54 protein-coding genes, 1 tRNA gene and 1 pseudogene (2 of these 56 running past the window's edge) are annotated in these 57,671 nt (G+C 33.2%); 19 read left to right on the forward strand and 37 right to left on the reverse strand.

What is annotated here, in order from left to right; all coding sequences use genetic code 11:
* Positions 1-776 carry the 3' portion of a M48 family metalloprotease gene (locus ACZ0AH_RS04325; RefSeq protein WP_463474622.1) on the forward strand. It extends 103 nt beyond the left edge of the window, so 776 of the gene's 879 nt are visible here — the last part of the coding sequence; the start codon falls outside the window, past its left edge; its stop codon occupies positions 774-776.
* A gap of 67 nt (positions 777-843) precedes the next feature.
* Here ACZ0AH_RS04325 and ACZ0AH_RS04330 read toward each other — a convergent pair whose 3' ends face one another.
* The 12 genes from ACZ0AH_RS04330 to recF all read right to left on the reverse strand — a co-directional run bounded on the left by ACZ0AH_RS04330 (position 844) and on the right by recF (position 11,161).
* Positions 844-1,224, reverse strand: a complete 381-nt coding sequence (locus ACZ0AH_RS04330; protein ID WP_463474623.1) for a PH domain-containing protein — start codon at positions 1,222-1,224, stop codon at positions 844-846.
* A 65-nt stretch (positions 1,225-1,289) separates the two neighbouring features.
* Entirely contained in the window at positions 1,290-2,021 is a 732-nt protein-coding gene (locus ACZ0AH_RS04335) for a DUF4184 family protein (protein ID WP_463474624.1), read from the reverse strand.
* 177 nt (positions 2,022-2,198) lie between these two features.
* Positions 2,199-3,026, reverse strand: coding sequence for an energy transducer TonB (locus ACZ0AH_RS04340; protein ID WP_463474625.1), 828 nt, complete (start codon positions 3,024-3,026; stop codon positions 2,199-2,201).
* A gap of 157 nt (positions 3,027-3,183) precedes the next feature.
* Complete coding sequence (locus ACZ0AH_RS04345; protein ID WP_463474626.1) at positions 3,184-3,735, reverse strand: RNA polymerase sigma factor; 552 nt, start codon at positions 3,733-3,735, stop codon at positions 3,184-3,186.
* Positions 3,726-4,832: a glycosyltransferase gene (locus tag ACZ0AH_RS04350; RefSeq protein WP_463474627.1), complete on the reverse strand. Its 1,107-nt coding sequence runs from the start codon at positions 4,830-4,832 to the stop codon at positions 3,726-3,728. The genes ACZ0AH_RS04345 and ACZ0AH_RS04350 overlap by 10 nt, the downstream gene beginning before the upstream one ends.
* 83 nt (positions 4,833-4,915) lie before the next feature.
* Positions 4,916-5,530 carry an FMN-binding negative transcriptional regulator gene (locus ACZ0AH_RS04355; protein WP_463474628.1) on the reverse strand — a complete coding sequence of 205 codons (615 nt, stop codon included), beginning with the start codon at positions 5,528-5,530 and terminating at the stop codon, positions 4,916-4,918.
* Positions 5,531-5,533: 3 nt separating this feature from the next.
* Positions 5,534-6,001, reverse strand: coding sequence for a GNAT family N-acetyltransferase (locus ACZ0AH_RS04360; protein ID WP_463474629.1), 468 nt, complete (start codon positions 5,999-6,001; stop codon positions 5,534-5,536).
* A gap of 155 nt (positions 6,002-6,156) precedes the next feature.
* Positions 6,157-7,170 (reverse strand): UDP-N-acetylmuramate dehydrogenase, encoded by a 1,014-nt coding sequence (murB, locus tag ACZ0AH_RS04365; RefSeq protein ID WP_463474630.1) that lies wholly within the window; start codon positions 7,168-7,170, stop codon positions 6,157-6,159.
* A gap of 192 nt (positions 7,171-7,362) precedes the next feature.
* The gene (locus tag ACZ0AH_RS04370; RefSeq protein ID WP_463474631.1) at positions 7,363-8,412 is read right to left on the reverse strand and encodes a glycosyltransferase; all 1,050 of its coding nucleotides are present in this window, start codon (positions 8,410-8,412) and stop codon (positions 7,363-7,365) included.
* Between the two features lie 134 nt (positions 8,413-8,546).
* A complete protein-coding gene (locus ACZ0AH_RS04375) occupies positions 8,547-9,224 on the reverse strand; it encodes a DUF2461 domain-containing protein (RefSeq protein ID WP_463474632.1) in 678 nt (225 codons plus the stop codon).
* Positions 9,225-9,232: 8 nt separating this feature from the next.
* Positions 9,233-9,931, reverse strand: a complete 699-nt coding sequence (locus ACZ0AH_RS04380; protein ID WP_463474633.1) for a thioredoxin domain-containing protein — start codon at positions 9,929-9,931, stop codon at positions 9,233-9,235.
* 150 nt (positions 9,932-10,081) lie between these two features.
* On the reverse strand, positions 10,082-11,161 hold the full coding sequence (recF, locus tag ACZ0AH_RS04385) for a DNA replication/repair protein RecF (RefSeq protein ID WP_463474634.1): 1,080 nt from the start codon (positions 11,159-11,161) through the stop codon (positions 10,082-10,084).
* Positions 11,162-11,558: 397 nt separating this feature from the next.
* Here recF and ACZ0AH_RS04390 point away from each other — a divergent pair, with 397 nt between their 5' ends.
* From ACZ0AH_RS04390 to ACZ0AH_RS04415, 6 genes are all read left to right on the forward strand, one after another.
* Positions 11,559-12,338, forward strand: a complete 780-nt coding sequence (locus ACZ0AH_RS04390) for a tetratricopeptide repeat protein (RefSeq protein ID WP_463474635.1) — start codon at positions 11,559-11,561, stop codon at positions 12,336-12,338.
* Positions 12,339-12,425: 87 nt separating this feature from the next.
* On the forward strand, positions 12,426-12,998 hold the full coding sequence (ribH, locus tag ACZ0AH_RS04395; RefSeq protein WP_463474636.1) for a 6,7-dimethyl-8-ribityllumazine synthase: 573 nt from the start codon (positions 12,426-12,428) through the stop codon (positions 12,996-12,998).
* A 164-nt stretch (positions 12,999-13,162) separates the two neighbouring features.
* Positions 13,163-15,070 (forward strand): DNA mismatch repair endonuclease MutL, encoded by a 1,908-nt coding sequence (mutL, locus tag ACZ0AH_RS04400; RefSeq protein ID WP_463474637.1) that lies wholly within the window; start codon positions 13,163-13,165, stop codon positions 15,068-15,070.
* Positions 15,067-15,816 (forward strand): rhomboid family intramembrane serine protease, encoded by a 750-nt coding sequence (locus tag ACZ0AH_RS04405; protein WP_463474638.1) that lies wholly within the window; start codon positions 15,067-15,069, stop codon positions 15,814-15,816. Before mutL ends, ACZ0AH_RS04405 begins: the two co-directional genes overlap by 4 nt.
* 43 nt (positions 15,817-15,859) lie before the next feature.
* Positions 15,860-16,723: a rhomboid family intramembrane serine protease gene (locus ACZ0AH_RS04410; RefSeq protein ID WP_463474639.1), complete on the forward strand. Its 864-nt coding sequence runs from the start codon at positions 15,860-15,862 to the stop codon at positions 16,721-16,723.
* 17 nt (positions 16,724-16,740) lie between these two features.
* Positions 16,741-17,787, forward strand: a complete 1,047-nt coding sequence (locus ACZ0AH_RS04415) for an endonuclease/exonuclease/phosphatase family protein (RefSeq protein ID WP_463474640.1) — start codon at positions 16,741-16,743, stop codon at positions 17,785-17,787.
* 62 nt (positions 17,788-17,849) lie between these two features.
* On the opposite strand, the gene ACZ0AH_RS04420 is transcribed toward ACZ0AH_RS04415, so the two are convergent.
* From ACZ0AH_RS04420 to ACZ0AH_RS04450, 7 genes are all read right to left on the reverse strand, one after another.
* Positions 17,850-18,470, reverse strand: coding sequence for a WbqC family protein (locus ACZ0AH_RS04420; RefSeq protein WP_463474641.1), 621 nt, complete (start codon positions 18,468-18,470; stop codon positions 17,850-17,852).
* A gap of 92 nt (positions 18,471-18,562) precedes the next feature.
* Positions 18,563-20,113, reverse strand: coding sequence for a signal peptidase I (gene lepB / locus ACZ0AH_RS04425; protein WP_463474642.1), 1,551 nt, complete (start codon positions 20,111-20,113; stop codon positions 18,563-18,565).
* 57 nt (positions 20,114-20,170) lie between these two features.
* Positions 20,171-20,872 (reverse strand): 4-hydroxy-tetrahydrodipicolinate reductase, encoded by a 702-nt coding sequence (dapB, locus tag ACZ0AH_RS04430; protein WP_463474643.1) that lies wholly within the window; start codon positions 20,870-20,872, stop codon positions 20,171-20,173.
* Positions 20,873-20,912: 40 nt separating this feature from the next.
* Positions 20,913-21,473, reverse strand: a complete 561-nt coding sequence (locus ACZ0AH_RS04435) for a DUF5683 domain-containing protein (RefSeq protein WP_463474644.1) — start codon at positions 21,471-21,473, stop codon at positions 20,913-20,915.
* Positions 21,473-22,375: a ParB/RepB/Spo0J family partition protein gene (locus ACZ0AH_RS04440; RefSeq protein WP_463474645.1), complete on the reverse strand. Its 903-nt coding sequence runs from the start codon at positions 22,373-22,375 to the stop codon at positions 21,473-21,475. Before ACZ0AH_RS04440 ends, ACZ0AH_RS04435 begins: the two co-directional genes overlap by 1 nt.
* Positions 22,376-22,380: 5 nt before the next feature.
* Entirely contained in the window at positions 22,381-23,148 is a 768-nt protein-coding gene (locus ACZ0AH_RS04445; RefSeq protein WP_089478522.1) for a ParA family protein, read from the reverse strand.
* Between the two features lie 278 nt (positions 23,149-23,426).
* A complete protein-coding gene (locus tag ACZ0AH_RS04450) occupies positions 23,427-24,314 on the reverse strand; it encodes a helix-turn-helix domain-containing protein (protein ID WP_463474646.1) in 888 nt (295 codons plus the stop codon).
* 167 nt (positions 24,315-24,481) lie between these two features.
* On the opposite strand from ACZ0AH_RS04450, the gene ACZ0AH_RS04455 reads away from it, so the two are divergent.
* Entirely contained in the window at positions 24,482-24,877 is a 396-nt protein-coding gene (locus ACZ0AH_RS04455; RefSeq protein ID WP_463474647.1) for a RidA family protein, read from the forward strand.
* 127 nt (positions 24,878-25,004) lie between these two features.
* Here ACZ0AH_RS04455 and ACZ0AH_RS04460 read toward each other — a convergent pair whose 3' ends face one another.
* Complete coding sequence (locus ACZ0AH_RS04460; protein ID WP_463474648.1) at positions 25,005-25,406, reverse strand: septal ring lytic transglycosylase RlpA family protein; 402 nt, start codon at positions 25,404-25,406, stop codon at positions 25,005-25,007.
* Between the two features lie 313 nt (positions 25,407-25,719).
* Between ACZ0AH_RS04460 and ACZ0AH_RS04465 the strand changes: the two genes are divergently transcribed.
* The 3 genes from ACZ0AH_RS04465 to trxB all read left to right on the forward strand — a co-directional run bounded on the left by ACZ0AH_RS04465 (position 25,720) and on the right by trxB (position 29,221).
* The gene (locus ACZ0AH_RS04465) at positions 25,720-27,888 is read left to right on the forward strand and encodes a hypothetical protein (protein WP_463474649.1); all 2,169 of its coding nucleotides are present in this window, start codon (positions 25,720-25,722) and stop codon (positions 27,886-27,888) included.
* A 157-nt stretch (positions 27,889-28,045) separates the two neighbouring features.
* A tRNA-Pro gene (locus tag ACZ0AH_RS04470) sits at positions 28,046-28,120 on the forward strand.
* Between the two features lie 153 nt (positions 28,121-28,273).
* Positions 28,274-29,221, forward strand: a complete 948-nt coding sequence (trxB, locus tag ACZ0AH_RS04475) for a thioredoxin-disulfide reductase (RefSeq protein WP_463474650.1) — start codon at positions 28,274-28,276, stop codon at positions 29,219-29,221.
* A gap of 143 nt (positions 29,222-29,364) precedes the next feature.
* On the opposite strand, the gene ACZ0AH_RS04480 is transcribed toward trxB, so the two are convergent.
* The 5 genes from ACZ0AH_RS04480 to ACZ0AH_RS04500 all read right to left on the reverse strand — a co-directional run bounded on the left by ACZ0AH_RS04480 (position 29,365) and on the right by ACZ0AH_RS04500 (position 33,697).
* Positions 29,365-30,198: a GIN domain-containing protein gene (locus ACZ0AH_RS04480; protein ID WP_463474651.1), complete on the reverse strand. Its 834-nt coding sequence runs from the start codon at positions 30,196-30,198 to the stop codon at positions 29,365-29,367.
* Positions 30,199-30,283: 85 nt separating this feature from the next.
* Positions 30,284-31,018 carry a head GIN domain-containing protein gene (locus ACZ0AH_RS04485; RefSeq protein ID WP_463474652.1) on the reverse strand — a complete coding sequence of 245 codons (735 nt, stop codon included), beginning with the start codon at positions 31,016-31,018 and terminating at the stop codon, positions 30,284-30,286.
* A gap of 3 nt (positions 31,019-31,021) precedes the next feature.
* On the reverse strand, positions 31,022-32,758 hold the full coding sequence (locus ACZ0AH_RS04490) for a PspC domain-containing protein (RefSeq protein WP_463474653.1): 1,737 nt from the start codon (positions 32,756-32,758) through the stop codon (positions 31,022-31,024).
* A gap of 3 nt (positions 32,759-32,761) precedes the next feature.
* Positions 32,762-33,094, reverse strand: a complete 333-nt coding sequence (locus ACZ0AH_RS04495) for a PadR family transcriptional regulator (RefSeq protein WP_008464689.1) — start codon at positions 33,092-33,094, stop codon at positions 32,762-32,764.
* A gap of 123 nt (positions 33,095-33,217) precedes the next feature.
* Entirely contained in the window at positions 33,218-33,697 is a 480-nt protein-coding gene (locus tag ACZ0AH_RS04500; protein WP_463474654.1) for a DUF4870 domain-containing protein, read from the reverse strand.
* A gap of 230 nt (positions 33,698-33,927) precedes the next feature.
* On the opposite strand from ACZ0AH_RS04500, the gene ACZ0AH_RS04505 reads away from it, so the two are divergent.
* A complete protein-coding gene (locus tag ACZ0AH_RS04505; RefSeq protein WP_463474655.1) occupies positions 33,928-34,380 on the forward strand; it encodes a DUF4442 domain-containing protein in 453 nt (150 codons plus the stop codon).
* Positions 34,381-34,532: 152 nt separating this feature from the next.
* On the opposite strand, the gene ACZ0AH_RS04510 is transcribed toward ACZ0AH_RS04505, so the two are convergent.
* The 3 genes from ACZ0AH_RS04510 to ACZ0AH_RS04520 form a co-directional block, all read right to left on the reverse strand.
* Positions 34,533-34,691: a hypothetical protein gene (locus tag ACZ0AH_RS04510; protein ID WP_463474656.1), complete on the reverse strand. Its 159-nt coding sequence runs from the start codon at positions 34,689-34,691 to the stop codon at positions 34,533-34,535.
* Positions 34,692-34,812: 121 nt separating this feature from the next.
* Positions 34,813-37,068 (reverse strand): multicopper oxidase family protein, encoded by a 2,256-nt coding sequence (locus ACZ0AH_RS04515; RefSeq protein WP_463474657.1) that lies wholly within the window; start codon positions 37,066-37,068, stop codon positions 34,813-34,815.
* 1 nt (position 37,069) lies between these two features.
* Positions 37,070-37,783 carry a heavy-metal-associated domain-containing protein gene (locus ACZ0AH_RS04520; RefSeq protein WP_463474658.1) on the reverse strand — a complete coding sequence of 238 codons (714 nt, stop codon included), beginning with the start codon at positions 37,781-37,783 and terminating at the stop codon, positions 37,070-37,072.
* A 368-nt stretch (positions 37,784-38,151) separates the two neighbouring features.
* On the opposite strand from ACZ0AH_RS04520, the gene ACZ0AH_RS04525 reads away from it, so the two are divergent.
* Both ACZ0AH_RS04525 and ACZ0AH_RS04530 read left to right on the forward strand, forming a co-directional pair.
* Positions 38,152-38,379, forward strand: coding sequence for a DUF2683 family protein (locus tag ACZ0AH_RS04525; RefSeq protein WP_463474659.1), 228 nt, complete (start codon positions 38,152-38,154; stop codon positions 38,377-38,379).
* Positions 38,355-38,636, forward strand: a pseudogene (locus tag ACZ0AH_RS04530) (Txe/YoeB family addiction module toxin). Before ACZ0AH_RS04525 ends, ACZ0AH_RS04530 begins: the two are co-directional and overlap by 25 nt.
* A gap of 46 nt (positions 38,637-38,682) precedes the next feature.
* Here ACZ0AH_RS04530 and ACZ0AH_RS04535 read toward each other — a convergent pair.
* The 4 genes from ACZ0AH_RS04535 to ACZ0AH_RS04550 all read right to left on the reverse strand — a co-directional run bounded on the left by ACZ0AH_RS04535 (position 38,683) and on the right by ACZ0AH_RS04550 (position 41,240).
* Positions 38,683-39,243 carry a helix-turn-helix domain-containing protein gene (locus ACZ0AH_RS04535; RefSeq protein ID WP_463474660.1) on the reverse strand — a complete coding sequence of 187 codons (561 nt, stop codon included), beginning with the start codon at positions 39,241-39,243 and terminating at the stop codon, positions 38,683-38,685.
* A 2-nt stretch (positions 39,244-39,245) separates the two neighbouring features.
* Positions 39,246-39,773: a DUF3347 domain-containing protein gene (locus tag ACZ0AH_RS04540; protein WP_463474661.1), complete on the reverse strand. Its 528-nt coding sequence runs from the start codon at positions 39,771-39,773 to the stop codon at positions 39,246-39,248.
* A gap of 179 nt (positions 39,774-39,952) precedes the next feature.
* Positions 39,953-40,336: a hypothetical protein gene (locus tag ACZ0AH_RS04545; protein ID WP_463474662.1), complete on the reverse strand. Its 384-nt coding sequence runs from the start codon at positions 40,334-40,336 to the stop codon at positions 39,953-39,955.
* Between the two features lie 70 nt (positions 40,337-40,406).
* Positions 40,407-41,240: an AraC family transcriptional regulator gene (locus ACZ0AH_RS04550; RefSeq protein ID WP_463474663.1), complete on the reverse strand. Its 834-nt coding sequence runs from the start codon at positions 41,238-41,240 to the stop codon at positions 40,407-40,409.
* 101 nt (positions 41,241-41,341) lie between these two features.
* On the opposite strand from ACZ0AH_RS04550, the gene ACZ0AH_RS04555 reads away from it, so the two are divergent.
* From ACZ0AH_RS04555 to ACZ0AH_RS04570, 4 genes are all read left to right on the forward strand, one after another.
* A complete protein-coding gene (locus tag ACZ0AH_RS04555) occupies positions 41,342-42,508 on the forward strand; it encodes an MFS transporter (protein ID WP_463474664.1) in 1,167 nt (388 codons plus the stop codon).
* A gap of 562 nt (positions 42,509-43,070) precedes the next feature.
* A complete protein-coding gene (locus tag ACZ0AH_RS04560) occupies positions 43,071-46,280 on the forward strand; it encodes a SusC/RagA family TonB-linked outer membrane protein (protein ID WP_463474665.1) in 3,210 nt (1,069 codons plus the stop codon).
* 16 nt (positions 46,281-46,296) lie between these two features.
* Positions 46,297-48,081 (forward strand): RagB/SusD family nutrient uptake outer membrane protein, encoded by a 1,785-nt coding sequence (locus tag ACZ0AH_RS04565; RefSeq protein ID WP_463474666.1) that lies wholly within the window; start codon positions 46,297-46,299, stop codon positions 48,079-48,081.
* A gap of 40 nt (positions 48,082-48,121) precedes the next feature.
* Positions 48,122-49,690, forward strand: coding sequence for a DUF5123 domain-containing protein (locus ACZ0AH_RS04570; protein WP_463474667.1), 1,569 nt, complete (start codon positions 48,122-48,124; stop codon positions 49,688-49,690).
* Positions 49,691-50,025: 335 nt separating this feature from the next.
* Here ACZ0AH_RS04570 and ACZ0AH_RS04575 read toward each other — a convergent pair whose 3' ends face one another.
* The 5 genes from ACZ0AH_RS04575 to ACZ0AH_RS04595 all read right to left on the reverse strand — a co-directional run bounded on the left by ACZ0AH_RS04575 (position 50,026) and on the right by ACZ0AH_RS04595 (position 54,359).
* Positions 50,026-50,226: a hypothetical protein gene (locus ACZ0AH_RS04575; protein ID WP_463474668.1), complete on the reverse strand. Its 201-nt coding sequence runs from the start codon at positions 50,224-50,226 to the stop codon at positions 50,026-50,028.
* Positions 50,227-50,296: 70 nt separating this feature from the next.
* Complete coding sequence (locus ACZ0AH_RS04580; RefSeq protein WP_463474669.1) at positions 50,297-51,217, reverse strand: helix-turn-helix domain-containing protein; 921 nt, start codon at positions 51,215-51,217, stop codon at positions 50,297-50,299.
* A gap of 2 nt (positions 51,218-51,219) precedes the next feature.
* Complete coding sequence (locus tag ACZ0AH_RS04585) at positions 51,220-51,783, reverse strand: DUF6642 family protein (protein ID WP_463474670.1); 564 nt, start codon at positions 51,781-51,783, stop codon at positions 51,220-51,222.
* 406 nt (positions 51,784-52,189) lie between these two features.
* Positions 52,190-52,675: a hypothetical protein gene (locus ACZ0AH_RS04590; protein ID WP_463474671.1), complete on the reverse strand. Its 486-nt coding sequence runs from the start codon at positions 52,673-52,675 to the stop codon at positions 52,190-52,192.
* On the reverse strand, positions 52,650-54,359 hold the full coding sequence (locus ACZ0AH_RS04595) for a hypothetical protein (RefSeq protein ID WP_463474672.1): 1,710 nt from the start codon (positions 54,357-54,359) through the stop codon (positions 52,650-52,652). Before ACZ0AH_RS04595 ends, ACZ0AH_RS04590 begins: the two co-directional genes overlap by 26 nt.
* A gap of 671 nt (positions 54,360-55,030) precedes the next feature.
* Between ACZ0AH_RS04595 and ACZ0AH_RS04600 the strand changes: the two genes are divergently transcribed.
* Positions 55,031-57,671 carry the 5' portion of a SusC/RagA family TonB-linked outer membrane protein gene (locus ACZ0AH_RS04600; RefSeq protein ID WP_463474673.1) on the forward strand. It continues 449 nt past the right edge of the window, so the window shows 2,641 of its 3,090 coding nt (coding positions 1-2,641); it begins with the start codon at positions 55,031-55,033; its stop codon lies beyond the right edge, outside the window.

The raw sequence follows: 57,671 nt of genomic DNA on the forward strand, positions 1-57,671 counted from the left end.
AAAAAGGCGTTAGCGGCTTTACATTTAGTAATGCTGATGCAGCTGCATTATCTAAGGCAGCAGTAGATAAAATGGATACTGAAAATGAAGTTGCAGCCGCTACAGATGGATACACTATAAGATTAAACAGGGTTTTTGGAAAATATACTGCCGGCGATGGATATACTTTAAATTATAAAGTTTACAAATTGAAAGAAGTAAATGCTTTCGCAACCGCTGACGGAAGCGTTCGTGTATATTCTGGTTTGATGGATATTATGGATGATAATGAATTGCTTGCCGTAATTGGCCACGAAATTGGTCACGTTGCTAATCACGATTCGCAGGATGCGATAAAAGCAGCTTATAAAAAAGAAGCTTTAATGGATGCAGCAGCTTCTCAATCGACAACAGTTGCAAGTGTTACAGATAGTCAGTTAGGAAAAATTGGAAGTTCTATTATTGACAGTAAATTTAGCCGTAAGCAAGAAGCCGAAGCCGATTTATTTTCATACAATTTCCTGAAAAAGAATGGTTATAATGTAAACGCCGAAGAATCTGCGTTTAGAATTTTAGCTAAAATGAGCGAAGGAACCGAATCTTCATTTATTGATCAAATGATGAGCTCGCATCCCGATTCAAAACAAAGAGCAGAAGATGCTAAAAAGAGAGCAGAAAAAGATGGTTTGTATAAAGCATATGTACAACAGAAAATTGTAAATACCGTTCCAGTTGCCACAAAAACTACGACAAAGAAAACAACAACCACAAAAAAAACGACAACAAAAAAGAAATAATAATTTCTGAAGTCATGAAAACAAACCCGACAAGTTTCTAAAATTTGTCGGGTTTTTTATTTTAAGATTAACCTAAAACGTGATATGCCAATACTTTTTGCACATCATATACATTTACAGATTTATTAAATTGTTTTACGATACTTGGTTGTAATTCGCTTGCAACCCAAATTTTTAATTCGGCGTCAAGATCAAAAGTTCCGGCCGTTTCTACGCTAAATCTTGTGATACTTTTGTAAGCAATCGATTTGTATTCGGTTTTGCTTCCTGTTATTCCCTGAACATCAACTAAAATTAATCTTTTGTTTGTGAAGATAAAAGTATCGCGGATTAATTTAAAACCCATTTCGATTTCTTCCGAATCAGTCAAAAGCTGTCCGTATTTTTTAATTAAATCTTCCTGACTTACAGAACCTGCGTTGCCAAGAAGTGCTGAAAATATTCCCATTTTTTAATTTTTAGTTTTAATAATTGTTTTTGCCTTTTAAAGAGATGTAAAAGTAAGGCATTTTGTTAATTTTTACGAATTGCTTTCATAAAAAGTGGCGTCAAAATAAGTGAAAGTAAAACCGCCGAAATTATAGAAACTATAATATTTCCGAATGCTTTAAAATCAAGACCGTTTAAAAATCTAATTATAAAAATTATCGTAGTAAAAGAAAATACGAAAAACCAATATGTTTTATGTATTGAAGTTATAGAAATATTATTTTTTGGAAGTTTTGATATCGAAAATATTATAATAATTGCTCCAATTAAACTACTTAAATGCTGCGCTATTTTTAAAACAGGGATTTCTTTGCCAAATAGAACAACTGAATTTCTGAGTTCAGGAATATGATTAACAAAATAACCGTGATCATGAGTAAAACCGTCCCAAAAAATATGCGATGCAATTCCAATTATAATTGAAATTATGACAACAAACCAATTAGTTTTAAAATAATTATTCCAATTAAAATTAGAAAAAGGAAGAACTCTTGATTTAATAATTTGAGGTAAATTATTGTATAAATCATTTCTAACAATATTATGAAAGATAAATGCAAGTAAGATTCCCAAAGGAAGATCAAACCAAAATATTCCATAAAGGGTATGACTGTAAATGCTTTGAACCTTCATCCGAATAAAATATTCAAAATCCGGAGTTAAACTTCCAATTACAAGTCCGGTTAATGAAAACCATTTTTTAGGCAAATATTTAAAAGGTAAAATTATCGCAGGATGAGAAAAAGTAAAAGGCATTAGCTTAAATAAATTGAGGTTCGCTTGAGGTTAAAATTAATATTAATAAATCAAGCACAAAACTTAATCTTCCATAATCTCTTAATGGTTTATAAATTTTTTTACTGTTTCATTAAAAATAAAAGACATAAAAAAAGCAGAACCTAAATTCTGCTTTTTGTTATTTACTTATTTTATTTATTCCATTTCGGTTTTTATTGTTATCGGAAGGTTGTAGGCAGTTCTTACTGCTTTTCCGTTTAAGACTCCAGGAATCCATTTTGTTTTTAATGATTTCAAAACTCTAATAGCTTCTTTACCCATTCCGTAACCAGGATCATTTTTTACCATGATATCAGTTATAGAACCGTCTCTTTCGATTACAAACGAAACATATACTTTTAGTACTTTTTCAGACTCTAATTCAGGTCTGTTAAAATTGTTTCCTACGTAAGTGTAAAACTTATTCATACCTCCAGGAAATTCCGGCAATTTGTCTAATACAGCTGCAATTACAGGAGTATTAGGGTCTACTGCTGGTGGAGCTACAGCATCACCAGTGCCTCCGTTTCCAGGTACTACATTTTCTATGGTTCCCGTTCCCGGAGTAGCATTGTCAACAAGAGCGTGATTTTCAGTGTTTTTAGCAATGTTGTCTACAGCCTGATCAGTACTAACTACAACAGGATGTGTTAATTGACTTACATCTGTTACCGGAGCCGTAGTTTGTTGTACTGGTGGCGCAGGTGGTGCTGGCGGCGGTGGCACAACGGTTGGGTCTACATTTACAACAACAACGTGTGGATCAAATGGGGGAGGAGTGCTTTCTACGATAGTAGGTTTCCTCAACATATTAATCAACAGGGGCACACTTGTCACACCTGCCAATAATACCAGTCCCATAAATAGCGCTGTAATTGTTGTTTTTGAATTCTCCTGGCGTAATTGATACGCGCCGTACTCTTTGTTTTTGTTTTCGAAAACAAGGTCAGTCCAAGTGGTTTCGTAGATGTTTGATTTAGACATGTTTATGGATTTTAAGGTTAAGTAAACATTAAATCATAGGCAGTAAAGTTTTTTGGTTTTAGCTAACAACGCAGAAGTTGTTGTTTTAGTATATGAATAATTTATTTTTTTAAGAAAAAATAGAATTATATTTTATTCTTTACCTAAAGATAATAAATTATCTATTACGTTCGATGATTTCTGCTAATAATTTTTTAGCACGAAGTAATTTTACTTTTACATTGCTCAGAGGCTCATTTATTTTGAGCGCAATTTCCTGATACGTCATTTCCTGAAAATAACGTAATTGGATTACTTCCTGATAATGTGGTTTTAATTCTTTAATGCAAAGAAGTAAACGGGAGAGATTTTGTTCCTTAATTAAGGCATCTTCTGCAGACGGTGTAGTGTCGGCTATATTGTAAGCCTGCTGATCTTCAGAATCTGTGATTTCTATAAAAAGATTCGTTTTCTTTTTGCGTAATAAATCAATATAAACATTTTTTGCAATCGCAATTAACCAGGTATTAAATTGAAATTCAGAATTGTAACTGGCAATTTTATCAAATGCTTTCGAGAAGGTTTCAATAGTAATATCTTCGGCAGTAGTTTCATTTTCGGTACGTTTTAGCATGAAGCCATAAACTTCATTCCAGTAATAATCTAATAAAAAAGTAAAGGCGATCTGGTCGCCTTTTTTTGCTTTTTCTATTTTAGAATTTATTTCCAATGTACAGGTTTTGAAAAGATATTAGTTATAAAGATATTAATTTGCGTGAATATAAGCACGATTTCTACAATAGGAAACCATATTTTAAGGTCATTTTCTTTTAATTTCCCCGCAGAAAATCCAATTACAGTCCACACAATAGTGTAACGTGTAGCTAAAATAGCCAATACAGCGATCCATTGAAATTGAAAAGACAGCAAAAGAATAACTAATAAAAAGAAGAATAATTGTGAGGTAAAAAACAAACCTAACTGCATTTTATCAAAAAACTTATAATGTTCTGCAGTCGAAATATGTCTTCTTTTTTGGGTAAACCATTCCTTGTAAGATTCCTTAGGTTTTGAATACGTAAAACTTTCAGGTGTATATGAAATTGTTGTATTTTCTTTAGTTGCAGCTTGGTTTATAAACAAATCATCATCACCGGAACGAACCTGTATATGTTCTATAAAACCATTTACATTAAAAAACTCTTCTTTTTTATACGCTAAGTTTCTTCCAACTCCCATATACGGAAGTCCGGCTTTTGTCCACGAAAAATATTGTACTGCTGTTAAAACGGTTTCAAAACGTACAACTTTGTTTAATAAAGAGCGTTCTATTTTTTCGTAACCGCCGTAACCCAAAACAATAGTTTTTTCCGTTGAAAATTGCGAGGTCATTGCCGTGATCCAGTCTTTTGAAGTTGGGTAACAATCTGCATCTGTAAAAAGTAAATAATCTTTTTTTGCAGCTTTTATTCCTAATGTCAAAGCGTATTTTTTGTTGCCCCAAAATGCTTCATTATTTTGCACTTTTACTAAACGAATATTTGGATATTGGCTTTCAAATTCTTCAAACACTTCTAAAGTTTCATCGCTTGACGCATCATCAATTAAAACAATTTCGAAATCAGAATAATTTTGTTCTGCTAATAACGGAATAAACTTTTTCACGTTTTCTTCTTCGTTTTTAGCGCAGACAATCACTGAAACCGGAAGATTTTTTGGTGTAATATTTTGTGGTTTACTGAAAGCAAATTTCCCAAAAATTCCCAAATAGTAGAAAATTTGAATAACAACAATAGCAATAAAGAAGTAAAATAAAGTTATAAGCATCTGATTTTAATGTCTTTTAATTTCTGAATCTTGCGCGTGCAAATGTACTTATGAATTCCTAATTTTCAATGGTTAAAACCAATTTACTTTCGGCATTTTGACATTTCTTCTGCAACAGCAATAGCCTGAGGGTTTTCAGTTTTTTCCAATTCCGAAATTATGTTTTTATAATTATGATCGTCTCTGTTTTGAGATAGTTTTTTGGTGGCCTGAATTTCATCAATTTCAATTTCAAAACCAAAAATTCCTCTGGCTTCGCGCATCGTTTTGGCAGATAAATCTTCAACACGAACCGGATTTACAGAAGCAGTTTCGTATTTATCAACCAGTTTTTTTAGTTGTTCAATTGTACTTTCTTCGTCAACAATTTTAATTCGGCCATAAACATGTACGGCTATATAATTCCAAGTTGGTACATTTTCATGATCATACCATGAAGATGAAATATAGCTATGCGGACCTGAAAATACGGCTAATACCTGATCGTTCTCAGCAAAACCTTCTGCTTGCGGATTTAGTTTTGAAATATGTCCTTGCAGAATTTCTTTTCCTTCAGCATTAATCTCAAGCTCTATCGGAATATGGGTAGCACATAATTTTCCGTTAGTTTGATTAATCAGGATTCCAAAACTGTTTTCTTTCAAAAAAGTTCGAATCGATTCCGGATCTTCATTTTTGTATATATCAGGCGTATACATTTGCTATAAATTTTGATTTAAAGACTTTCCGAAACAAATAGCTTCTGGTCGATCTGCATATTTTCCGTAATTCGGAATCACTTTATATCCTTGTTTTTGGTAAAACTGAGTGGCTTGCTCATTTTTTACTCTTGTTTCTAAAACCAAATCTTTATAATCACTTTTTGAAGCTATATCTTCTAAAAATGCTAAAATCGTTTGCCCAATTCTCTTTCCGGCAAATTTCGAATACATTCTTTTAACTTCTCCTGTACTATTATCAATTGGTCTAATGGCGCCACAGCCCACAATTTCATTATTAATTTCGGCTACGACAAATACAAATTTCGAATTATTATATTCCCAATCCGTGAAAGAATTTTTTCCATCACTTCCAAAACGAAGATAAAGATTTGTCGACAATTCTTCAATAATTGCGAGAACTTTTTCATTATTTGGATTCGTTATTTTTATGGAAATTGCTTCTGTCATTATATTTGGAAAATAAATGATTGTTTTGCGTTTGTCAGATCGAGCGTCCTGAAATTTTGGGAGAAATGCTTCTGTATATGAAAGGACTTCGACTTCGCTCAGTCTGACAAGAATATTAATTCGTGAAAATTAGTGTAATTCGTGGCAAAACTTAATTAAATAACATTCACTTCTGCTTCAATATGAATTCCGAAAGTTTCAAAAACAGTTTTTTGAACATCTTTCGAAACAGCCAGAATTTCTTGTCCGGTTGCGTTTCCGTAATTTACTAAAACCAAAGCCTGATTTTTATGAACTCCGGCATCGCCAAAACGTTTTCCTTTAAAGCCCGCTTGCTCGATTAACCATCCTGCCGGAACTTTTACTTCGGTTTCTGAAACTTCATAGTATTTCATTTCAGGAAACTTTTGGTGAATTTTCTCGAAATCAGATTTCAAAAGAATTGGATTTTTAAAGAAACTTCCGCTGTTTCCAAGTTCTTTCGGATCCGGTAATTTACTTTGTCTGATCGCAATTACCGCATTACTCACATCTTTTAAAGTTGGAATTGTAACGTTGTTTTTAGCCAATTCAGCTGTAATATCTCCGTAAGATGTGTTTATTTTATGATTCTGTTTTGTCAGTTTATAAATTACAGATGTAATGATATATTGATCTTTAACTTCGTTTTTAAAAATACTTTCTCTGTAACCAAAATTACATTCGGCATTTGTGAAGGTTTTCATTTCCTGAGATTCAATATTCATGGCTTCACAAGAAACAAAAGTATCTTTAATTTCAGTTCCGTAAGCACCAATATTCTGCACCGGAGTTGTGCCCACATTTCCCGGAATAAGAGACATATTTTCTAAACCTCCAAAGTTGTTTTCGATAGTATAAAGAACAAAATCATGCCATGTTTCGCCAGCCTGACTTTCAACCCAAACAAAATCTTGATCTTCTTTGACGATTTTTTTGCCTTTTAAATCAATATGAATTACCAAAGCGTCAATATCTTGAGTTAAAAGCATATTACTTCCGCCGCCTAAAATAAATTTTTTCTCGTTTTTGTGTTCTTCTAAAATAGTTTTCAATTCATCGACAGAATGAACGGCAACAAATTGTTTTGCTTTGGCTTCGATACCAAAAGTATTGTAGTTTTTTAAAGAAAAATTGGATTGGATTTCCATAAATAAAAGGCTTTTTGAATCCCGAAATCTCGAGATGATTCTGAGTTCAAAAGTAACGATTATAATTTATTTGAGCTCAATTTCTATAAAATAAGAGTTTGGGAATGCATCAAAAAATAAATTAAAAATTATTATATTTTATAAAGCTTTCAGATAAGTTTTATAATATATTAAGGTTAATTTAAAATCTTTTTACGAATCCAACAACTCATGATATTTATCTGCAATAACTTTCATATTAATATTATAATTGGCATTTTCTTCTACAAATTTTCGGTTTTGAAGAATAGCATTATTGCGTGATTCAGTATTTTCGAAAGACCAAATCAATTCTTCGGCCAGCATTTCGATATTATCAATTGCTATTAATTGCCCGTTTTCACGATGTTTGACCCAGCTTTGATTTCCTGCAATATCAGAAACTACGGGATAACAATTGCAAGCCATCGCTTCAAATAAAGATGCCGAAACGCCTTCGGTAATTGGCATACTAACATAAATATTTGATTGTTGTAATAATTTAGGAAGTTCGGTATTGGGGATTCTTCCTGTAAAGATTACTTTATTTTCAATTTGCAATTCTCTGGCTAAATCTTTCAAAAATTGCAATCTTGTTCCATCTCCAACAATCGTTAACGAAAAATCAATTTCTTTTTGATGTAAAATAGCAAAAGCTTTTAAAATAGAATCATGGCGATATTCTGGTTGTAAAGAACGCGTTACAATTGCCTCAATTTTATTAGAATTGTTTATGGAAGGAGAAAAAAGGGTCAAGTCGATTCCTTTTGGGATAACCAAAACTTTGTTCATATCGACACCAATTTCTTTCATCGAAATGGTCATAACCGGACCCCAAGCGTGAATTAAATCGGCTTTTTTGAAAGCATATTTTTGAATGATTTTCTTAAAAGGCAATAATATAGAACCGTCCGGCCATAAATCAGTTCGGCCTTGTTGTGCAATTGCAATTGGATGCATGCCTGAAATTGCTGCCAGAAAACCATAACTGGTCGTTCTTTCGGCAATAATCATATCAGGCTTTTGTTGCCTGATTGTTTTTCGAATAGAAATAGGAGAGAACACATATTCTAAAATGCGCCTGAATCGGTTGAGTTTTGAATTGTTTGGCGTTTGAAGTTCCCAGGTGCAAATTTCAAAATCGCCAAATTCTTTCAAACCTTTCATCCAGGTTATAGCATCAGCGCGATAGGATTCTCCCAGAAAAAGTATTTTTCTTTTCATTCAAATGAGTTTTTTGCCGCGAATTTCACGAATTTGCACTAATTTTTACTGGTTAGCTTTGGCAAAGTTTCAAACTTTGTCAAAGCTTTCAATTTGTGTTAATTCGTGAAATTCGTGTCAACTTTTTATGTTTTTTAAGATTCGTCCGTTTCTAAAGCGCGATTGATAAATTCATTTAAAGGTTTTAACGCAATCAGTTTCTGACTCATTTTGGCAACAAAATCTTTTTGGGTCACTTCAGAAATATCATACTTTTGAGTTGCAGTGAAACTTTTTAATTTTAAAAATTCAATTGCCGGATGCTCTTTTTCGTAACCTCTTGGCGGATTTTTAAGCGAATTGTGTTCGTTTATATCTAAACTTCCAAATTCTTTTTTGAAGTTTTTATTGGTTAGAATAGTTTCAAGATCATCATGAAAAAAAGCGATTTCTTTACGCACTTTTTTCAAATCATCCGGTTCAGGCGAATAAAATCCACCGGCAATAAAACTGGCACCTTTTTCTATATGTACATAATATCCGGCACGGTTTGCACCTTTAGCTCCGCTGGACATCCAAACGCCTAAATGCGCTTTATAAGGAGATTTATCTTTTGAAAAACGAATATCACGATTGATTCTGAAAGTACAGTTTTTAACTTCTAATAATTCCAATGATGGATCAAGTGGTTTCATTACATCCAGAAAATCACTCACTAATTGGTGATAATCTTTTTTGAAAATCTCGTATCGTTTTTTATTGTCCTGAAACCAATCTCTATTATTGTTCTTTTTTAAATCGTCTAAAAATTGCAATGATTCTTTCGTTAGCATATTTTTTGTTATTGCAGTTGTTTTTTTAAATCTTGTTCACTAATCAAACCAACGTTTTTCCACTGTACAGCTTTATTTTCGTATAAAACTAAGGTCGGAAGCTGGTCAATTTTCAACTGAGTTGCCAAAGTTTTGTCTTTATCAACGTCAATACGAATGATAACGACTTTATTGGCCATTTCTTTTTGCATTTTCAAAATATACGGTTCCATTTGTTTACAAGGTCCGCACCATTCGGCATAAAAGTCGACTAAAACTTTTTTATCAGTATTTAATAAATCATTAAAATCATTCATCGTCATGCCAACCTGAGCATTTATTGGATTAGAAAATCCCTCTGCATCCCATTTCATGATTCCGCCGTCTAGATCATAAACGGTTGTAAAACCTAATTCACTTAGTTTTTCTGCGGCTTTTTTACTTCTTCCTCCGCTTAAACAATATACAAAAACGGGTTTCGATTTATCGTAATACTTTGCTTTTTCGGCAAAATCTTCACTGTTCCAATTTACGTTTACCGCATTATCGATATGTTCAGATTCGAATTCGTCTGGAGTCCTTACGTCTAAAATCTGAGGATTTTCGGTCGTTTTGATTTTCTCTGCAAATTCTTTTGGAGCGATAGACTCAACAGAACCTGATTTTGTTTCGTTGCAGGAAAATAGTGCAACTGAAATTATTAGGAATAAAATTTTATAGAATTTCATGAGACTGAATTTTTAATGCTAAAGTAATGATTTTTCAATTTATATGTTTGCCAAGAATTACACGAATTAGCACGAATTTTTAAACGGTTGCTTTTGTTTTATTGTCAAAGTTTATTAGTGAAAATTCGTGTAATTCGTGGCAAAAATTGCTTATAAATTAAAAATTTTATAACTCTGATGTGTTGATTTTACAATTGCTTCTGTACGTTCCGGATGCGTATCAGATATAAAAAGCTGACCAAAAGTTTCACTATTTACCATTTCGATAATTTTTGCAACACGACTTTCGTCTAATTTATCAAAAATATCATCAAAAAGTAAAAGCGGTTTTACGCCACTTTGTTTTTTCAGAAATTCGAATTGAGCCAATTTTAAAGCAATCAAAAAAGATTTCTGCTGACCTTGAGATCCGAATTTTTTTATCGGATGAGAATCAATTTCAAAAGACAAATCATCTTTATGAATTCCGACACTTGTATAATGCAGCGCGCGATCTTTATTGATGTTTTCCTGTAAAAGCGTCAATAAATCTTTTTCGAACAAATGACTTTCATAAACCAATTGCACCGTTTCTTCAGATCCGGTTATGGCCTGATGATGTACATTAAATATAGGTATAAATTGTTCCAGAAAATCTTTTCGTTTTTCAAAAATAGATTGCCCAAAACTATTTAGCTGCTCATTATATATAGATAAGGTATCATTATCGAAAACATGATTCAGGGCAAAATACTTTAGCAAAGCATTTCGCTGTACAATTACTTTTTGATATTGAATAAGCTGATGCAGATAAGTCGAATCTAATTGCGAAATTACGCTATCCATAAATTTACGGCGCGTTTCGCTTCCTTCAACAATTAAATCACGATCTGCGGGAGAAATAATAACTAGCGGAATGAAACCAATATGATCTGAGAATTTATCATAAGCTTTTCCGTTTCTCTTCAGGATTTTCTTTTGTCCTTTTTTTAAACTGCAGACAATTTGTTCCGTTCTGTCATTTTTTTCTAATTCGGCATCAATTACAAAAAACTCTTCACCGTGTTTGATATTCTGAACCGCTAACGGATTAAAATAACTTTTTCCGTATGCCAAATGATAAATTGCATCAAGCACATTGGTTTTTCCAATTCCGTTTTTGCCGACAAAACAATTGATCTTGGTGTCAAAATCAAAACTGACTTCGGAGAAATTTTTATAATTGAATAAAGAAATTTTATTTAAATGCATTTTTTTGAAACTGTAATGATAAAAGTTGACATTTCCAGATTATGATTTTATCCTGCAGATTAAGTTTTTCTGCCACAGATGAAAAGATTAAAAAGGATTTTGTTCAGCAAATTTAATTTAATAAATGCTTAATCTGTGCGAATCTGTAAAATCTGTGATTAAAAAATACTTTTTCCGGATTAAGGAATTGATTTGAACAGATAATAATAAGATTTAAATTATTGAAAAATATCTACATAATAGGCTTTTAGCGCTCTTTCTGATGCATTATTTTGTTGTTATTGTTAAAGAAGCAGGCGTTTAGTGAATTATTTTTTCAAAATGGATATAAATTTGCTTTTTTTTGCTTTAGTTTCAATAAAAATTTTATTTTTGCCGTTCACTAAATTAATTTTAAATGGCTACTTACAATAAAAGAGGATATAAAGCACCAAAGGAGAAGGAAGTTAAAGAAGTAAATGAAGAACAACAGGTAATCATCGACGAAAAAGACAGCACAACAGCTGGTGTTTTCTCAAAATTAGACGAAACTGCTTCAAGAACTGAGGATTGGGTTGCTAAAAATCAAAAAATCATTATTGGTTTAGTTGCTGGTATTGCGGTTGCTACTATTGGATATTTGGCTTACCAAAAATTTATCGAAGCTCCTAAACAAGACGAAGCTGCAAACGAAATGTTTGTTGCTCAACAAAACTTTCAAAAAGCAACTGACGGTGTAGCAAGCGATTCATTATATAAATTGTCTTTGAATGGTTCTGAAGGTAAATTCGGATTCGTTAAAATTGCTGATGAATATTCTGGAACTGATGCTGGAAATTTAGCTAACTATTATGCTGGTATCGCTTATTTGAATACCGGTAAATTTGACGATGCAATTAAGTATTTAGGTAATTTTAAATCTGATGATTTAATTTTAAGTGCTTTGGCAAAAGGTGCAATTGGAGATGCTTATTCTCAAAAAAACCAACAAAAAGAAGCTTTAGACTATTATGTAAAAGCTGCTGAATCAAATAAAAATGATTTCACAACGCCTCGTTTCTTATTAAAAGCGGGTAAAACGGCTTTGGCTTTAGGTCAAAAAGAAGATGCTTTGAAATATTTAAATGATATTAAAGATAACTTCGATGCAACTCCGGAAGCAGCTTCTGTTGATGTATTGATTGGATTAGCGCAATAAAAATATTAGATTTTAGATTTTTGATTGTAGATTTGTATTTCAGAATCTGAAATCTAATGTCTAAAATCTAAAATCTTAAATTTAAAGATGGCTACCGAAAATAAAAACTTATCAGAATACGATAAAAACACGATCCCAAATGCGAAAGACTTTCGATTTGGGATTGTTGTTTCTGAGTGGAACGAAACCATAACAGAAGGACTTTATAATGGCGCTTTTGATGCCTTAGTTGATTGCGATGTGCCGCAACAGCAAATTATTCGCTGGAATGTCCCGGGAAGTTTTGAGCTGATTTATGGGGCAAAAAAAATGCTGCAAACGCAAAATGTAGATGCGGTTATCGTAATTGGATGTGTAATTCAGGGCGAAACCAAACATTTTGATTTTGTTTGTGAAGGCGTTACGCAAGGAATTAAAGATTTGAATGTTCAGACTGATATTCCGGTTATTTTTTGTGTTTTAACAGATAATAACATCCAGCAATCTATTGACAGAAGTGGAGGAATTCACGGAAACAAAGGAACTGAAGCAGCAATTGCAGCAATAAAAATGGCTTATATTCGTCAGCAGGCTTCAATGTCGCATCCGTTTAATCAGCCTTTATTGACTTCTGGAGCACTTCAAATTGAAGATGCTCCGAAAAAGATTGAAAAGGAATAGCAATATATTTTTTCTAAAATATTAAAAACCTGTACGATGTAAAATTGTACAGGTTTTTTGTTTTTTTTATGATGAGAGTTATTCTAAAAGCCAACAGAAATTCATTAAATTTGTGCTTCTTGGTTTGAAAATTTAAACCTTAACCTTTAAACTATTTTTTCTTAATGTCGAGTATTATTCAATTACTTCCTGATCACGTTGCTAATCAAATTGCTGCTGGAGAAGTGGTTCAAAGACCAGCTTCAGTTGTAAAAGAGTTATTAGAAAATGCTGTTGATGCAAAAGCAACCGACATTAAACTGATCATTAAAGATGCTGGAAAATCGTTGGTTCAGGTTATTGATAATGGTTCAGGAATGAGTGTGACCGATGCGCGTTTGTGTTTTGAACGTCACGCGACATCAAAAATCCGTCAGGCCGAAGATTTATTTTCACTTCATACAAAAGGTTTTCGTGGAGAAGCTTTAGCATCGATTGCGGCAATTGCGCACATGGAAATGAAAACCAGACAAGAGCAGGAAGAATTAGGAACTCATATTATTATTGAAGGAAGTAAATTTGTTTCGCAGGAAGTAGCCGTTTTGCCAAAAGGAACTTCATTTGCCGTTAAAAATTTATTTTTTAATATTCCCGCACGCAGAAACTTCTTAAAGTCAGATACAGTTGAATTTCGACATGTTATGGATGAGTTTCAGCGCGTAGCTTTGGCGCATCCTAATATTCATTTCACGTTTTATCATAACGGAAGTGAAATGTATAATTTGCCCGCTGCAGGTTATCGCCAGCGAATTGTTGGGATTATGTCCGGTAAAACCAATGAAAAATTGGTGCCTGTAAACGAAGATACCGAAATCATAAACGTTCAGGGATTTGTTTGTAAGCCTGAATTTTCTAAGAAAAACAGGGGAGAGCAATTCTTTTTTGTAAACGATCGTTTCATAAAAAGCGGTTATTTGCATCATGCCGTTATGGCTGCGTATGACGGACTTTTGAAAGATGGCTGTCAACCGAGTTATTTCCTGTATTTGCAAGTTCCGCCAAATACTATAGATATTAATATTCATCCAACCAAAACAGAAATTAAGTTTGATGATGAACAAGCTTTATATGCTATTTTAAGAGCATCGATAAAACACAGTTTAGGACAATTTAATGTGGCGCCGGTTCTTGATTTTGATCGTGATGCCAATTTAGATACGCCCTATCATTATAAAGATTTAGAGGCCGAAACGCCTACCATTCAGGTCGACGGAACATTTAATCCGTTTACAGATGATAAAACCAATCAGCATTATTCTAAATCTAGTTCAGGAGCTGGTTCAGGTTATTCTTCTGGTTCCGGATCAGGTTCATCCTATTCCGGTTATTCTAAAAGAGTAGAACCAACCGCAAGTTGGGAAAGTTTATATGTTGGTTTAGATACAGAAAGTATCGAAAGCTCACCTTTTACATTCGAGAATGAAGAAGTTACTTCGTCATTATTTAATGATAATGAGATCGAACAGGCAAGTCAGGGAACCTATCAGATTCATAAAAAATATATCGTTTCGCCAATTAAATCCGGAATGGTTATTGTCGATCAGCAACGCGCACATCAGCGTATTTTATATGAGCAGTTTTTGCTTAATATGACTGTAAATCAGGCTTCAAGTCAACAATTGTTATTTCCGTTGAATTTGTTTTATTCAACAGATGAAATGAAACTAATTGAAGAATTGAAACCTTCATTAGAAACAACAGGTTTTGTTTTTGAAGAAGCTCAAACCGATCATATTGTAATTTCGGGAATTCCTGTAAATATTACAGAAAGCGAAGTTTCGATGGTAATAGAACAATTATTAAGTGATTTACAAGACGGAATTCCGGCGAGCAGTTACAGTCAGAACGATACAATTGCCAAATCGATGGCCAAAAGTTTAGCAGTTAAAACAGGATCTTATTTAACTGAAAAAGAACAAGATAATTTAGTAAACGGTTTGTTTGCTTGTAAAGACCCAAATATTTCACCTTTTCAAAAACCTACTTTCATCACAATGCGTGTTGAAGATATAGATAAAAAGTTTGCCATATGATGAAAATAACTCCCGTAGTAAAACAATTATTGATAATCAATATTATATTTTTTATTGGTTCTCAATTAGTGCCGGTGTCTTATGAATATTTCGCCTTATTTTTTCCTGAAAACCCAGGTTTTAAAATTTGGCAGATAATCACACATATGTTTATGCATGGAAATGTGATGCATATTGCGTTTAATATGTTCGCTTTATATTCATTTGGTTCAACATTAGAGCATTTTTGGGGCGGTAAAAAATTCTTATTTTTTTATATTTCATGCGGATTAGGAGCGGCATTGATAAATTATGCTGTAAATTATTATTTTTATCAGGATGCATTGAATATTTTAATAGCGAATGGATATAACAAAATGCAAATTTTGCAATTGCTGGATGAGGGAAAAATTGACACAAGATGGCAGCAAATACTTTCAGTTTCAGAGTTTAAACATTTTACAGAAGCTTATTTGGGAACTGTTGTTGGAGCTTCAGGAGCTATTTACGGATTGCTTGTTGCTTTTACGTTTATGTTTCCAAATGCAGAATTGGGACTTATGTTTATACCAATTCCAATAAAAGCAAAATATTTTGTGCCTGTTTATATGATTTTATATGATGGTTTCTTCGGAATCTTAGGAAATTCATTTATGGGAATAGGAGATGGAGTGGCGCATTATGCACATATTGGTGGTGCTCTTTTTGGGTTTTTAATTATGTGGTATTGGAAAAAAAATCAGTTTAATAGTAATCGTTGGAATTAATTTTTAACTTTAATATCGAAAATAAAAACCAAAAGAAGCTTTTATGAATATTCTTGACGATTTAAAATTACAATATAAAATAGGAGGAATTGCGTTACGTGTTATCTATTGGAACATTGCCTGTTTCCTGATCTCTTTAGTATTTTTCTATCAATATTCAGGAGGCGGTTTTGCTTTTCCAAATTGGCTGGCTTTATCATCAGATCCGAATGTTTTCTTATATAAACCCTGGACATTTTTAACCTATGCATTTTTTCACGACGGATTTTTTCATTTGTTGTTTAATATGATGGTTTTAAATTTTGCCAGTACTTTATTCCTGACATACTTTACACAAAAACAATATTTAGGTCTATATATTCTAAGCGCTATTTTTTCAGGAGTTGCTTTTGCATTGAGTTTTTATTTTTCCGGTATTTCTGGTTCTATTGTTGGAGCTTCTGCCGCAATTATGGCAATTTTAGTTGCAGCAACGACTTATCAGCCATTAATGGATGTACGCCTGATGCTTATTGGTAATGTAAAACTTTGGCATATTACAGCCGTAATATTGATTTTAGATTTAATGCAGTTTCGCTTAGATAATACAGGCGGACATATTTCGCATTTAGCCGGAGCCATTTTTGGATTTATATTTATTAAATTGCTTCAAAACGGAATTGATTTGAGCAAAATTGTTTCCAGAATATTAGATTTCTTTGCAAATCTATTCAAAAAATCCCCTTCGACCCCATTCACAAAAGTTCATAAAAATTACAAAAAACCTACAGAAAAAGTGACATCAAGAATTGTTACAAAAGACAAAACGCAACAGCAAATTGATGAAATTTTAGATAAAATTAGCCAATCCGGCTATGATTGTCTGACAAAAGAAGAAAAAGAGTTTTTATTTAAAGCTGGAAAATAATCCTTTTAGCAAACAATATGAAAAACCTTTCGTGGTTTAATAAGATAATGTTCTTTTTGAATATAGTCCTGACTGTACTAACATTTAGTATCTATATTTTACCTTTTCTCGCACCTAAGAGCTTTCCGCTTTTATCGGTGCTGACGCTGTTTATGCCAGCTTTTTTTGTGCTTAATGGATTGTTCTTTGTTTATTGGGCAATTCAATTTAAAAAGAGACTTATTTTATCTGGCTTGGTATTATTGACCGGAATTACATTTATCAGTAAATTTTATAAATTTTCTGCTAATGAATATATAAAAGACGAAAAAGATTTCTCGGTAATGAGTTATAATGTGCGTCTTTTTAATGTTTTCAAGTGGCTGGATCGTGATGATATTCCGTCTAACATAAAAACTTTTATCGACGAAAAAGATCCGGATATTCTATGTATTCAGGAATACTCAAATTCTGCTCATATTGACTTAAAAGTTTATCCGCATCGTTATATTTTTATTGATGGAAAACAGATTAAAACCGGACAGGCGATTTTTTCTAAATTTCCTATTTTGTATGAAGGAAATATTATTTTTCCAAATTCGGATAATAATGTAATTTATGCAGATATTAAACGCGGAAAAGATATTATCCGTGTTTATAATATGCACTTGCAGTCTATTAAGATTTCGCCGGATGTAACTGATATTTCAAATAATATTGATAATGTAAATCAGGAAAAATCACAGCTTATTTATACCAGAATCAGCAAAGGTTTTAGGCAGCAGCAAGAACAGGCTGAAATGTTTAAAGAAAATATCAAGCAGTGTAAATTTCCGATTATTATTTGTGGAGACATGAATAATAGTCCGTTTTCGTATGTATATAGAAATATAAAAGGAAAACTAAAAGATGCTTTTGAGGAAGCCGGAGAAGGTTTTGGGGCAACGTATAAATTTCGTTATTATCCAGCGAGAATTGATTATATTTTTACAGACAGTAAAATGAAAGTGAAACAATTTGAAAGCTTTTCTGATTTCGAAAATTCAGATCATTATCCAATAATGGCAAGGCTTTCAATTGAATAAGGTTAAATAGAAATTCCAATTTTAAATTCCAAAAAGGAAAAGAGTAGAAGTAGAGTTTCTCTTTATTTTACTTCTAATTTCTGTGATTTCAAATAATCCATAGCAAATTTACCTTCGTTAAAAAGTAAATCCAAAACACTTAAATTGTTGATAAATCCATGTTTGTCATCAAAAACCTGAGTGTATTTTTCGAATGAATTAGTGTCTTTTTTTCCGTTTGCCAAAATTCTAAAATCTATTGTGTTTTCTGTTTCACGAAAGTATTCTGTTGTTTTAGAAAACGCTAATTTCATTCGCAGACATTTCGTTACAATATCAAGAACTTCCATATTCAGATCCATCAAAAAAGTATGCTGTTTTTCGAAAATAGGACGAATATCATCTTCAAAAAATTCAAAAAAAGGAGAACTTCTGTAACCGGCTTCTAATGATTTAAAATGCTGTTTTTGCCAGTCGAATTCATTCTCAATCAAAACATCTTTTGTTTTTTGATGTAATGTTTTAGAATGCTTTACAGGAATGTTTAATAACTGAATCCCATTCGGACTATAAATATAAGTACGATTTCTATTCGTCTGTTTCTGAAAATTATCTTCCATTTCAAAAGTAATATTTTCAGATTGAGCCATAACTGCAAAGTGGCTTATCGAAGGAAAATAAGTAGGAAGTAATAGAGAGTTCATCTTGATTTTGTTTAAAAGTTTCAGGTTTCAAGTTTCAGGTTCGTATAAAACTTGAGACTTGAAACCTGAAACTAAAAATAACTATTTTTTATTTATGCTTTGTCTTTTCTTTTTCTCCAGAAAAATTCTCCAACAAAATAAGCTGCAAGAAGGATTAGGAAATATTTGAAATACGATTGAGGCTGCCCTTCGCCATCAACAGTGGTAAAAACTCTGCTCCAACGAATTTTATTGATTCCTTTTCCGTTTGTATCCCAGCTCATCCAGATAAAAACTGGTTTTCCAACAATGTGATTTTCCGGAACATAACCCCAATAACGACTATCTTCAGAGTTGTGACGGTTGTCTCCCATCATCCAATAATAGTTTTGCTTGAAGGTATATGTCGTAGCTTGTTTTCCGTTGATTAAAAAATGTGCACCATCAATTTGCAATGTGTTTCCTTCGTAATTAGTGATGATTTCTTTGTAAAAAGGCAAAGATTCATTGTTTAGCGCCACAGTTTTTCCAGCTTCAGGAATGTAAATTGGACCAAAATTATCCTGGCTCCATTTGTTAATATGAGGGAAAATAGCATTGTCATTTCCTCTATCAATTTGTCTTGTAACTGCTGTAATTCCAGGAGTGTTTTTTAAACGTTGAGCACTTGCTTCCGTTAAGGCTTTGAAATAAAGTGTATCTCTTTTTTCAGTCTTAAAACCAGCTGCGTCAGTAATGTCCAGTTCTTTAAATAATGATTCAAAATCAACAGGAGTTTTTCCGTCTAAAGCTACAGAATATGAATATTGTGGTTTAGCTCTTTCCGGTAAAACTAATTTTTTTCCGTTAATGAAAACAAATCCGTCTACGATAGATAAACTATCACCCGGAATACCAACACATCTTTTTACGTAATTTGATCTTTTATCTATAGGTTTTATAACTCCAGGTCTTCCTTCTGGTTCATGAAAATAACGTACAGTATCAACCGGCCAGTTAAAAACAACTATATCAGTTCGTTTGATTTTTTCTAAAGCAGGCAGTCTAAAATAAGGCAATTGTGGCCAGCTCAAATACGATTTGCGTTTCATGAAAGGAATAGAATCATGAACCATTGGCAATGCTACGGTTGTCATAGGAACTCTTGGACCGTAATTTACTTTGCTAACGAATAAAAAGTCTCCAACTAGTAATGATTTTTCTAATGATGAAGTCGGAATCGTATAAGGCTGTACAATATAAGTGTGCACTAATGTTGCTACGATAATAGCAAAAAGTAATGAACTTACGGTGTCAGCCGTTTTAGTTTTAGGTGTTAATTCTCTATTTGTATTGTATTCTAATTTTTGAGTATAGTTTACATAATAGATGTAAAAACCAAAAGTAAAAATACCTAAAACAGTATCTAGAGTTGATTTTTTGCCAAAAGTTCTTAAGGTTTCTACCCAAATAACCGGAAACATAATTAAATTGATAATCGGAATGAAAAGTAAAATAGTCCACCATGTTGGTCGGCTAATAATTTTCATCAAGACTATTGAATTGTAAATTGGAATTGCAGCTTCCCAACTTTTTCTTCCTGCTGCAACATATAATTTCCATGTTCCAAGAAAATGGATAACCTGTACTGCTAAGAAAAAAACAAACCAAAGATATAATGTCATGATATTTTAAAGTTTTAGTTCAAGGTCTTAAGATATTGCCTTAAACATTCAATCAGTTTATTTTAAGTTTAATACGTCTTTCATGTTATAAATACCGGTTTTGCCAGCAAGCCATTCGGCAGCAATAACGGCTCCTAAAGCAAAACCTTCACGATTGTGAGCAGTATGTTTTAATTCAATACTATCTACAATCGAATCGTAAGTTACGGTATGAGTTCCCGGAACATCTCCAATTCTTTTTGCCTCAATATGAATTTCGTTGTTTTTTGCCTGATCTAAAGTCCAATTTGCGTAGTTGCTGTTTTCAATAACACCTTTTGCTAATGAAATTGCTGTTCCGCTTGGGGCATCTAGTTTTTGAGTATGATGAATTTCTTCCATCGTTACTTTATATGAATCAAATTGCGACATTATTTTTGCCAGATATTCATTCAGTTCAAAGAAGATGTTTACACCTAAACTGAAATTTGAGCTTGAAATAAATCCCCCTTGTTTTTCGTTGCAAAGTGCTACCATTTCGTCAAAATGTTCTAACCAGCCAGTAGTTCCTGAAACTACAGGAACATTTGCATGAAAACAACTTGAAATATTGTTAACAGCCGCAGTAGGAACACTAAAATCAATGGCAACATCGGCTGTTGAAAGTCCGTCGTAAGTATTAAATTCGTCTTTTTTCAAGACAATTTCATGACCTCTTTCTAAAGCAATTCTTTCGATTACTTTACCCATTTTTCCGTATCCTAAAAGCGCAATTTTCATTTTTGTATATTTTTTGAAATTTAAACAGAATAAAATCTGTTTAGAAATTGTAATTAAAAGTTAGTCCAACGTTTGGTCTAAAGGTCAAATCGTTGGGGTAAATTTCCGGGCGTAGTGATAATCTTTCGTTTACGTTAAACTGAATCAGGGCCGCATCAACATTGGCATCGATAATGTTTAAAACATAAAAACCTACGACAAATAAAGCTGATAAATCTCTGTTTCTCTGATAGAATTTTTGACCTGCAATAAGTCTGCTATCATCTAAAAATTGATAATTATCATCATTATAGCCTTCTAATCTTCGTTTATAGGCATCGCGATATTCGTGGTATTTTTTATTATTATCAATATAAAAGTATAAACTGGTTCCGATTGCTCCGTAAACCAGCGGAATTTTCCAGTACTTTTTATTATATGCCTGACCTAAACCTGGTAAAATTGCAGAATAAAATGCTGCTTTTGCTGGCGTAAGAGGATCTATTTCTTCTAACTTGGTAGTGTCTTTAGCGACCAAAACCGTTTCTTCTTTTGCCTGGGCAAAAAGAGAGACGGTTCCTATAAGAAAGAACAATAGACTTATGGGGACAATTTTATTCACTATCCGTTTATTAATTTTATAATTCTATTAAAGTCAGCTTCAGAATTGAAAGGAATTGTGATTTTTCCTTTTCCGTTGCCTGCGACTTTTACATCAACTTTCGCACCAAAATAATCGTTAAAAGTGTTTTTTTGCGTTTCTTTAACTACAAATGAAGAATCTGGTTTTGCTTTTCCTTCAACTTTTGGTTTTAAGCTTTCGTGGTAATTTTTTACTAAAGTTTCTGTTTCACGAACAGATAAATTCTGACTTACGATTTTTTGATAGATATCAGTCTGAATGTCAAGATCTTCAATATTGATAATTGCTCTACCGTGTCCCATACTGATAAAACCATCACGAATACCAGTCTGAATAATCGGATCTAGTTTTAGAAGACGTAAATAATTGGCAATGGTAGAACGTTTTTTCCCAACGCGCTCGCTCATTTGTTCTTGTGTCAATTGAATTTCGTCAATTAAACGCTGGTACGAAAGTGCGATCTCAATTGGATCTAAGTCATGACGCTGAATATTTTCAACCAAAGCCATAACCAATGACTCATTGTCGTTTGCAATACGAATGTAAGCAGGAACATGAGTTAAACCAACTAAAGTCGAAGCACGCAAACGACGTTCTCCAGAAATTAACTGGTATTTATTAAAATCTAATTTTCGAACAGTAATAGGTTGAATCACACCAAGTTCTTTAATAGAAGTGGCTAATTCACGCAACGATTCTTCGTTAAAATTGCTTCTGGGCTGAAACGGATTTATTTCGATAGCACTTATTTCAAGCTCTATTATATTTCCAACAACTTTGTCAGCATTTTTATCTTCTACTGATACAATGTCGTTTTCCGGATCTTTTAATAATGCTGATAATCCTCTTCCTAAGGCTTGTTTTTTAATTGCTTTTGTCATAAAAACTATTTACTGTTTTTCTTTATAATTTCTTGAGCTAAATTGATGTAATTGACTGCTCCCTTGCTAGTTGCGTCATAGTTAATGATGCTTTCGCCAAAACTTGGAGCCTCACTCAATTTTACATTTCGCTGAATAACCGTATCAAAAACCATATCGTTAAAGTGTTTTTGAACCTCCTCGACAACCTGATTAGATAAACGTAATCTTGAGTCATACATTGTTAATAACAATCCTTCGATATCAAGATCCGGGTTATGTATTTTTTGAATACTTTTTATGGTGTTCAATAATTTTCCTAATCCTTCAAGTGCAAAATATTCACATTGAATAGGAATAACTACTGAATCAGCGGCCGTTAAAGCATTCAGGGTCAATAAACCTAATGAAGGCGCACAGTCGATAATGATATAATCATACTCGTCTTTTACACTTTCTAATGCTTTTTTAAGCATGTATTCTCTATTTTCTTTATCAACCAATTCGATTTCGATGGCAACAAGGTCAATATGAGCAGGGATCACATCAACATTTGGAGCTGAACATTTTACGATGGTTTCTTTTGGGGTGTGGCTATGTTCAAGTATTTGGTAGGTTCCAATCTCAACAGATTCTACGTCAATCCCAAGGCCAGAAGTGGCATTTGCTTGAGGATCAGCATCTATCAATAATACTTTCTTTTCTAAAACACCTAATGAGGCCGCAAGATTTACAGATGTAGTAGTCTTTCCAACGCCTCCTTTTTGATTAGCAATCGCAATGATTTTGCCCATTTATTTTCTAAATTTTGAACCGTAAAAATACAATTATTTATGGTTTTTGAAAATCTATTTTGTTAACATTTGCTAAAGTTTGGGAAGCCTTTGTATAGTGCGTGTTTTGTAGATTTATTTTTTGGATTTAAAGCGGATTATAAATGAAATTTGGCTCTGTTTTGTGCTTATTTTTAATATAAAAGAACTAATTAACAGTTTAATCAGAAAAAAATACTCAAATGTTAAATTTGATTTTTGTTTCTTATAATTTCATAATGTTAATCCTGTGCATTATACTAATCTTGAAATTGTCTGTTTTTGGTTTCAGTAGGATTGTAACCAAAATAACTTTTATACAAGCGGGAAAAATGCGATACATTTTCGTACCCAACTTCGTAGCATACATTGGCAATTGTTAATTGTGTATTGAGGAATAGTTCTTTTGCTTTGTGTAGTCGTTTTTCCTGAATCCATTTTGCGGGTGTTGTATGAAATAAAGATTCAAACTCCCTGCGGAAACTCGACAAACTTCTTCCGGAAATATAGGCAAGTTCTTGAAGAGAATAAGGCTTTAAATAATGTTCTTCTATCGTTTTTAATAAGTCTCTGGTTTCATTTTGATCAACATTTATTAACTCGGTTAAAAACTTTGGGTTTGCTTGTGAAAGATCATAAAGCAATTCCAGTATTTTTAATTTAAATAACCCTGTTTTTATGTTTTCGTTATCGTCGAAATAAGGTTTCAGGGATTCGAGAAATGATTTTAAACGTTCTCCATAAGGATAAATAAGTGCTTTATTATCAGATTTTTTTTCTTCTAAAGAATGATCCATTTCAATCAATTTGATAAAATCAATAATGATATCTTTCTTCAATGAAAAAGAGACACTTTCATACATGAAATCATTTAAAGGATCTCCGCTTTTTACAATTTCAACATATGTAGCTTTTTTTATTAATAGCATTTCTCCTTTTTTTAAAGAAAAAAGCTCGTTGCCAATACGCAATTCATTTAATCCTTCTATTGCAAATAACAAAAAATGCTCTTTCAGCATATTCTGTTTATGAAATGGTGTTTTATGTTGTTGTCGACAAATCTCCATCGTAGCAATTTTATCTGATCCGATAATGGTATGCGTTCCGGGAAACGAATCCTGATCTCCTGTTTGTTTTACAACGTTCATAGTATTTTTTTACGAATGTATAAAATTTTCTAACGACACATTTTAGTTTTCATATAAAAAAATGAAGTCCGGATTGACATAAATAGTCATGAAATATGACATTTTAAACAAAACTTATACAGGAAATGTAGCAGATCTTTGTAAAATATTAATTCATTTAGATAGTTATGACACAATTTAAAAATTCAGAAAAAGTATTTGAGATTAAAGGTTTATCTCAGGCAGTTGTAATTCCGTTTGAGAATCAGAAAATGATTATTCTTTCCGGGCAAATTCCACTTAATAATCAAGGTGAATTAGTGGGGAATGATGTGAAAACACAATCCATTCAAATTTTTGAAAATATCAAAAGTGTTTTAGAGACATGCGGAGCGAATCTTAGTGATATTGTAAAACTTGGAATTTTTATAACCGATATTTCACAAATAGCAGGATACAGAGAAGCAAGGGATCAGTTTATTAATCTTGATACGCCGCCAACAAGTACGCTTGTAGAGGTGAAAGGATTATTTAGAAGCGATGTTTTTATCGAAATAGAAGCAGTTGCTATGGCGAAAATTTAAAAAATAGTCTTTTCAATTAAAGGATAAAAACTATTTCAGGGCCGCAGAATTCAATCTGCGGCCTTTCCTGTTTTCGCAATTTTCATACTTTTCATACCTAACTATAGTTTGTAGAAAAGTGAAAGAACTAATCGGATATTTCAATTGTTACATTAACTAAACCGCTTTTTATGTTTGAGGCAATCTCCATAAAAGCTTGTTTGCTTAGATCAATTTCTCTTCCTTTAATAAAAGGCCCTCTGTCTGTCACTTCAACAATAACAGATTTATTATTCGTTTCGTTGGTGATTTTTAGTTTAGTACCAAAAGGCAGTTTTTTGTGCGCAGCAGTCAATTTACTGTTGTCGAATCTTGTGCCGCTTGCTGTTTTTCTTCCATCAAATTTATCGTGGTAATATGAAGCGTGAGCATTTTCCTTGTATAATTTATAATTCCCAATTTCTATTGAATCATTGACACATTCTGAGCTTTTTTGCGCAGTAGCGATTATAGAAATAAGGAAAGTAAAACACAGTAATATCTTTTTCATTCTCAGGATTTTTGTTTTGGCAAAAGAAGTTCATTTTGAAAAATTAGATTTATCGGTTAAGCCATTTTTTTATCATAAAAAGCCATAAATGATATTTGTAAGTTGTTGAATGTAAAAGTGTTGATTTTTTATTTCTATAATTTAAACGTATTTTTTATTTCGTTTTTGACTTTGCTGTCAAAAGAACAAATTGAGACTTTGTATAGTTTTTGATAAGAAAATTGAAACCAAAAACGGACATATAGGTTAAAGATTATCACTACTTTCGGATCCCTAAGAACTATTCTAATTATTAAACCAAAAAAGATTATTTATGATTAAAAAGTTAATCTCAGTATGTACTGCATTTGCGGTTATGCTGATTCTATGCAGTTTTGCAACATCCAATTCATCTGATGAAAAAAAGCAGGAGGATAAGATAGAAGGCAGGATTGTTTACAACAAAGATAAACGCAGTATAACATTGTCATGGCCGGCATTTGGGACTTCGGGAAATTATGTAATTACAAAAGGAGGAAGTCGCTTGGCATCAGATTTTGTGTTGGTGGGTGCGGTTTCTAAATTGACATTTACAGACAAGAAGCCAAATACAGATAAATATGAAAACTATTATAAAATTACCCGTAACTCCATAACAATAACACTTTCGTTGGAGAACCAAATTTTTGGTGATAATATGTATTTCTACGATAGAAAATACGAAAAAGCAGAAACGGCACGAAACGACATTAATTCTCAATTTGGCGCAATTGGTCTTGGCGGATCAAATGGTGAGTGGACAACAAAACGTCAGGCCTATTATTTCAAGGCAAATATTAAGGATCAAACTTACGATTCGGGTGGTTCAGGTTCTGCATCATCGGCAGAAGCCAACGCAATAGAGTTAGGGTTTTATTCTCATATTGGAGGTTTGGGCAAAGTACCTGGAGATGTTAAACTGGGTTCTATATTTACGAGACCTCATCTTTCGGGGGGAGCAAATGCTACATGTACATTTTGGCGTTCTGTAGAAAATGTGACAGTAATGCGCGATTTTGCCTGGACAGTTTCTCAATCAACAAGTGCACGAAGAATGCTGATTGAAAGTACTTCGAAATATATTTCAGATATTGGAAACACCAATTTTTGGGGCAGCGGCGGTTTTATTGCCGATGCTCATTATACAACATCCAGACCAAACTGGGGCGGACAACAACAATGGTACACCAGAAATGCTGTTTTTCCTTCAGGTTCGGGAACTATGGGCGGTTCGTATAATATGGTTTGGCAAGGCTGCGTCAATCCTCCACAAGCAGATGATGCCAACTCTCCGGTTCCAACTACACCTATTATCAGAGAAAAACCTTTTCTTTTTATTGATAAAGATGGCGAATACAAAGTATTTGTTCCGGCATGGCAAAAGGACAGAATAGGAGTTTCATGGTCTTCAACAGATATGGGAAAAGGCCAGATTCAGGATTTGCTTACGGATTGGTATGTTGCTAAAGAAGGTGACACCGATGTAGAAATTAATAATGCGCTAAAAGACGGTAAAAATATATTCTTTACACCAGGACATTACACATTGAATGCTCCTATTCAGGTAAATAGAAAAGATGCAATACTTCTGGGCGCCGGTATAGCTTCGGTAACGTTGGAACCAACCGAGAAAAACACTTGGGGATGTATTTATGCTGATGACAAGGATGGAATTATAATTGCCGGACTTCTTATGGATTCATTTAATAGTACAACCTATCAGGTTAGAATTGGTGATGAAGGAGCAAACGCAGATCATTCTGCAGATCCTATCTTGCTTACAGACATTACTTGCAGAGTTGGTGGAGTTCAGTCAAAAAATATTCAGATACATGCTGCTATGCAAATAAATAGTAACAATGTGGTGGGCGATCACTTCTGGTTATGGCGTGCTGATCACGGATCGCAAAAAGGAGGAAATGAGCGTTGGATAAGAGACAGATGTAAAAACGGACTTATCGTTACGGGTGATGATGTTACACTTTATGCCTTATTTGTTGAACACTTTCAGGAATATGAAGTGTTATGGTTGGGAGAACGTGGCAGAACGTATTTCTTTCAAAACGAACCACCATACGATGCACCTAATCAAGCAAGCTGGAGCAGTCAGGGAGGCAAAGTTGATGGTTATGCAGCATTCAAGCTAGCTAATACGGTAAAAGAACATCATACTATAGGAATGGGTTCTTACGCCGTTTTTACTGGAACTGACGGGAATGTGAATAAAAAAAATGGTTTTGAAATTCCTAATAGCCCAAATGTGAAATTTGAAAAAATGTGTATCACTCGTTTTGCAGGTTCTGGTAATATACAAAATGTTATAGATGGTACTGGCGGCAGCACGGCAACTGGTGTAAAACGTGTGGCATTATACAATAATGGTAAAGGCATACAACCTTATGATGAAGAATTTAATCTGCCTAATCGTGAATCATATCCGGCATATATTAGTATGGAGAAATAAATAAGAAAAGGTGAACTTATACCAGAAATTCTTTAAACAAAACAAAACTCTGAAGGTCGATTCATCTTCAGAGTTTTTTTCTGCAAAATAAAAATATTTCTTATTTCTTAAATTGTTTTGGATAAGCAAAAAATAGTTATATATTTGCACCCGCTTACGGGGTGTAGCGTAGCCCGGTTATCGCGCCTGCTTTGGGAGCAGGAGGCCGCAGGTTCGAATCCTGCCACCCCGACGAAAATCCTTTCTGTAATTTACAGAAAGGATTTTTTTATTTTGCGTTATATCTAATTCTCTATTTTAGAATAGTAAAAACTGATTAATTGAGTTCTTTTTTCCAACAATAAAAACTTACTTTTGCACCATCAATTATTAATAGAATCATACTATGTCACATACAATCGAAAAAATTAAATGCCTAATTATTGGTTCTGGTCCAGCAGGTTATACTGCTGCTATTTATGCTGCCAGAGCAAATATGAATCCAGTTTTATATCAAGGAATGCAGCCTGGTGGTCAATTGACTACGACGAATGAAGTAGAGAATTTTCCGGGTTATGTTGATGGTGTTACGGGACCAGAAATGATGGTTCAGCTGCAAGATCAGGCAAAACGTTTTGGAGCTGATATTCGTGACGGCTGGGCTACAAAAGTTGATTTTTCAGGAGATATTCATAAAGTTTGGATTAACGATACAATTGAATTGCACTGTGAAACCGTTATTATTTCTACAGGAGCTTCGGCTAAATATTTAGGATTACCATCAGAACAGCATTATTTGCAAATGGGTGGCGGCGTTTCTGCTTGTGCGGTTTGCGATGGATTTTTCTATCGTAACCAGGAAGTAGTAATTGTTGGGGCAGGAGATTCTGCTTGTGAAGAAGCACATTACTTATCTAAACTTTGTAAAAAAGTTACGATGTTGGTAAGAAGCGAAAAATTCAGAGCTTCAAAAATTATGGAAGAACGCGTTCGTAAAACCGAGAATATCGAGATTTTAATGAACCACGATACAATCGAAGTTTTAGGAGATCAACATGTTGTGCACGCTGTAAAAGCGATGAACAAAACTACAGGTGATGTTTTTGATATTCCTGCAACCGGATTTTTCGTAGCAATTGGTCATAAACCAAATACAGATATCTTTAAAGATTATATTACACTTGACGAAACAGGTTATATCATCAATACTCCAGGAACTTCTAATACAAATGTACCAGGTGTTTTTGTAGCCGGTGATGCTGCAGATCATGTATACCGTCAGGCAATTACTGCTGCCGGTACAGGATGTATGGCTGCATTGGATGCTGAGAGATATTTAGCAGCTAAAGAGTAATTTTTTAGTCTCAGTTTACAGTCTCAGTTTACAGTTTTTTGCTGGAATGTCAATGTAAAAAAGTCCCATTCGCCACGGCGAATGGGACTTTTTTTGTAAACTTTAGTTTAAAGCCTATAAACTGAGACTGTAAGCTGAATACTCTATTTTATCTTCTTAATCAATTTTGCTTCTTCAGTAAAACGGGTAAGTTCGATTTTTGGATTTCCAAATAAAGATAATTCAGCTTTATCTCCTATAGCTATAGAAATGGTTGTATCTGCTAAAATACTTCCGGTTGCATAACTTTCAGCAGTAACATTAGCATCTTTTAAGGTAAATTTTGTTCCCGTAAAATTTGAATTATTATCTAAACGAATAGTTGCTTTTTCGGCAATTCCTTCAATAGAAACATTTGCTTTTTGATACAGATCGCATTTGAATTTTATCGCAGAAACCAATGATTTTACACTGGCATTTTTGCTCAATTGTAAAACTGCATCTTCTGATTTTATGTTTAATTCTGATTTTGATTTATCATCAGCAATTAAACTGAATTTTTTAGAATTTACATTTAAATATAATTTAGAATAATCGACAGAATTAAAAGTAATGTCATCTAATTGAAGTTCCTGAATCGCATAAATTACAGACTCATTTTTAGCGATTACTTTTTTTAGCGAACTTGTATACGTAACGCGAACGATTAATTTTTTGAAGATCGTACTTTCTTTTGATGTATATAAACGAAGTATTTTATCTCTTAAATCCATTCCGATAATTTCATGTAAATTATCATCAGCTTCAATTTTTATTTCGTTTTTTTCTCCTTTTTCAAGATAAACTTCCAGATTGTCGTCGGCTTCGATACCATCAAAATTCCCAACTTCTTTTACAGAAGTGGTTACGATTTTAGAACCCTTTACTTTTTCTCTTTTTTGGGCAAAAGTTAATGTTGTAACGAATAATAATAGAAGTAGTGCTGTATTTTTTTTCATTAATTCTAGATTTGATTTTGACAAATATAAAAAAATCATCCACTTTTTAATGAATGATTTCTTTATATTTACTTTATAAATATTATTAGCCCTGACTAATACTTCCTCCGGAGTTTGAAGTTTTTTCAATTGATTTAGGATTTGTATCGTAATTAATAAGCCCACCGCTTGACGCATCGGCTTTCAAACGAACAATAGGATGTATATGTATGCTTCCTCCGCTTGACGCATCTGCTTCAACTTCGTTTGCTAATAATCCCTGAGCATTAATACTGGCACCGCTAGAAGCCGAAGTTCTGATTTTTAATGCTTTTCCTTCAATATTAATAGAGCTTCCGCTTCCTGAATCACATGAAATGTTATCCGATTCAACGTTAACATTCATGGTTGCTGCACTTGATGTTTCCAGTGTTATGTTTTCTCCCTGAATAACTTTTTTGCTTTGTACAGATGACGCACTCGAAGCTTCCAGTCTGTCAATAATTGGCATTTTTACCGTTACTTTTTTCATAGTTACGTTACGGAAAGAACTGAATTTACAGTTAATTATTAAAGTTCCGTTTTCAACTTTAGTAACAATTTCTTTTTGTAAATTATCATCAGCTTCAACTACAATTTCAGTAGAATCAGACTGTTCGATAACCAAATCTATTGCATTGCTCACAGATACATTGTGAAAATCGCCCTTAACAATTCTTTTTTCAGTAGTAACATTTCCGCTGCCTTCAATTGCGTTCATGTTAAAGTTGCATGAGGCAAACAATAATGCGGTAAGAGTTGCAATAATAAATTTTGTAATATGAATGATTATTTTGGTCATGGCTTAGTTAATTTTAATTATAACTCCGTTTTTATCAGTAGTTAGCTTTCCTTTTGTTTTTTTTCCGTTTAAAACTTCTTTTCCATTTATTTTAACCGAAACTTCATTTATGGTGTCATTATCTATTGTATTATCCTGGTCACTGTCGTAGTCAGCATCACCATAATCATTTTCTTCAGATGGGCAATTCAAACATTTAATTTTAGAACCTTCAACTTTATAATCATAGTTTCCACTAAAGTGAAGATTGAAGAAATCATCGTCAGAGTCATCATATTCCTGTACAGATGTATCTGGTTTAAACAATTGTCCTTCTGGTAAGTACAAATATACATCAACTTCCTGACCTCTGAATTTGTTTTTTACATCAGTTAAAAAATAATTATCAAGAACTAAATGATTTCCGTTAAGCTGCATTTTGTAGTCAATTTTTTCAGCTCTTTTTTTAGCATTTGTAAACGAATTTCCTCTAGCGCTTTTTTCTATTTGCAAATAAGCATTTGCTTCATCAGTACGTAAAACATGTAGGTGAACGTCATTTGAATATATTAATTGATTATTTGCTGAATCCTGTACAAACTCAAATTCTCTGTGATAACTATTTAAGTCTTTAGCGTAATAATCATTGTATTTGAATTTTACATAAAGTGTATCATTTGGGCTAATTCCGATTTCTTTTTTCTCAACCGTTTTTCCATCGTATGAAAGTTCAGTTGCCTGTTTAATTCCAACACTAATTGCAATTGCAACAGCTATAATCCAGATTGCTAACAAAGTATATTTTGTAATATTTCCGATAGATTTTAAGTTTGGAGATAACAATTTGAAACCTAAAAGTGTTAAAAAGAAGAACGGAATTCCAACAGCAAGAAACATTAATAAACCAAATGACCAAATAGGATAATCTGTAAAGTTTCCGGCTTCAATGAAGTTTTGCCATGGAAAATCAACAAAAACATTTGTTCCCAAAGTAAAAACTCCAATCAATAACATAATCAAAACACTAATTCCTGACATGATTAGGATTACGCCTAAAAATTTAGCGAAGATTTTAAAAACCGTCATGACAAAGTCTCCAAATGAACTACTTATTCTCTCAGCTCCCGACTTTACCTGGTTTCCCATTTTGTCATAATCTGCACTTTTAAATTTATCAGATAATGATTCAATTTCCTCACGAACTTTTCTTTCAATGTTCGAAATGGTAACCGGTTCTCCCGTCATTTCCAATTTTTCAGAAGTTGTAACCGCTTCCGGAGTTACAATCCAAAGAACGAAATAAGCTAAAATACCAGTTCCAAAACCTGCAAAAACAAATATTAAGAAAATGATTTTTATCCAGACAGCGTCAATTCCAAAATAGTGTCCTAAACCAGTAGCAACTCCGCCAATCATACCTTTCTCTTTATCGCGGTATAATTTTTTGTGTTTTCTGTTTCCGTTATCGTTAAACGACTGACTTGGTCTCTCTTCGTCTTCCAGGATATAATCTTCAGGTTGCCCCATTACAACAATCACTTCATCAACGTCTTTCAGTCCTACAACATGTTTTTCGCTTTTTTGTTTCTCGATTAATAATTCAGAAACACGCATTTCGATATCTTTAATAATTTCATCCTGACCAGATGAGTTGTTTAGTGATCGTTTTATAGCGTCAAAATAGCGTGTCAATTTTAAATATGCATCTTCATCGATGTGAAAAACCATACCGCCTAAGTTAATATTTACTGTTTTGTTCATGACTTATTGATTTTGATTGGTGATTAGATTTACGGCATCAGACAATTCTGTCCAGGTTCCGCTAAGTTCGTTTAAAAATGTTTGTCCTATTTCGGTTAATCCATAATATTTTCGTGGTGGTCCTGAAGTCGATTCTTCCCAACGATAATTAAGCAAACCGTCGTTTTTGAGCCTGGTTAAGAGCGGGTAAACTGTTCCCTCAACAACTAGTAATTTAGCGTTTTTTAAAGTGTCTAATATTTCTGATGTATAAGCGTCTTTTTCTTTCAATACAGATAAGATGCAAAACTCAAGAACACCTTTGCGCATCTGTGCTTTTGTGTTTTCAATGTTCATAATTTCATTTTGTTTTTTTTAGATTGAACAATTCGTTTTTTGATTGATGATTTTGATTGATGATTGATTCGAAACTAATTTTGATGATTATTTGTCCCGACTATAACTTTTAACTTTAGAGGATTACTTTATAAAAGGAATCGTCATTGGATATTTATAATATTCTCCGTTTGAAGCTTTTATAGAAGCATAAATCACTAAAAAGAATTCAACTACTTTCAATAAGCAAAAAAGAACGACAGCTGTAACTCCAACACTTAATATTCCGATGTGCCCTTCAAAATTAAAATTTCTGATAACGAAATCATCATCGTTGAAAACCGCATGCATTGGAAGGTTTTGAAGAAAAACAGTAATGAAAATTGGAATTGCGATTAAAGCTAAAATCAAAGTATAAAGCAATAAGCTCAATTGAAAATTCAAGGTCTGTTTTCCGTGGTGATTTACAAATTCTGATTTGTCTTTGTAATTCGTCCAGATCAATATCGGGAAAATATAATTCCCAAACGGAATGATGTACTGACTTAAAGTACTTAAATGTGTGAACGTTGCAGTGTTCTTTTCTGATGTTGTTTCCATGATGAGTGGTGTTGTTGTTTCCATGATTAAAAGTATATAGTAATTTCTTATGCAAATATATGGTCAAAAGACAGTATCTTGTTTTGCATAGTACTAATTATTAACAAAATTTTAACAAATATAAAGTTTTAAATCAGCATATAATTAGCTAAAAACCATTGTTAAGTATTGATTTTGTTGCCTTTTTTGGAAAGTAATTGCAATTTATTGTGCATGCATAGTTTTTTTGTATTTTTACATAAAAAATAAATATCATGGCAGTTTCAGTTTCCAAACTCAACAAATTTGTATTATTCAAATTACCATCAGCATATATTTGTGGTGTACGCGTAAAAGCAATCGATAAAGATAAATGCGTAGTTAGTGTAAAACACCGCTGGATTAATCAAAATCCGTTTAACTCGATGTATTTTGCTGTTCAGGCAATGGCTGCCGAATTAACGACCGGAGCTTTGGTGATTTCTCAAATCAAGGAAAGCGGAAAAAAAATCTCAATGTTAGTAGCCAATAATAAAGGAAACTTTACCAAAAAAGCAACCGGCAGAATAACATTCGTTTGTAATGACGGACATTTAATCGCCGAAGCTATCCAAAGAACAATAGAAACAGGCGAGGGGCAAACTTTCTGGATGAAATCGATAGGAACAAATGAAGAAGGTGTTCAGGTTTCTGAAATGGATTTTGAATGGAGTGTTCGAATTAAATAGTTTTTTGCCACGAATTTCACGAATTTCCACAAATTCAAAATGCTTAATAGAAAAAAATAATTCGTGATAATTCGTGTAATTCGTGGCAAAAATATCCCATAAAAAAAGGCTTCAAATATTCGAAGCCTTTTTGTTTGAAATACATGTTGCGATTATTTTTTAGCGCAACATTTTTTGTCTTTTTTGTCGTCAGTTTTTTTGCAGCAGGATTCTTTCTTAGCTTTTTCTTTTTTAGCTACAGGTTTTGCGTCTTGTGCTTGTAATCCAATTGTAAATAAAGCGATTGCTAATACGGTAAATAATTTTTTCATTTTTAGTATAATTTAATTGTTAGGTAATTTTCTTTTTTTAATTGAAGATGTTGAGTCAAATATAATGCGATTTGATATTGCAAATTGTCAACGATAAGTTAATGTGTATCAAATTTTAATACTAATAATTCAGATTCAACCCAAAGCCAATTCCCATATCACTGTCATAATGTGTCGTAATTCCAAAATTTCTGGCAACAATATATTTTAAACCGGCCATATATTCCTTATCCGTATTCCACATTAAGTTCATTCGCAAACGTCTCGAAATCGGAATATCCTTTCTTTCAAACTGAACTCTTACATTTCCATCTGTATAAACTTCAACTTGCGCTTTTACCAGCATTGGCAAAGTATATTCCATACCCGCGCTAAAAACAGAACGATTGTCTTTAGTATTTGTTTGACCGAAAAGATTTTGTTCCTGTTCGTCCATTCCCATTTTACGATAACGCCAGTCAAAACCTATGAATGGCATAAACCATTGCATTTTGCCAATATAACGTCCAATATGCGTTTCGGTTTCATAACCGTGTTTGTCGTTGTAACCCAAACGCCATTCTGTTCCAATGCTCCAGCGCGTATTGCTAAACATTGCTTCACCGTCATTTCCGTTTGAAGCAAAATCGTTTTCGCCCATAAAATGAAACATTCGATCGTCCATTTTTAGCATTTTATACGCCATTTCCGGATGATGAATCAACGGATTTGGTGCCGAATTTTCATAACTAAAAATACGTCCCATTCCGGCCATCATATGATATAAAATATGACAATGAAAAAACCAGTCGCCATCGGCATTTGCCTGAAATTCGATTGTATCAGTTTCCATCGGCATAATATCAATCACATTTTTTAGCGGAGCATAATCACCATTTTCATTTAAAATCCTAAAATCATGCCCGTGCAAATGCATTGGGTGACGCATCATAGATCCGTTATATAACGTAATCCGAACGTTTTCACCTTTTTTAATTAAGATTTTATCCGTTTCAGAAATCACTTTATTGTCTAAACTCCAAACATAACGGTTCATGTTTCCGGATAATTCAAAACGTAATTCTTTTACAGGCGCATCTTTTGGTAACGTTGTTTTTGTTGGAGATTTCAGCATTCCGTAATTCAGAGTCGTAATTTCTGTAGTGTCGCTTGATATTTTCATATCCTCCATTTTCATTCCTTCCATATTATGTTCAGAATGATCTTCAGATTTCATAGAATCATCTTCGCCCGAAATTTCAGGATACATAACGGTATTCATATCCATTTTATTAAGCGACATTTTCATACCCATATCGTTCAGTTCGCCGTTCATTTTCATCATGCCATTCATCATTTTCATCCCTTCAAAATATTTCAATTTCGGAAGATGTTTCACAGGCTGTTTAATGCCGCCGCCCAAAAACAAAGAAGCAGATCCGGTTCGATCTTCGGCTGTAGCCAAAAAAGCAAAAGATTTGTGGTCTTCGGGAATTGTAACGACAACATCATACGTTTCAGAAACCGCAATAAGCAATCGGTCGACTTCTACAGGTTCAACATCATTTCCGTCGCTGGCCACAACGGTGATTTTTCCACCGCCATAAGTAAGCCAAAAATAACTGGACGCGCCCCCGTTTGCAATTCGCAACCTGACTTTATCGCCTGCTTTAAATTGCGAAAGCTGATCTTCATTTTTTCCGTTAATCAAGAACTTTTCATAATAGACATCGCTCACATCCATGGCATTCATGCGTTTCCATTCGTTGGTGACTTTTGTTGAGAATTGCCCTTTTTTGATCGCTTCGGCATAACTTTGCGTTGTTCCTTTTCTGATCGCAAACCAGTCGTTTGCATTGTGAAGCATTCGTTGAATATTTTCCGGTTTCAAATCGGTCCATTCACTTAAAATGACCGGAATTGTAGGTAAATCGTCAATTCCTTTTCTAAAAGTCAAATCATCTTTCTTCTTATTAATAATAAAAAGTCCGTACAAACCAATTTGTTCCTGCAAACCAGAATGGCTGTGATACCAATACGTTCCGTTTTGAATAATCGGAAAAGTATATTTATGAGTTGTTCCTGGTTTTATAGGCATTTGCGTCAAATACGGAACACCGTCTTCTTTATTCGGAAGAAATAATCCGTGCCAATGCAAGGCTGTATCTTCGTTTTTGAGATCGTTATGAACGTAAATCTCCGCAATATCACCTTCAGTAAAAGTCAATGTTGGCATCGGGATTTGTCCGTTAACAGCAAGTGCTCGTTTTTCTTTTCCGGAAAAATTGACAATAGTGTCGCGAACATGTAAATCGTAACGAACTACTTGCTGCGAAAGCATATTTTGCAGAAATAAAAGAAGAAATGTTAGCGTGAAAAGTGTTTTTTGATGCTTCATTTTATAACATTATTAGCAGCATTACAGCACTCATCAAAATCATTAATGCATCTTCGATAATAGTAACAGTGCTCATTGGCAAATTAAAAACAGCTCCTAAACATGCACACTGAATTTTCTTTTTGTTTAAAACAGATTGCAAAACGCCAATTATACTAATGCTCATTACTACAAAAGTAACAGCGTTTGTTACAATAGGATTAAAGTTTAATACATACGAAATTCCTAAACCGAGTTCTATAAAAGCATAAAGATAACCCCAAGCCGGGATTTTTTTTGCCAGAACATCATACATCCTATAACTTTCTGCAAAACCTTTTAAGTTAAGTAATTTGAAAAACGAGAAAACCAGAAAAAATCCAGCCATAAAATGTCGCATGGCCTGCATAAATTCAAAATGGTGATTTTCGGTTTGTATCAAAACAGTAACCAAACTAATGTAAAAGAAAATAAGCAAAATAGGTTTATAAGTTTCAAACCATGATCTGTTTTGCGCTATAATTTCATGATGATCAATAGCCGAAATATGATATTTACTGTCTAAAGCATTTTGTAAATCAGTTATTGAGACATGTTTGTTCATGGTTACAGTTGCAGTATTATTTTCTTTTGAAACGGCAACATTTGATATATTATCGACAGATTGAAGTGCTTTTTTTACTTTGTCTTCACAACTCGAGCAAGTCATTCCGGTAAGTTGATAAGTATGTGTCATTGTTTTTCTTTTATTAAGTATTACAATGCAAATTTCCGAAGTAAGGTTTACTTCGGTTTGTATAATTTTGAGAATGATTTGTAATATTTACAATATGTTATTTACCGCAAAGAGCGCAAAGTTTTTTGCGTGCAAGTTTTAAAAAATGAAAAGTTCGCAAAGCCTTGACTATAAAACATTGCGAACTTTTGGTAAAAATATAGCCCAAGGTTTTAACCTTGCGGCACATGTTGGAATAAATTCGTTGCGTTCCAATGGTTGAAACCATTGGCTATGGTTCAAATCTTTGCAGTTTAAAAAAGCTTACAAATTCTTACACAATTCAAATGTTTGATTTTTGTATCTTTGTAATAATAAAAATTTAGATTATGACAACTATAACGATAAATGAGCGAACAAAAGCAGGTAAGACATTGCTTGAACTTGCAAAGTTACTAGCGGTTACAAATAAAGGTGTAAAAATAGAAGAAGAAAGCCCATACAATCCAGAATTTGTTGCTAAAATTAAAAAAATAGAGCGAGATTATGAAAGTGGGAAATCTAAAAGTATAATAGTTGATCCGAATGATATATGGGGAAGTTTAGGATTGAAGTAACCGAAGAAGCTCAAATACATATTTCTAAACATTTGAAATCAGGGAATCAATCTAGCATAAAAAAAATCGCAAAGATATTAGAAGAATTAGCTGAAAATCCATTTGAAGGAGTTGGAAAACCAGAAGCCCTAAAACACTAACTTTCAGGGTTATGGTCAAGAGAAATAAATAAAAAAGACAGACTTTTATATAGGGTTAAGGAAGAAATTGTAACAGTTATTGTGATTTCAGCAATGGGACATTATTCAGATAAATAAAAAACGTGCTAAAATTTTAGCACGTTTTTTTATGATGTAAATTAATTTACAAATTCTCGATCTCAATTCGTTTTTTATCCTTCAATTGTTTAAAATGTGTAGGTGTAAAACCCGTAATTTTTTTAAACTGATTACTCAAATGTGCCACATTGCTATAGTTTAAAATATCAGCAATTTCGCTAAGCGAAAGTTCATTGTAAACAAGTAATTCTTTTACTTTCTCGATTTTCTGACTGATAAAATATTTTTCGATTGTGTTGTTTTCAATTTCAGAAAAAAGATTGCTCAATGAATTATAATCCTGGTTGAGGTTTTCTGCCAAATAATCAGAAAGGTTAATTTTTAGTTCATTGTTTTTATGATGAACCAAATCGACAATCAGATTTTTTATTTTCTCGACAGTTTTACTTTTTTTATCATCTATTAAATCAAAGCCTAAAGCTTGAAGATTTTTAAGTAAAACTTCCTTTTGAATTTCGGTAATAGAATCTTTCAGTTCGACTTCGCCTAATTCAACAGAAATAGTCTGAAGTCCGAGTTTTTCAAACTCAGACTCCACAACCATTTTACATCGAGCGCACACCATATTTTTGATGTAGAGCTTCATAATTATTTGATGGTTTCTACCACATTTCCGCAAGTCAGCATCGAAGAACCATAGTACGGATTCTTAACAGTTTTTTCTTTGCTTAACCAGTCAGCATCGGCCATTGGGCAATATTGTTTGTAAACAACTTCGCCTGATTTCGAAACTTTAATTAGTTCGTAAGTATTTTTTGAAAGTGATTTAAAAGTCTCACGCTGTTTTTTAAGATCTGCAGTTGTTGAAATACTTTTAGCATCAGCCGTTAATTTTTTAGCAACTTTCACCCACACGGTATGTTCGTCAGCTTTTAGTTTGTCCATTTTTACAGCAGTAATTGCAGTCAATAAATCTTTGGCTTTCGCCGAAGTTAACTTCGCATCGCTTTTAATTAAAGCATCTTTTACTGTAAAATAAGCATCATAAACAGCTTGTAATTGTGAATCAGCAACTTCTATTGTAGTTTTTGCTGTTTTAATTGTATTTGCCTGAATACTATTTGCATTGAAAACTAATACAATTATGGCGATTATAGTTGAAATTGAATTTTTCATTTTTATATGATTTTAATAGAGAATCTAATTTTCTCTAAATTAAATAATTTGATTTTTAAAGTTTTATAAAGGTGTATGTCTTGCAAAACTGCGGGTACACAAAGATTAAAAGTTTTTCTTAGAGCCTTAGCGCCTTTGTGGCAAATTTCAAAACAGAATTATGGCTGTCAGAAATAGAATTATTGTATTTTTGGGATTAACCAAATAGAAGTAAAACCTGCAGAAATGCGGTCAGTTTTATGATAGGAAACAGATTTCTCAAAAGAGAAATTAAATACATTATTATCGAATTCAAATTCATTTGCAGTAATCAAACTAAATGAAAATCCGGAAGTTGTACAACTTGAATGATCACATTTTCCGCTGCAGCCGTGTTGGTCTTTTTTTGAATCGTGATTTTGGCAGCATTCTTTTTGACAAGAATCAGTAGTTTCTTTTTTAGAGATTTCTTTCTTTTCGCATGTAGTTTTTTCAGCAGTTTTGCCACATGCATAACCTGAATTGGACATCAAAAAGAAGCCAAGAATTAAAAAGAAAAATAATATGTGGACTTTTTTTGTCAACTAAATTGTTTTGGAATTACAAATTTAAAGATTTTTTTTCAGAGCTGCTATTTATTTACCATTTCCAATTTTAAGTTTTCTTAAAATCAGTAGGTTTCATGTTTTTTCTCTTTTTAAAATAATTTGATAAATGACTTTCATCGGTAAAACCAAACTCATAGGCGATTTGTTTAATCGGCAATTGATTGTTATGGATTCGCTTTTCGATCAAAGTTGTTCTCAAATTATGAATATAATCACGATAACTAATGCTAAAAGTCCTTTTGAAATAAGCGCTAAAATAAGTTTCGGCAATATTAAAATGATTCGCAATAACTTTAATCTGAACTAATTTTGGATTGTAAATATTCTGATGGATATAAGACGTGATTTGCTCATTATCAATAGAATTTCCCTTAATGATTAAATGCTGACTGCGCATGGTTTCCTTTATTAATCCAAAAATCGAAAGAATCTGGTAAAATACAATTGGCGAATTCGAAACATCGGTTTTGCAATTATAAGCAGCAATGTTTTCGATCGTATTTTTTAAAATTGTTTTGCAGGGATCATCTAATTTTAAAACCGTTTCTTTTAGCGTTTTATCACGCATAAAACTTTCCGGCGTATGAATTAAAAATTCATCGCAAGTCAAATTCTGTTTCGAATTAAAATAGTTATCGGTAAACTTAATGTAAAAAAAACGAGTACTTTTTTTGATATCAAAATAATGCTCGTCTTCCGGAGAAATCACAAATAAATCACCCGTTTTATACGGAAGCAAATTATTATTTAAATGATGAATGCCGCTTCCTTTCTTAATATAAATGATTTCATAATAAGTGTGCGTGTGCGGAACATGAGGAAATACGTCATCTTCGAATTCGTGAATGACAAGTTTTTCAAACTGATTAAATTTCGGCATAACTTAAATATACAAGTTTATGTCGTAAATATACAACTAATTTCAGGTATAATAGTGTTAAATTTGCTTCATAGAAAATCTATTCCTTTCTTGTAAAACAAATGAAAAAAAGTCTTATCGCACTCTCATTAGGAGGATTAACAATTGGTATAACCGAATTTGTTATGATGGGTTTGTTGCCGGATATTGCCTCAGATATGAAAGTTTCGATTCCTGTAGCAGGATATTTAATTTCTGCTTACGCATTAGGCGTTGTTATTGGAGCTCCGTTGTTAGTTATTATCGGAAGAAACTTTCCTCCCAAAAAAATGCTTTTAATTTTAGCATTGATGTTAACCGTTTTTAATGCGCTTTCTATTATTGCGCCAACGTATAATTTTTTATTCGCTTCCAGATTTCTTTCCGGATTACCACACGGCGCCTTTTTTGGAGTAGGAGCGGTAGTGGCAAGCCGTTTGGCAGACAAAGGCAAAGAAGCTCAGGCGATTGCCATTATGTTTTCAGGTTTAACATTGGCAAATTTAATAGGTGTTCCAATTGGTACATATATAGGTCATCATTTTATATGGCGTTATACTTTTGTGTTAATCGCCATTGTAGGTTTGCTAACATTTTTGTTTATCTCTTTATGGATGCCAAATCTGGAAAAAAGCGGCAATGTAAATATGAGAACACAATTGCTGTTTTTTAAGAAAACAGAAGCCTGGCTGATCATCGGGATTACTGCGATTGGGTTTGGCGGATTATTTGCCTGGATTAGTTATATCGCGCCTTTATTAATTAATGTCTCTAAATTTTCTGCAGAAGATGTTTCGTATATCTTGATTCTTGCCGGATTAGGAATGGTTGTTGGAAATTTCCTTGGCGGTAAATTGGCCGATAAATATTCACCGGCGCCCACTGTTTTAGCTTTATTATTTGTGATGGTGCTGGATTTAATTATGGTTTACTTTTTCTCTTTTAATCAATATGTTTCTTTATTACTGACGTTTTTAACCGGAGCGATTTCTTTTTCGGTTATTGCGCCTATTCAGATGTTGATGATCAAAACGGCGAAAGATGCAGAAATGATTGCTTCGGCTGCGCTTCAGGGAAGTTTTAATATCGGGAATGCTTTAGGAGCTTTTCTTGGCGGATTACCATTATCGGCAGGATATAGTTATGCTTCTCCAAATTTAATTGGCGTTGGAATGGCCATTATCGGAATGATTATTACCTTTATTTTAATGCAAAAACATAAAAGCAATTTACAGCTTCAAAATGCATAAATAGATTATCTCTTTATATAATAGAAAGTCCTTAGACAATAGTTTAAGGACTTTTTTATGCGCATTAATTAAATAAATCAAAACAGTTTTTGGTTTTTTAGTATTATTTTACTTCTTTTTCTCTTTTAGATATTCATCTTTAAAAAATATTTCTTCGTCTAAATCTACCTCTAATAATTTGATAATTTTTTATTGTGTAATCGATTGTTTTTTTAAATAAAAGGAGTCAAATCAACAATTGGCAATAATATATTTAATATTTATTGTTGGAATAAATTACATATGTCATAGAAAAAACACGTTTTATTTTTAATATATAATTTTTATTATGAAATTTTTGTGAATTTTAATTTTTTATATCAAAAAAATATTTATGTTTGTGTAATCGATTACAATATTGTTGCAATTCAAAATTCAATATTGTTTTTTGATCTTTTTAAAACAGGAAAGTCTTGATATTAGTGATTATATGAAGTTTTGATTCCGATAAAAAAGCAAAAAGAGAAAACTTAAAAACAGACTATAAACTAAAAAAACCAATTAATAATTTAAACAATTAACCATGAATTTTAAAGATTTATTTAATAAAGGAGCAAATTGTTGTTTCGCAGTTGTTTTTTTATTGTGCCTTTTAATGAGCAATCGTGTTAGTGCACAAGGTGTAACTCTGGAAGGAACCGTAAAAGATGGTGCGGGATTGACTTTGCCTGGTGTTAACATTATAGAAAAAGGGACAAAAAACAGTGCTTCTACTGATTTTGACGGACATTATAAAATTAAGCTTACCAGTTCTAAAGCTGTTGTAGCGTTTTCTTTTATTGGATTTAGAACTAAAGAAATTAATGTTGACGGCCGCAGCAAAGTTGATGTTGCCTTATCTGAAGATGCTAACAACCTGAACGAAGTAATTGTGGTTGGATACGGATCAGTAAAAAAAGGCGACTTAACCGGAGCAGTTTCTACTTTATCAGGAAATGATGTTAGAAAAACACCAATTGCCAATGTTGCTGAAGCTTTAACGGGACGTATTGCCGGTGTTCAGATTATATCTTCTGAAGGTTCACCAGATTCTGATATTAAAATCAGAGTTCGTGGCGGAGGATCTTTAACTCAGGATAGTTCACCTTTAATTATTGTTGACGGATTTCCGGTAAACAGTATGAACGACGTTTCCCCATCGGATATTGATACAATTACAGTTCTTAAAGATGCATCGTCTACCGCAATTTACGGTTCAAGAGGAGCTAACGGAGTTGTTATTATTACGACTAAAACTGGTAAAGACGGAAAAATTGCTGTAAACTTTAATATGTTTTATGGTATGAAACAAATGGCAGACGAAATTGATGTGCTGCAGCCTGAAGATTTTGTAAAATGGCAATATGAATATGCTTTGCTTGCAAAAGATGTAAACTCGTATGAAAAATATTTTGGTTCATGGCAAGATCATGATCTATATAATGGATTGAAAGGTGATAATTGGCAAAAACAAATTTACGGACGTACCGGAGAAGTTCAGAGCCGTGATTTGGCAATTCGTGGTGGTTCGGACAAAATTAATTTCAATTTTAATTATGCACATTATGATGAAACTGCCATTATGCAAGGTTCAGATTTCAAAAGAAATAACTTGTCTTTGGCATTAAAAAGCAAAGCGAGTGATAAAATAGATCTTGCTTTTACGATGCGTTATTCTGATACAGAAATAAATGGTGGTGGAAATAACGAACAAAACGAAAAATCTACAGCAGATTCACGTCTAAAACATGTTGTGGGTTATTCACCAATTCCGATGCCGGGATTAACAACAGATGATACAGACGAAGCAGTTTCAGGATATCTTGTAAATCCTTTTGTGGCTGTAGCCGATAATGACCGTCAGCAGTTTAGAAAAAACTTTAATATGTTAGGAAGTTTTTCATGGAAATTAACCGACAAATTGGTTTTTAAAACAGAACTTGGTTTAGATAATTATAACTATCTGGATTACCGTTATTACGGACGTTCTACTTATTATGTAGCAAATGCGCCAGCTGCTGAATTGCAGGGAATGCCGGCATTGAACATGAGTGATAGAAAAGATATTCGTTTTAGAAATGCAAATACGCTGAATTATGATTTCAAAAAATCACTTGGCGAAGACCATACTTTAAATGTTCTTTTAGGAGAAGAAACAATCGATTTTCAAAGAAATGATGTAAATACAGTTTTACAGGGATTTCCGGAATTCTTTAGTTTCGATCAAACACAAAAACTTACTTCACAAGGAAAACCTATTTCTGTAGATAATTATTATTTTCCGGATGATAAATTGCTTTCATTCTTCGGACGTGTAAATTACGAATTCAGAAACCGTTATATCTTAACCGGAACATATCGTGCCGATGGTTCAAGCAAATTTTTAGGCGATAATAAATGGGGATTTTTCCCGGCAGCAGCAGCAGCCTGGAAAATTTCTGAAGAAAGTTTCTTAAAACAGGTTTCATGGATTAATTCACTTAAAGTGAGATTAAGTTACGGAGAAGCAGGAAACAATAATATTCCGACAGGACAAACCACCCAGAACTTTATTTCATCAACATCTCCGTGGATAAATGGTGTAAATAATTATTGGGCAGCAGCAAATGTTTTGGCAAATCCTGACTTAAAATGGGAAACGACAGTTACACAAAACTTAGGATTGGATTTTGATTTTTTCAAAAGCCGAATTAATGGTTCTTTCGAATTATACAAAAACGTAACGCATGATCTTTTAATCAATTTCCCGGTAACCGGATCCGGTTATACGACCCAATATAGAAATATGGGAGAAACTCAAAATACAGGTTTTGAAGCTACTTTAAATGTTGTGGCCATTCAAAAACAAGATTATGGTTTAAATTTCTCATTCAATCTTGCAGTAAACAAAAATCGTATTAATTCTCTTGGAATCATGAAGGATTTTAGCGCAACAAGTGGTTGGGCTTCTACGGCAATTGATGCTGATTACCAAGTAAATGTAGGTCAGCCATTAGGAGTAATGTATGGCTATAAAAATGACGGACGTTATGAAGTTTCAGATTTTGACTATAACGGAACAACTTATACATTGAAACCGGGCGTTGCAAACGCTTCTACAGTTGTGGGTACTGTACAGCCAGGTTATATGAAATTAAAAGATTTAAATGGTGATGGTGTTGTAAATGGAGACGACCGTACCATTATTGGTGATGTTAACCCAAAATTTAACGGAGGTTTTATCATTAATGCTAACGCTTATGGTTTTGATCTTTCAGCTTCTTTTAATTATAGTGTTGGAAACGACGTTTATAATGCAAACAAAGTAGAATTTACAACTTCGACTCCAAACGGTCAATATAGAAATTTAAGTTCAGAAATGGCTGACGGAAAAAGATGGACAAATCTTGATCCTGCAACAGGACAATTAGTAACAGACCCAACGGCATTAACGGCGCTAAATGCGAATACAACAATGTGGTCGCCTTATATGAACCGTTACGTTTTTAGTGATTGGGCAGTTGAAGATGGTTCTTTTTTAAGACTTAACACACTTACATTAGGATATACATCTCCAAATTCTCTTACGGATGCAATGGGCATTACCAAATTGAGATTTTACCTGACGGCTACGAATGTTTTCCTTCTTACCAATTATTCTGGACCTGATCCTGAAGTTTCAACAAGAAGAAATACGCCTCTGACACCTGGAGTTGATTATTCAGCATATCCGCGCAGCAGACAGTTGGTTTTTGGTTTAAACCTTAATTTTTAATTTAAAACGTATCAAAATGAAACATAAAATAATAATAGCAGGATTAATTTTAGCAAGCCTTTTTAGTTCTTGTCAGGAAGATTATTTAGATGCACCTGCAAAATCAACATTAGACGAATCATTGATTTTTTCTGATGCCGGATTAGCCAAAGGTGCTGTAGACGGAATTAAAATTCCGTTTGGAGATACCAACGGACACAGAGGTCGTTTTCTTCCTTTTTATGGATTTAATACGGATGTTGAATGGTACAATTCTTCAGAATCTACTTCTGATGATAAACCGGATTTAAGTGTTTATGATGCCAAACCAAATAACAGCCAGATGAATGCTGATACCAATCCGTGGGTGTCTATGTATTCTGGTATTGAGCGTGCAAATATTTGTATAGCAGGACTTCGCAAATACGGCGATCCAAGACCCGGAACAGAACTTGGCTATTTATTAGGATCAGCCCTAACATTGCGTGCCATTTATTATGCTGATTTACTAAAAGCACACGGAGATGTACCGGCTCGTTTTGAGCCCGTAAATTCGGCAACAATATACATACCAAAATCAAGTCGTGATGTAATTTATAAACAGCTTATCAAAGATTTGGGCGAAGCATCAACATTAGTGCCGTGGCCGGGTGAAACTGCTGTAACAACCAGCGTAGAACAAATTAATAAAGCATTTGTAAAAGGATTACGTGCCCGTTTAGCGTTAATTGCAAGTGGTTATCAGCAATATCCTGACGGAGTTAGAAGAAGCACTGATCCTGATCTTTCAGTTGGTGCGATGTATAAACTGGCATTAGACGAAACACGCAGCATCATTCAAAGCGGATCTGCTCATTTAGAATCTTCATTTGAAACCTTCTGGAAAAAATACAATCAGGAAAATTTAACAGCAGGCGGAGAATCTCTTTGGGAAATTCCTTTTGGAGATGGCCGCGGAAGAATGTTATTTTCTTTTGCAGTAAAACATACGACTAACGATCAATTCCATGCAAATGGAGCAAATCGCGGGGGAACTGCAGGACCGCTTCCTTTTGTTTTTTACGATTATGATCTGGCAGATACGCGCAGAGATGTTACGTGTGTTCCTTACATCTACGGAACTGCCGTTAACGGAATTGCGAAACAGGAATTGGCAGCATTAAACAAATGGTCTTTTGGGAAATACCGTTACGAGTGGATGACCCGTTTTGTGACCTCAACAAATGATGATGGTGTCAATAAAATTTACATGCGTTATGCCGAAGTACTTTTAATTGCTGCCGAAGCTGCAAACGAATTAGAAGGTCCGGCTGCTGCTGCACCATATTTGAAAGAAATACGCAGAAGAGCTTTTGCTCCGGCAGTTCAGGCTGAAAAAGTAGATAACTATGTAGATGCTTTAACGAGTAAAACAGCCATGTTTAATGCAATTGTAGATGAAAATAAATATGAGTTTACAGGAGAAATGGAACGCAAGCAAGCACTTATTCGTTGGAATTTATTGAAAGTAAAATTAGACGAAGCTAAAGAAAAAATGTTCCGTTTGCAACAGCATACAGGAGAATATGCAACGGTACCAACAGGTTTATATTTTAAATATAAAGCAGATAATGTTACCCTTGATATTTATGGATTAAATAAAGGTGAAACTGCAAATCCAGGAGCAGCTTATACGTATTTCGCATGGAATACTTTAACAGACAGTAAAATAAATTCTCTTTATAAACTAGGTGTAAATCCGGATAACAGACAATTCTGGCCAATATGGCAAAAAATTATTGACGGAAGCAACGGTCAATTAGTTAATGATTACGGTTATTAATATCTCAAAAATTAATTATTAATTATAAGTTATTATGTTTATGAAAACAAAATATATAGTAAAAGGGTTAATAGCCGGATTATTACTTGTCTTCGCAGTTTCGGGCTGTGAAAGTTATAATAAGGGATTGTTGGACGGAATTGGCGCAACCAGAGAATTCTCTCCGTTAGGGCTTACAGCAAAAGTTAAAAATCAGACAACAGTCGAATTAAACTGGACAGCAAAAGAAGACGCAGATCATTATACAGTAGAATTTAGTGCCGATGATCCGGATTTTAAAACGATTTTTAAAACAGTAAATGTTACAGCTGCAGAATTGCCGGTACAAGTACCGTTAGAAGGAGAAACGACTTATTCGATACGAGTAAAAGCAATTAGCGCAGCAGGATTAGAAGATTCGAAATGGTCTGTTATTACAGCAACAACATTATCAGAACAAATTTTCTTTCCGGTTCAGGATATAGATATCGAAGGACAATCTATCACTTTAAGATGGACGCCTAATAGCAATGTAACGCAAATTACGGTTGCTCCGGGCGATGTCACACACACGATTACACCAGCAGAAAAAACAGCAGGCGTTGCAATCGTGACGGGGCTTACAGGTGAAACTGGATACACGGCTACTTTGCTAAACGGAGCCAAGAAAAGAGGTGTTGTAACTTTTAAAACAGGAGTCGACGTAACAACCGGAATTGTAGTGAATCCTCAAGATGATTTAGTTGCAAAAATTGCAGCTGCTCCGGCAGGTTCAAAATTATTCTTAATGCCTGGAGATTACAGTGCAACCGGTGATATCGTATTGACTAAACCAATAACAATTAGAGGAGTAAAAAGTTATAGCAAACCATTCTTAAATGTAACGTTTACTGCTGCTGCAGGAGCTTCTGCTTTAAGTTTAATCGATTTGGATTTAGACGGAACCGGAATTAACAATGCAAGCGTTATAACCATTTCCGGAGCAAGTTCTGTTTATGGAGATATTTTGGTAAGTGGCTGTAAAATTCATGATTACACACGTGCATTGATTGCTGCAAATGCAACTTCGACTAAAGTAAAATCATTTACGGTTGATAATAGTATTGTTCAAAACGTAAATACAAATGTTGGTGCAGATTTAATCGATTTCAGAAATACGTATGTTGCCGATATCATTGTTAAAAACAGCACATTCAATACCTGTTCAATAAGTCGTGATTTTGTCAGGGTAGATGCGGGAAGTTTTAACGGAACAGGTTTAACAACCAATGTTTTAATTGATAGCTGTACCTTATATAAAGTATCAGATATAACAGTTGCGGCAGGAACGGCAGGAAAAAGAATATTATATGTTCGTTTTAATGCCAATACATCTATCGTAAGAAACACGTTGATTACAGAAACAACTGCGCTTTATACCAATCAGCCGCTTACAACGGCTCCTACGTATACTAAAAACTATTATTTTAATGCACCGGGATTTATGGATGCAGCAGTTAAAGACAATAAAATCGATGCTACGGGAACAGTTGCAAACCCTCAGTTTGTAAACGCAGCAGCAGGAGATTTTACCATCAAAAACGGAACTTTACTTGATAATAGAGTAGGAGATCCACGTTGGATAAAATAGCATTTTTCTACAGTTGGTTTTTATAGAAAGAGGGATACAGTTTTTGTATCCCTCTTTTGTTTTTGGTTGGTGTGAAATGGCATGCGGATGAGGCGGATTTAAACAGATTTTCGCAGATTGTTTTATTTGAAAATTCTTTTACACCATTTTTTGTCAGACTGAGCGAAGTCGAAGTCCCGCAATTTGAGTAATAAACAAATATCGACTATTGTCTACATACCTTTGTCAAAGTTTTAAACTTTGACAAAGGTATACGTAAAATAAAAATCAGTTCAAATCCGTGTCATCCGCGTGCTATAATAACGCCTGCTATGTAGACTTTTTAATAAAAAAGATTATTCTAATTCGATGCAATCAAAAACAGTGTTATTGAGAATCAAATCTGATATTTCAAATTCGCTGTCAATTCTTAAAATATTATCACAATCCTCAAGATCAAAATTCCATTGCACATCAGGCAGCAATTGCTGAAGTTCTGCAGTTGCCAATTCTAATTTCGATTTTGTATCGACAGATGTTTTAAAAACATAAATCATAATTTGCTCTTTTTTACAAGGCAAATTTCAACAAATGCTTTTGGAGTTAATAGGATTCTGTAAGCAATAATTAGGATTTATCAATCAATTTTCGGTATTGAACAGGACTAATTCCTTCGTGTTTTTTAAAGAAACGACTAAAGTAAGATTGATCTTCATGACCAACCTGCATAGCAATTTCGCTTATCGAAAGCGTAGTTTGGTACAATAAATATTTAGCTTCCAGAATAATGGTTTCCTCAATCATTTGAGTAGCAGATTTACCCGTAATTAATTTGATTGATTTGTTCAGATGATTTGGCGTAACATTTAGTAACGACGCATAAAAATTTACCTTATCAGGTTTGTTGAGGTTGGTGTAAATCAGTTCTTTAAATTTAGTTGAAAGAACCATTGCAGCCGTTCCGCTTTTGTTGGATTTGGTAACATTTTTATTCATTTCAAGAAACAAGGCCATCAAATACGACTGAATAAGATCAAAATTCATCGTTTCAGATTCCAAATATTCAGCTTGTAAACGATTTAGGATATTGATGATAAAAGCCGAATCTTTTTCAGGAACAGTAATTTTAGGATTTCCGGATATTTTCAGGAAATCAAAATCATTCAGCATTTCTCTATTTCCGAATTTTCCAATTAAAATATCAGGATGAAACTGGCAAATAAAGCCTTTATGTTTACTGTCAATATGTTCTATAGAGAAAATCTGACCAGCCGGAACTACAATAATTTCGTTTGGATTGGTATGACATTCCTCAAAACCAAGTTTCATAAGATGTGTTCCCGAAGTAATAAAAATTAGCGTATGGCAATTGTGTTTAGAAGGCGGAACAGGATGTTGAAGCGACATTATTTCTTCTATCCGTAAACAGAAAAAGTGATCCAGATTGGCTCTGAAAAGATGGTGAATAGGATTTTCCCTGCCTAAAAATTTTTCGCGAAATCCCTGAGAATCATACGTTTTTACTTTTTCGTTTAATTTTGTTTTCATAACTAATAATACAATCTAAAGTCCAACAATTTGCAAAGCGCATAATGCTTTTGGTACAGTTCTTCAACAACTTCGGTAATATCATCATTGTCCTGATAAAGACTAAAAAAAGCTTTATCGATAGTACTGCAGCTTGCAATTTTATTATAAGTAGACCCGTAACCTGAAATTGCCCTTGCGCCTGTGATATCCAGGAAATATTGAGCTTCGTCGTCGTTTAAGTCTAGTATTTTCTTGTTGGCAAAATGTATTATTTTCCCTTTCATTTTTCCTTCAAACAATTCTGCTATTTCTTCAAGGCTATAATAATAATCATGAAGGCAGATATTGTTGGGTTCACCGGGCATAACGAGATAAATAATTTCATAATCCTTAAAATTATGATCTTCATAAAGCAGCACATTCAGGCTTTCTTCTAAACCTTCAATCGTATCGCAGGTTTTATAAATACTTGCAATGCCTTGATCGATAGCGATTTCTTCCAGATTTTTAACTACATCAGTAGTTATAATAGTATCTACATCAGGAACGCCTTCAAGGCAGAAAATAAATTTTTCATAATCCATACCACTACATTTTCTGGTTGCTGATCGTTTGTGAAAGACTTGCTTTTTACTTCGTTTTGGCAAATGTATTTTTTATTGGTGAAAAACAGCAACTTGGAGTGTTTTTTAACGCATTTTTGACATTCGTTTAAAAGTAGGAGTGGGTTTGGAGTTGTGGAGTAATGTATAAATCTTACAACAACAGAAATATGAATGATGAATTTTATTATTATAAAAAACGCAAAGCTGGATGACTTTGCGTAGCAGGAATATAGTATACTGGCTTAGGAATAAAAAGTTGTATGATAAGTAATGATTTGTATTTCATGTAAAAAGATCTTATGTTTCGTTTTTTGAAGAACCGAGCAAGAGAATCACAATCTCATGATGTTTTATTATTTTGCAAATAAAGCTTTCAAGGATGATTTTATTCAATACTTTGAGTAAAAGTTCCCATAACTTTGACTTCTTTTAATTTTATTGTAAACCAGCCAATATCATCATCATCAATTAAATAAACCTTTTTTTTATGACCAACTAAATCGGTTGCTTCTCCAAGATTATATTTTGTTAGAAAATCATAAGTAACAATCAAATCTTTATTTTTTCTTAGAAAACATTTTTTCTCTTTTATTTCTTCTGGGCTTATTGAATAATGATGTGTAAAAGTCATTAAAAGTTGATAATCGTTGAGATATCCAAAAACATAATAATAATTATAATATTTTATTTTTGTGTTTGACGTTATTTCTTCATTGACATGTTGATTAGCTTTATCTTTTTTGAAATAGATATAGATAGTATCAGATTTTTTAATTTTTTCAATGTCTTGTGATAATACTGATATTGGAATTAGTAATAAAATAAATAAACATAATTTTAAATTTCTAAGGGCGTAAATTTTGGCGACCATAATTATTGTATTGATTATAACTTTGCATTAATGTTTGATTAACTGTTATGTTAGGAGTTCCATCACTATTAAAAGTACCAATTTCGTTTTGAAAAAAGGAACAGTTTTGTAACCCTGATAAAGATAAATTATGATAAAAATCAGTCCAATTGAAATCAGTTCGAGGAGAATTATTATAAGGGATATGCATCCCTAAACCTGCCAAGGTACTACTTTCTTCCGAAGTAACTAAAAGATTCCTTATATCTGCAAGAACTGTCTTCATAGTTGGTAGCATATAATTATATATAAAATTATGCTGGTTTTGACCCTGAGAAAAACCATTATATAGCTCGTTAATAATGTTATAAAAATCTTGATTGTTTATGTTTGGAATACTCATTCCTTGTCCGGCATCGCATAATTTTACGTTTAAAAAGGCGTGAATACATTCATGCAAAATGGTTTTTGCAACGACTAATTTACTATTATTTTTAATGAAATTGGCATCAATACTAATTACGTTGTTTGTAGGGTCAATCAAATTTGTTTGTGTGTCACCGCTAGCACCGGTGGTAAGATTTCCAATTTGAAATTTCACATTATATTTAGTACTGTTTCCAAATAGATCTACAAATAATTTTTGAAATTCAGGTGATGTTGCTAATGCATCGTAAATGCTCATGAATTTTTTGTTTTCCGCTAAATTAGAATTATCTAATATAGAACTTAAATCTACATTAAAAGGAGATTTTTGTGAGTATTTAAAATTTTGTATAGAATTGCTAAGTTGTTTTGTGGCTGTAAATTGCCCATCCTCAAGATTATAAAGCATTTGTATAACAAAGGCTTTATTGATGGGAGAATCTCCTTCCTCGTTTAAAAAATCTAATAATTTCTTGCTATAAGCAAGCTCATTTACAATAGTGTATTTTTGTAAAACATTAAGTTCAAGATCGGGTCTAAAGAATTTTCTCAAAGCAAAATATACCCCCTCGCCTGTTGGGGTGTATGTTGTTGCGCCTCCTGATCCTCCACTCCAGGAAGTTTGAGTACCTGCGTTATTATTGCCAGAACCGCCAGATTCCTCTGAAACTCCGGAGCTTCCAGTGCTTCCAGTACCACTGCAATTACAACTTGTTAGTACATTAGGGTGGTCGCATCCAGCGTCAGCATGAGCAGGATGGCAATTACAATCGCTGATGATGCTTACGCAATAACAATCAATTCGGTTTATTTTAGAAGTTAGGGCGTTTTTTTTATAAACATCAAATGAGGACCCATAATAATTGTAAGCGCCATCATCCATTGGTTCTTTCGTTACTAATTTGGTTTCAATATTTGTATCTGTTATTTCTACTGACAGCGCATACAAAAAGGGAGAATTAATATCTGATTGTATGTATAAAGGAATACTGTAAGCAGCTTCATTTTTGTCGTTTTTTACAACAACAATATTTTTAAGATCTAAATAGTAATCCGTTTTTCCTGTATTCGTTTTTAGATTAGAAACAGGATTGTTCTCGATAAAGAAAGCTAATTCGTTATCCCTGTTTTTTAATTTCGCTAATAATTCATCGACACTTACTTTTTTAATGTATGTTGAACTTTTAGATTTTGTTTCGGTACTAATTTCTTCATTAGTTCCACAAGAGTTAATAGTTAATATAAAAATACTTAATAAGTAAAATTTTAGGCTTTTCATTTTTTATTTGGCTTTAATTTAAAAAAAATAAAAGTAAGTAAAAACTTTCATATTTATTATTAAAATAAAGAAATGACTTTAATTTAGTATTTTAAAACAACTACTTATTCTGTTTAAATTATTACAACAATTACTGTCAGAAATTCGAGAATTATATCCTTTAAAAAAGTTAAAAACCTTATAAATTATAATTTTAAAACAACCGATTGCTAGTTTTTAGATCTTTCTTTTAATTCTAAATAAAAAAAATTAAATAACTTATTTTAATAATTTTTCGCCCTATATATCATCAAATCACTTGATTTTTTTAATCTTATTCTCATTTCATTCAAATTTCAATTCCAAAAAATATTCATATTCTATCTTTTTATATTTTTTTTAAGATTTTAAACCAAACGCTTCAAAATCTATAATTTATTGATCCTTACTGTTTGATATTTTAATTAATATTTAAAAAATTAACATTAAAAATACGTATAACATATTTTTAAACGACTATTTTTTTGTAATTGTTAAAAATAATTAACACAACCGATTGCGTATTGTTTTAATTTATTTACATTTGTTTTTCAAATTACTTTTTAATAGATCAGGAACTATTAAATCGATACGTTCTTACCACTTTTTTTGAACTAACTAAACCAAACTATTAACTAACTAAAATCATTTTTATGACTAACTTTTTTATTATTAAAAGCAAATCAAAGCTCTTAAAATGTCTTGGGTTTTTGACTCTGATGTTTTTGTTTTCCTTAGGCGCCAACGCTCAAACGACGGTTACTGGAACTGTTTCTGATGCAAGCGGACCTATTCCAGGGGCAAATGTTATGGTTAAAGGCACAAAAACCGGCGTTGCAACTGGTTTCGACGGAAATTATTCTATTAGTGTTCCGGCAAATGGAGTACTTGTATTTAGCTTTCTGGGTTTACAAACCAAGGAAATTGCTGTTAACGGCAGAAATAAAATAAACGCAGTTCTTGAAGAAAATTCAAATGCACTTCAGGAAGTAGTGGTAATAGGTTACGGTACGCAGCGAAAAGAAGCTGTAACAGGTTCTGTTTCTTCAATAAAAGGAGATGTAGTTCGCGAAGTACCGTCGGCTAATATTACGCAGGCTTTGCAAGGACGTTTGGCAGGGGTTCAGATGACACAAACCTCATCAAAGCCAGGTGCCGAAATGCAAATTCGCATTAGAGGAACACGTTCTCTAACGGCAGACAATAATCCATTGGTCGTATTAGACGGAATTCCTTTTGCAGGATCAATTGGCGATATCAGTCCGGACAATATTAAAAGTATCGACATTTTAAAAGATGCTTCAGCAACTGCTATTTATGGTTCACGAGGTGCAAATGGGGTTATTTTGATATCAACGAATAAGGGACAAAAAGGTCAAAAGGCGAAGTTTACTTATAACACTTATAGTGGTTTAAAAAATATTTTTGCAAAATTTCCAATGATGAACGGGCAAGAATTTGTTGCTTTGCGTAAAGCAGCTACTCTTCCCGGTTCTACCACTCCGCTTTATTCAAATGGAACTGACGAAGCTGATAATATAAATACTGATTGGCAAGACTTGATTTTTGGATCTGGTATCGTAACAAATCATGATTTAGGTGTTTCAAGCGGATCTGAAAACGGCAACTATAATTTTGGTGCAAGTTATTACAAAGAAGAAGCAGTAGTACCTGGACAGGATTACAGCCGTTTATCATTACGAGGCGCTGTAGATCAGGCAATAGGTAAAAATTTTAAATTTGGTTTTACTACAAATAATAATTATTCGGTTTCAAATGGAAGCAATTTAAGTCTGTACAATACTTTAAGTACAACACCTATTTCAAATCCGTATAATCCGGATGGCTCTTTAAAAAGAACCGTTAAAATGCCATTAGATGAAAACTGGGTATATACAAGAGAAACCGTAAATAATTTAGGTGACAAATGGATCGATCAGACAAAATCATACAGTTCTTATAACACTTTATATGCGGAGTTAAAAATACCGGGTATCGAAGGCTTGAAATATCATATCGATTTAGGCGGTAATTTCCGTTCTACAAGTGGAGGTCAGTATACAGGAGAAGGCGTATTTAGTATCAATCCAACTACAGTTTCGACAGCTTCTATTACGAATACACTTAATACCAACTGGACGATTCAAAACTTGCTTACTTACGATCGTACTTTTGGAAAACATCAGGTTAATGCGGTTGCTATGTATTCTTCGGAACAAACTACATACAACAAATCACAAGTTTCTGCAAAGGATATTCCTTCAGATGCTTTCCAATTTTATAACTTAGGAAGAGCGGCGGGAGAAATTTCGATTAACCCGGACAATCAGGATTATCAAAAAAGCGGATTAATTTCTTATATGGCGCGTGCAATGTATTCATATGACAATAAATACATGGTTACGGCTACCGTTCGATCAGATGCTTCTTCAAGACTTGCAAAAGGACATCAATGGCATACGTATCCTGCTGTATCAGTTGGATGGAATGTTAAAAATGAATCCTTTATGCAAAATGTTAGTTGGCTGGATCAGTTAAAACTACGCGCTGGTTACGGAGAAACTTCTAACCAGGCAGTTGCTCCTTATTCTACACTTGGAAGTTTAAATTCAAGACCGTACAATTTTGGAGAAACCAATACAACCGGATATTATGTGTCTACGTTACCTAATCCAGGTTTGGGTTGGGAATATTCTACCACAGTGAATTACGGAGTAGATTTTGCTTTCCTTAAAAATCGTATAACAGGTACGGCTGAATATTATGTTACAGATACAAAAGATATTCTGCTAAGTGTAGGTTTGCCTCCAACAGCAGGTGTGGGAAGCTACACCGCAAATATTGGACAAACTCAAAATAAAGGGTATGAATTTACGCTTAACGGATCAATATTCGATAATCCAAATGGTTGGTCGTGGGATGTTGGCGTTAACTATTATTCGAACAAAAACAAACTTGTAGCACTATCTTCAGGACAAGACAGAGACGAAAACAACTGGTGGTTTGTAGGACATCCGATTGATGTGATCTTTGATTATGAGAAAATTGGACTTTGGCAGGAAGGAGATGCAAATCTTACCAAATATGAGCCAGGAGGAAATGTAGGTATGATTAAAGTAAAATATACCGGAGATTTTAATGCAGATGGAACACCAACAAGACAAATTGGACCAGCAGACAGACAAATAATAGATGTGAATCCTGATTTTCAAGGAGGTTTCAATTCTCGTGTATCGTATAAAAATTTAGATCTTAGTGTAGTTGGAGCTTTTCAAAGTGGCGGAGTTCTTATCA

It is taken from the genome of Flavobacterium sp. AC105, assembly GCF_979258495.1.

What these genes read in the sequence shown, in the direction of transcription:
- ACZ0AH_RS04330 (WP_463474623.1), bottom strand. Translation starts at nt 1,224, where the DNA reads ATGGGAATATTTTCAGCACTTCTTGGCAACGCAGGTTCTGTAAGTCAG.
- ACZ0AH_RS04335 (WP_463474624.1), bottom strand. Translation starts at nt 2,021, where the DNA reads ATGCCTTTTACTTTTTCTCATCCTGCGATAATTTTACCTTTTAAATAT.
- ACZ0AH_RS04340 (WP_463474625.1), bottom strand. Translation starts at nt 3,026, where the DNA reads ATGTCTAAATCAAACATCTACGAAACCACTTGGACTGACCTTGTTTTC.
- ACZ0AH_RS04350 (WP_463474627.1), bottom strand. Translation starts at nt 4,832, where the DNA reads ATGCTTATAACTTTATTTTACTTCTTTATTGCTATTGTTGTTATTCAA.
- ACZ0AH_RS04355 (WP_463474628.1), bottom strand. Translation starts at nt 5,530, where the DNA reads ATGTATACGCCTGATATATACAAAAATGAAGATCCGGAATCGATTCGA.
- ACZ0AH_RS04360 (WP_463474629.1), bottom strand. Translation starts at nt 6,001, where the DNA reads ATGACAGAAGCAATTTCCATAAAAATAACGAATCCAAATAATGAAAAA.
- murB (WP_463474630.1), bottom strand. Translation starts at nt 7,170, where the DNA reads ATGGAAATCCAATCCAATTTTTCTTTAAAAAACTACAATACTTTTGGT.
- ACZ0AH_RS04370 (WP_463474631.1), bottom strand. Translation starts at nt 8,412, where the DNA reads ATGAAAAGAAAAATACTTTTTCTGGGAGAATCCTATCGCGCTGATGCT.
- ACZ0AH_RS04375 (WP_463474632.1), bottom strand. Translation starts at nt 9,224, where the DNA reads ATGCTAACGAAAGAATCATTGCAATTTTTAGACGATTTAAAAAAGAAC.
- ACZ0AH_RS04380 (WP_463474633.1), bottom strand. Translation starts at nt 9,931, where the DNA reads ATGAAATTCTATAAAATTTTATTCCTAATAATTTCAGTTGCACTATTT.
- recF (WP_463474634.1), bottom strand. Translation starts at nt 11,161, where the DNA reads ATGCATTTAAATAAAATTTCTTTATTCAATTATAAAAATTTCTCCGAA.
- ACZ0AH_RS04390 (WP_463474635.1), top strand. Translation starts at nt 11,559, where the DNA reads ATGGCTACTTACAATAAAAGAGGATATAAAGCACCAAAGGAGAAGGAA.
- ribH (WP_463474636.1), top strand. Translation starts at nt 12,426, where the DNA reads ATGGCTACCGAAAATAAAAACTTATCAGAATACGATAAAAACACGATC.
- mutL (WP_463474637.1), top strand. Translation starts at nt 13,163, where the DNA reads ATGTCGAGTATTATTCAATTACTTCCTGATCACGTTGCTAATCAAATT.
- ACZ0AH_RS04405 (WP_463474638.1), top strand. Translation starts at nt 15,067, where the DNA reads ATGATGAAAATAACTCCCGTAGTAAAACAATTATTGATAATCAATATT.
- ACZ0AH_RS04410 (WP_463474639.1), top strand. Translation starts at nt 15,860, where the DNA reads ATGAATATTCTTGACGATTTAAAATTACAATATAAAATAGGAGGAATT.
- ACZ0AH_RS04415 (WP_463474640.1), top strand. Translation starts at nt 16,741, where the DNA reads ATGAAAAACCTTTCGTGGTTTAATAAGATAATGTTCTTTTTGAATATA.
- ACZ0AH_RS04420 (WP_463474641.1), bottom strand. Translation starts at nt 18,470, where the DNA reads ATGAACTCTCTATTACTTCCTACTTATTTTCCTTCGATAAGCCACTTT.
- lepB (WP_463474642.1), bottom strand. Translation starts at nt 20,113, where the DNA reads ATGACATTATATCTTTGGTTTGTTTTTTTCTTAGCAGTACAGGTTATC.
- dapB (WP_463474643.1), bottom strand. Translation starts at nt 20,872, where the DNA reads ATGAAAATTGCGCTTTTAGGATACGGAAAAATGGGTAAAGTAATCGAA.
- ACZ0AH_RS04440 (WP_463474645.1), bottom strand. Translation starts at nt 22,375, where the DNA reads ATGACAAAAGCAATTAAAAAACAAGCCTTAGGAAGAGGATTATCAGCA.
- ACZ0AH_RS04445 (WP_089478522.1), bottom strand. Translation starts at nt 23,148, where the DNA reads ATGGGCAAAATCATTGCGATTGCTAATCAAAAAGGAGGCGTTGGAAAG.
- ACZ0AH_RS04450 (WP_463474646.1), bottom strand. Translation starts at nt 24,314, where the DNA reads ATGAACGTTGTAAAACAAACAGGAGATCAGGATTCGTTTCCCGGAACG.
- ACZ0AH_RS04455 (WP_463474647.1), top strand. Translation starts at nt 24,482, where the DNA reads ATGACACAATTTAAAAATTCAGAAAAAGTATTTGAGATTAAAGGTTTA.
- ACZ0AH_RS04460 (WP_463474648.1), bottom strand. Translation starts at nt 25,406, where the DNA reads ATGAAAAAGATATTACTGTGTTTTACTTTCCTTATTTCTATAATCGCT.
- ACZ0AH_RS04465 (WP_463474649.1), top strand. Translation starts at nt 25,720, where the DNA reads ATGATTAAAAAGTTAATCTCAGTATGTACTGCATTTGCGGTTATGCTG.
- trxB (WP_463474650.1), top strand. Translation starts at nt 28,274, where the DNA reads ATGTCACATACAATCGAAAAAATTAAATGCCTAATTATTGGTTCTGGT.
- ACZ0AH_RS04480 (WP_463474651.1), bottom strand. Translation starts at nt 30,198, where the DNA reads ATGAAAAAAAATACAGCACTACTTCTATTATTATTCGTTACAACATTA.
- ACZ0AH_RS04485 (WP_463474652.1), bottom strand. Translation starts at nt 31,018, where the DNA reads ATGACCAAAATAATCATTCATATTACAAAATTTATTATTGCAACTCTT.
- ACZ0AH_RS04490 (WP_463474653.1), bottom strand. Translation starts at nt 32,758, where the DNA reads ATGAACAAAACAGTAAATATTAACTTAGGCGGTATGGTTTTTCACATC.
- ACZ0AH_RS04495 (WP_008464689.1), bottom strand. Translation starts at nt 33,094, where the DNA reads ATGAACATTGAAAACACAAAAGCACAGATGCGCAAAGGTGTTCTTGAG.
- ACZ0AH_RS04500 (WP_463474654.1), bottom strand. Translation starts at nt 33,697, where the DNA reads ATGGAAACAACAACACCACTCATCATGGAAACAACATCAGAAAAGAAC.
- ACZ0AH_RS04505 (WP_463474655.1), top strand. Translation starts at nt 33,928, where the DNA reads ATGGCAGTTTCAGTTTCCAAACTCAACAAATTTGTATTATTCAAATTA.
- ACZ0AH_RS04510 (WP_463474656.1), bottom strand. Translation starts at nt 34,691, where the DNA reads ATGAAAAAATTATTTACCGTATTAGCAATCGCTTTATTTACAATTGGA.
- ACZ0AH_RS04515 (WP_463474657.1), bottom strand. Translation starts at nt 37,068, where the DNA reads ATGAAGCATCAAAAAACACTTTTCACGCTAACATTTCTTCTTTTATTT.
- ACZ0AH_RS04520 (WP_463474658.1), bottom strand. Translation starts at nt 37,783, where the DNA reads ATGACACATACTTATCAACTTACCGGAATGACTTGCTCGAGTTGTGAA.
- ACZ0AH_RS04525 (WP_463474659.1), top strand. Translation starts at nt 38,152, where the DNA reads ATGACAACTATAACGATAAATGAGCGAACAAAAGCAGGTAAGACATTG.
- ACZ0AH_RS04535 (WP_463474660.1), bottom strand. Translation starts at nt 39,243, where the DNA reads ATGAAGCTCTACATCAAAAATATGGTGTGCGCTCGATGTAAAATGGTT.
- ACZ0AH_RS04540 (WP_463474661.1), bottom strand. Translation starts at nt 39,773, where the DNA reads ATGAAAAATTCAATTTCAACTATAATCGCCATAATTGTATTAGTTTTC.
- ACZ0AH_RS04550 (WP_463474663.1), bottom strand. Translation starts at nt 41,240, where the DNA reads ATGCCGAAATTTAATCAGTTTGAAAAACTTGTCATTCACGAATTCGAA.
- ACZ0AH_RS04555 (WP_463474664.1), top strand. Translation starts at nt 41,342, where the DNA reads ATGAAAAAAAGTCTTATCGCACTCTCATTAGGAGGATTAACAATTGGT.
- ACZ0AH_RS04560 (WP_463474665.1), top strand. Translation starts at nt 43,071, where the DNA reads ATGAATTTTAAAGATTTATTTAATAAAGGAGCAAATTGTTGTTTCGCA.
- ACZ0AH_RS04565 (WP_463474666.1), top strand. Translation starts at nt 46,297, where the DNA reads ATGAAACATAAAATAATAATAGCAGGATTAATTTTAGCAAGCCTTTTT.
- ACZ0AH_RS04570 (WP_463474667.1), top strand. Translation starts at nt 48,122, where the DNA reads ATGAAAACAAAATATATAGTAAAAGGGTTAATAGCCGGATTATTACTT.
- ACZ0AH_RS04575 (WP_463474668.1), bottom strand. Translation starts at nt 50,226, where the DNA reads ATGATTTATGTTTTTAAAACATCTGTCGATACAAAATCGAAATTAGAA.
- ACZ0AH_RS04580 (WP_463474669.1), bottom strand. Translation starts at nt 51,217, where the DNA reads ATGAAAACAAAATTAAACGAAAAAGTAAAAACGTATGATTCTCAGGGA.
- ACZ0AH_RS04585 (WP_463474670.1), bottom strand. Translation starts at nt 51,783, where the DNA reads ATGGATTATGAAAAATTTATTTTCTGCCTTGAAGGCGTTCCTGATGTA.
- ACZ0AH_RS04590 (WP_463474671.1), bottom strand. Translation starts at nt 52,675, where the DNA reads ATGGTCGCCAAAATTTACGCCCTTAGAAATTTAAAATTATGTTTATTT.
- ACZ0AH_RS04595 (WP_463474672.1), bottom strand. Translation starts at nt 54,359, where the DNA reads ATGAAAAGCCTAAAATTTTACTTATTAAGTATTTTTATATTAACTATT.